The organism is Pseudomonas corrugata (assembly GCF_001269905.1).
GTDB classification, from domain to species: Bacteria; Pseudomonadota; Gammaproteobacteria; order Pseudomonadales; family Pseudomonadaceae; genus Aquipseudomonas; species Aquipseudomonas corrugata.
Genome location: NZ_LHVK01000029.1, coordinates 1 through 56379, shown reverse-complemented (window position 1 = coordinate 56379; position 56379 = coordinate 1). Strand labels below are relative to the sequence as shown.

55 protein-coding genes and 1 tRNA gene (1 of these 56 only partly in view) are annotated in these 56379 nt (G+C 60.6%); 38 read left to right on the top strand and 18 right to left on the bottom strand.

What is annotated here, in order from left to right:
• A protein-coding gene (locus AD665_RS25455; RefSeq protein WP_024780985.1) for an NAD-dependent epimerase crosses the window boundary here: on the bottom strand, positions 1-715 show its 5' portion. Its footprint begins 356 nt before the window's first position; 715 of the gene's 1071 nt are visible here — the first part of the coding sequence; its start codon is at positions 713-715; the stop codon falls past the left edge of the window.
• A complete protein-coding gene (locus tag AD665_RS25450) occupies positions 712-2076 on the bottom strand; it encodes a UDP-glucose dehydrogenase family protein (RefSeq protein WP_024780986.1) in 1365 nt (454 codons plus the stop codon). The genes AD665_RS25455 and AD665_RS25450 overlap by 4 nt, the downstream gene beginning before the upstream one ends.
• A gap of 379 nt (positions 2077-2455) precedes the next feature.
• Here AD665_RS25450 and AD665_RS25445 point away from each other — a divergent pair, with 379 nt between their 5' ends.
• On the top strand, positions 2456-4153 hold the full coding sequence (locus AD665_RS25445) for a sulfatase-like hydrolase/transferase (protein WP_024780987.1): 1698 nt from the start codon (positions 2456-2458) through the stop codon (positions 4151-4153).
• A gap of 142 nt (positions 4154-4295) precedes the next feature.
• On the opposite strand, the gene AD665_RS27490 is transcribed toward AD665_RS25445, so the two are convergent.
• Positions 4296-4616, bottom strand: a complete 321-nt coding sequence (locus tag AD665_RS27490) for a hypothetical protein (RefSeq protein WP_053194308.1) — start codon at positions 4614-4616, stop codon at positions 4296-4298.
• Positions 4617-4663: 47 nt separating this feature from the next.
• On the opposite strand from AD665_RS27490, the gene AD665_RS25435 reads away from it, so the two are divergent.
• From AD665_RS25435 to AD665_RS25415, 5 genes are all read left to right on the top strand, one after another.
• Complete coding sequence (locus AD665_RS25435) at positions 4664-5332, top strand: ABC transporter ATP-binding protein (protein WP_053194307.1); 669 nt, start codon at positions 4664-4666, stop codon at positions 5330-5332.
• Complete coding sequence (locus AD665_RS25430) at positions 5329-7803, top strand: ABC transporter permease (RefSeq protein WP_053194306.1); 2475 nt, start codon at positions 5329-5331, stop codon at positions 7801-7803. The genes AD665_RS25435 and AD665_RS25430 overlap by 4 nt, the downstream gene beginning before the upstream one ends.
• The gene (locus AD665_RS25425; RefSeq protein ID WP_053194305.1) at positions 7800-8870 is read left to right on the top strand and encodes a lipocalin-like domain-containing protein; all 1071 of its coding nucleotides are present in this window, start codon (positions 7800-7802) and stop codon (positions 8868-8870) included. The genes AD665_RS25430 and AD665_RS25425 overlap by 4 nt, the downstream gene beginning before the upstream one ends.
• Before the next feature lie 75 nt (positions 8871-8945).
• Positions 8946-9188 carry a hypothetical protein gene (locus AD665_RS25420; protein WP_053194304.1) on the top strand — a complete coding sequence of 81 codons (243 nt, stop codon included), beginning with the start codon at positions 8946-8948 and terminating at the stop codon, positions 9186-9188.
• 30 nt (positions 9189-9218) lie between these two features.
• A complete protein-coding gene (locus AD665_RS25415) occupies positions 9219-9431 on the top strand; it encodes a hypothetical protein (protein WP_024780993.1) in 213 nt (70 codons plus the stop codon).
• A 370-nt stretch (positions 9432-9801) separates the two neighbouring features.
• Here AD665_RS25415 and AD665_RS25410 read toward each other — a convergent pair whose 3' ends face one another.
• From AD665_RS25410 to AD665_RS25400, 3 genes are all read right to left on the bottom strand, one after another.
• Entirely contained in the window at positions 9802-10320 is a 519-nt protein-coding gene (locus tag AD665_RS25410) for an Hcp family type VI secretion system effector (RefSeq protein ID WP_024780994.1), read from the bottom strand.
• A 458-nt stretch (positions 10321-10778) separates the two neighbouring features.
• The gene (gene hglS / locus AD665_RS25405; protein ID WP_024780995.1) at positions 10779-12155 is read right to left on the bottom strand and encodes a 2-oxoadipate dioxygenase/decarboxylase HglS; all 1377 of its coding nucleotides are present in this window, start codon (positions 12153-12155) and stop codon (positions 10779-10781) included.
• 131 nt (positions 12156-12286) lie between these two features.
• Positions 12287-13216, bottom strand: coding sequence for an alpha/beta fold hydrolase (locus AD665_RS25400; protein ID WP_024780996.1), 930 nt, complete (start codon positions 13214-13216; stop codon positions 12287-12289).
• A gap of 209 nt (positions 13217-13425) precedes the next feature.
• Here AD665_RS25400 and AD665_RS25395 point away from each other — a divergent pair, with 209 nt between their 5' ends.
• A complete protein-coding gene (locus AD665_RS25395; protein ID WP_024780997.1) occupies positions 13426-14664 on the top strand; it encodes a M20/M25/M40 family metallo-hydrolase in 1239 nt (412 codons plus the stop codon).
• A gap of 201 nt (positions 14665-14865) precedes the next feature.
• On the opposite strand, the gene AD665_RS25390 is transcribed toward AD665_RS25395, so the two are convergent.
• The 3 genes from AD665_RS25390 to xthA all read right to left on the bottom strand — a co-directional run bounded on the left by AD665_RS25390 (position 14866) and on the right by xthA (position 18027).
• The gene (locus AD665_RS25390; RefSeq protein WP_024780998.1) at positions 14866-15198 is read right to left on the bottom strand and encodes a DUF6124 family protein; all 333 of its coding nucleotides are present in this window, start codon (positions 15196-15198) and stop codon (positions 14866-14868) included.
• A 491-nt stretch (positions 15199-15689) separates the two neighbouring features.
• Positions 15690-17021 (bottom strand): substrate-binding domain-containing protein, encoded by a 1332-nt coding sequence (locus AD665_RS25385; RefSeq protein ID WP_053194303.1) that lies wholly within the window; start codon positions 17019-17021, stop codon positions 15690-15692.
• A gap of 193 nt (positions 17022-17214) precedes the next feature.
• On the bottom strand, positions 17215-18027 hold the full coding sequence (gene xthA, locus AD665_RS25380; RefSeq protein WP_024781000.1) for an exodeoxyribonuclease III: 813 nt from the start codon (positions 18025-18027) through the stop codon (positions 17215-17217).
• A 249-nt stretch (positions 18028-18276) separates the two neighbouring features.
• Between xthA and AD665_RS25375 the strand changes: the two genes are divergently transcribed.
• The 7 genes from AD665_RS25375 to AD665_RS25345 all read left to right on the top strand — a co-directional run bounded on the left by AD665_RS25375 (position 18277) and on the right by AD665_RS25345 (position 29489).
• Positions 18277-18927, top strand: a complete 651-nt coding sequence (locus AD665_RS25375; RefSeq protein ID WP_024781001.1) for a GNAT family N-acetyltransferase — start codon at positions 18277-18279, stop codon at positions 18925-18927.
• 76 nt (positions 18928-19003) lie between these two features.
• Positions 19004-20731, top strand: a complete 1728-nt coding sequence (locus AD665_RS25370) for an autotransporter assembly complex protein TamA (protein ID WP_024781002.1) — start codon at positions 19004-19006, stop codon at positions 20729-20731.
• A complete protein-coding gene (locus AD665_RS25365) occupies positions 20728-24402 on the top strand; it encodes a translocation/assembly module TamB domain-containing protein (RefSeq protein ID WP_024781003.1) in 3675 nt (1224 codons plus the stop codon). The genes AD665_RS25370 and AD665_RS25365 overlap by 4 nt, the downstream gene beginning before the upstream one ends.
• Before the next feature lie 222 nt (positions 24403-24624).
• Positions 24625-25098: a MarR family winged helix-turn-helix transcriptional regulator gene (locus tag AD665_RS25360; RefSeq protein WP_024781004.1), complete on the top strand. Its 474-nt coding sequence runs from the start codon at positions 24625-24627 to the stop codon at positions 25096-25098.
• Entirely contained in the window at positions 25095-26564 is a 1470-nt protein-coding gene (locus AD665_RS25355; RefSeq protein WP_024781005.1) for an efflux transporter outer membrane subunit, read from the top strand. The genes AD665_RS25360 and AD665_RS25355 overlap by 4 nt, the downstream gene beginning before the upstream one ends.
• A 15-nt stretch (positions 26565-26579) precedes the next feature.
• Positions 26580-27779 (top strand): HlyD/EmrA/EmrK family protein, encoded by a 1200-nt coding sequence (locus AD665_RS25350; protein WP_053194302.1) that lies wholly within the window; start codon positions 26580-26582, stop codon positions 27777-27779.
• A gap of 180 nt (positions 27780-27959) precedes the next feature.
• The gene (locus AD665_RS25345) at positions 27960-29489 is read left to right on the top strand and encodes a DHA2 family efflux MFS transporter permease subunit (RefSeq protein ID WP_024781007.1); all 1530 of its coding nucleotides are present in this window, start codon (positions 27960-27962) and stop codon (positions 29487-29489) included.
• A gap of 141 nt (positions 29490-29630) precedes the next feature.
• Here AD665_RS25345 and AD665_RS25340 read toward each other — a convergent pair whose 3' ends face one another.
• Both AD665_RS25340 and AD665_RS25335 read right to left on the bottom strand, forming a co-directional pair.
• Positions 29631-30383 carry a UDP-2,3-diacylglucosamine diphosphatase gene (locus AD665_RS25340; RefSeq protein ID WP_024781008.1) on the bottom strand — a complete coding sequence of 251 codons (753 nt, stop codon included), beginning with the start codon at positions 30381-30383 and terminating at the stop codon, positions 29631-29633.
• The gene (locus AD665_RS25335; protein WP_024781009.1) at positions 30380-30883 is read right to left on the bottom strand and encodes a peptidylprolyl isomerase; all 504 of its coding nucleotides are present in this window, start codon (positions 30881-30883) and stop codon (positions 30380-30382) included. Before AD665_RS25335 ends, AD665_RS25340 begins: the two co-directional genes overlap by 4 nt.
• A 249-nt stretch (positions 30884-31132) precedes the next feature.
• Between AD665_RS25335 and AD665_RS25330 the strand changes: the two genes are divergently transcribed.
• From AD665_RS25330 to AD665_RS25320, 3 genes are all read left to right on the top strand, one after another.
• Entirely contained in the window at positions 31133-32830 is a 1698-nt protein-coding gene (locus tag AD665_RS25330) for a glutamine--tRNA ligase/YqeY domain fusion protein (RefSeq protein WP_053194301.1), read from the top strand.
• Positions 32831-32851: 21 nt separating this feature from the next.
• Positions 32852-34234 (top strand): cysteine--tRNA ligase, encoded by a 1383-nt coding sequence (cysS, locus tag AD665_RS25325; protein ID WP_053194300.1) that lies wholly within the window; start codon positions 32852-32854, stop codon positions 34232-34234.
• A gap of 244 nt (positions 34235-34478) precedes the next feature.
• Positions 34479-34934 carry a DUF2214 family protein gene (locus tag AD665_RS25320; RefSeq protein WP_053194299.1) on the top strand — a complete coding sequence of 152 codons (456 nt, stop codon included), beginning with the start codon at positions 34479-34481 and terminating at the stop codon, positions 34932-34934.
• 197 nt (positions 34935-35131) lie between these two features.
• On the opposite strand, the gene csrA is transcribed toward AD665_RS25320, so the two are convergent.
• Entirely contained in the window at positions 35132-35326 is a 195-nt protein-coding gene (gene csrA, locus AD665_RS25315; RefSeq protein WP_003179932.1) for a carbon storage regulator CsrA, read from the bottom strand.
• A gap of 248 nt (positions 35327-35574) precedes the next feature.
• On the opposite strand from csrA, the gene AD665_RS25310 reads away from it, so the two are divergent.
• Positions 35575-35940 (top strand): hypothetical protein, encoded by a 366-nt coding sequence (locus tag AD665_RS25310; protein WP_024781013.1) that lies wholly within the window; start codon positions 35575-35577, stop codon positions 35938-35940.
• 134 nt (positions 35941-36074) lie between these two features.
• Here the strand turns inward: AD665_RS25310 and AD665_RS25305 are convergent, their stop codons facing one another.
• Positions 36075-36764, bottom strand: a complete 690-nt coding sequence (locus AD665_RS25305) for an endonuclease (protein WP_053194298.1) — start codon at positions 36762-36764, stop codon at positions 36075-36077.
• 5 nt (positions 36765-36769) lie between these two features.
• A complete protein-coding gene (locus AD665_RS25300) occupies positions 36770-37069 on the bottom strand; it encodes a DUF1654 domain-containing protein (protein ID WP_050593870.1) in 300 nt (99 codons plus the stop codon).
• A 287-nt stretch (positions 37070-37356) separates the two neighbouring features.
• On the opposite strand from AD665_RS25300, the gene AD665_RS25295 reads away from it, so the two are divergent.
• From AD665_RS25295 to AD665_RS25265, 7 genes are read left to right on the top strand one after another with little or no spacing between them, the layout of a single operon-like run.
• Entirely contained in the window at positions 37357-38313 is a 957-nt protein-coding gene (locus AD665_RS25295) for a sugar ABC transporter substrate-binding protein (protein ID WP_024779384.1), read from the top strand.
• A gap of 56 nt (positions 38314-38369) precedes the next feature.
• The gene (locus tag AD665_RS25290; RefSeq protein WP_024779383.1) at positions 38370-39923 is read left to right on the top strand and encodes a sugar ABC transporter ATP-binding protein; all 1554 of its coding nucleotides are present in this window, start codon (positions 38370-38372) and stop codon (positions 39921-39923) included.
• Positions 39920-40897, top strand: coding sequence for an ABC transporter permease (locus AD665_RS25285; protein WP_024779382.1), 978 nt, complete (start codon positions 39920-39922; stop codon positions 40895-40897). Before AD665_RS25290 ends, AD665_RS25285 begins: the two co-directional genes overlap by 4 nt.
• A 3-nt stretch (positions 40898-40900) precedes the next feature.
• Positions 40901-41920 (top strand): LacI family DNA-binding transcriptional regulator, encoded by a 1020-nt coding sequence (locus AD665_RS25280; RefSeq protein ID WP_053194297.1) that lies wholly within the window; start codon positions 40901-40903, stop codon positions 41918-41920.
• A 23-nt stretch (positions 41921-41943) separates the two neighbouring features.
• Positions 41944-42858: a ribokinase gene (gene rbsK / locus AD665_RS25275; RefSeq protein WP_024779380.1), complete on the top strand. Its 915-nt coding sequence runs from the start codon at positions 41944-41946 to the stop codon at positions 42856-42858.
• Positions 42855-43259, top strand: coding sequence for a D-ribose pyranase (gene rbsD, locus AD665_RS25270; protein ID WP_024779379.1), 405 nt, complete (start codon positions 42855-42857; stop codon positions 43257-43259). Before rbsK ends, rbsD begins: the two co-directional genes overlap by 4 nt.
• Positions 43260-43281: 22 nt before the next feature.
• The gene (locus AD665_RS25265; RefSeq protein WP_053194296.1) at positions 43282-44310 is read left to right on the top strand and encodes a nucleoside hydrolase; all 1029 of its coding nucleotides are present in this window, start codon (positions 43282-43284) and stop codon (positions 44308-44310) included.
• Positions 44311-44361: 51 nt separating this feature from the next.
• On the opposite strand, the gene AD665_RS25260 is transcribed toward AD665_RS25265, so the two are convergent.
• Positions 44362-44613 carry a hypothetical protein gene (locus tag AD665_RS25260; protein WP_024779377.1) on the bottom strand — a complete coding sequence of 84 codons (252 nt, stop codon included), beginning with the start codon at positions 44611-44613 and terminating at the stop codon, positions 44362-44364.
• 130 nt (positions 44614-44743) lie between these two features.
• Here AD665_RS25260 and AD665_RS25255 point away from each other — a divergent pair, with 130 nt between their 5' ends.
• Positions 44744-45049: a hypothetical protein gene (locus AD665_RS25255; protein ID WP_053194295.1), complete on the top strand. Its 306-nt coding sequence runs from the start codon at positions 44744-44746 to the stop codon at positions 45047-45049.
• A 166-nt stretch (positions 45050-45215) separates the two neighbouring features.
• Positions 45216-45530, top strand: a complete 315-nt coding sequence (locus AD665_RS25250; RefSeq protein ID WP_024779375.1) for an I78 family peptidase inhibitor — start codon at positions 45216-45218, stop codon at positions 45528-45530.
• Positions 45531-45597: 67 nt separating this feature from the next.
• Here AD665_RS25250 and AD665_RS25245 read toward each other — a convergent pair whose 3' ends face one another.
• Positions 45598-45810, bottom strand: a complete 213-nt coding sequence (locus AD665_RS25245; protein ID WP_003179963.1) for a cold-shock protein — start codon at positions 45808-45810, stop codon at positions 45598-45600.
• Between the two features lie 290 nt (positions 45811-46100).
• Complete coding sequence (locus tag AD665_RS25240) at positions 46101-46403, bottom strand: hypothetical protein (RefSeq protein WP_024779374.1); 303 nt, start codon at positions 46401-46403, stop codon at positions 46101-46103.
• 492 nt (positions 46404-46895) lie between these two features.
• Here AD665_RS25240 and thrS point away from each other — a divergent pair, with 492 nt between their 5' ends.
• The 9 genes from thrS (at position 46896) to AD665_RS25195 (ending at position 54361) form a co-directional block, all read left to right on the top strand.
• Positions 46896-48818 carry a threonine--tRNA ligase gene (gene thrS / locus AD665_RS25235; RefSeq protein ID WP_024779373.1) on the top strand — a complete coding sequence of 641 codons (1923 nt, stop codon included), beginning with the start codon at positions 46896-46898 and terminating at the stop codon, positions 48816-48818.
• Positions 48818-49369 (top strand): translation initiation factor IF-3, encoded by a 552-nt coding sequence (infC, locus tag AD665_RS25230; protein ID WP_169432615.1) that lies wholly within the window; start codon positions 48818-48820, stop codon positions 49367-49369. The genes thrS and infC overlap by 1 nt, the downstream gene beginning before the upstream one ends.
• 60 nt (positions 49370-49429) lie before the next feature.
• Positions 49430-49624 carry a 50S ribosomal protein L35 gene (gene rpmI, locus AD665_RS25225; RefSeq protein ID WP_002553160.1) on the top strand — a complete coding sequence of 65 codons (195 nt, stop codon included), beginning with the start codon at positions 49430-49432 and terminating at the stop codon, positions 49622-49624.
• A 30-nt stretch (positions 49625-49654) separates the two neighbouring features.
• On the top strand, positions 49655-50011 hold the full coding sequence (rplT, locus tag AD665_RS25220; RefSeq protein ID WP_024779372.1) for a 50S ribosomal protein L20: 357 nt from the start codon (positions 49655-49657) through the stop codon (positions 50009-50011).
• A 109-nt stretch (positions 50012-50120) separates the two neighbouring features.
• Positions 50121-51137 (top strand): phenylalanine--tRNA ligase subunit alpha, encoded by a 1017-nt coding sequence (gene pheS / locus AD665_RS25215; RefSeq protein WP_024779371.1) that lies wholly within the window; start codon positions 50121-50123, stop codon positions 51135-51137.
• Between the two features lie 36 nt (positions 51138-51173).
• On the top strand, positions 51174-53552 hold the full coding sequence (pheT, locus tag AD665_RS25210) for a phenylalanine--tRNA ligase subunit beta (RefSeq protein WP_053194294.1): 2379 nt from the start codon (positions 51174-51176) through the stop codon (positions 53550-53552).
• A gap of 3 nt (positions 53553-53555) precedes the next feature.
• Positions 53556-53858 carry an integration host factor subunit alpha gene (gene ihfA / locus AD665_RS25205; RefSeq protein ID WP_002553164.1) on the top strand — a complete coding sequence of 101 codons (303 nt, stop codon included), beginning with the start codon at positions 53556-53558 and terminating at the stop codon, positions 53856-53858.
• Positions 53839-54195: a MerR family transcriptional regulator gene (locus AD665_RS25200; protein ID WP_003179985.1), complete on the top strand. Its 357-nt coding sequence runs from the start codon at positions 53839-53841 to the stop codon at positions 54193-54195. Before ihfA ends, AD665_RS25200 begins: the two co-directional genes overlap by 20 nt.
• 89 nt (positions 54196-54284) lie before the next feature.
• Positions 54285-54361, top strand: a tRNA-Pro gene (locus AD665_RS25195).
• Between the two features lie 341 nt (positions 54362-54702).
• Here the strand turns inward: AD665_RS25195 and AD665_RS25190 are convergent.
• Complete coding sequence (locus AD665_RS25190; RefSeq protein WP_053194293.1) at positions 54703-54939, bottom strand: hypothetical protein; 237 nt, start codon at positions 54937-54939, stop codon at positions 54703-54705.
• 99 nt (positions 54940-55038) lie between these two features.
• On the opposite strand from AD665_RS25190, the gene AD665_RS25185 reads away from it, so the two are divergent.
• Both AD665_RS25185 and AD665_RS25180 read left to right on the top strand, forming a co-directional pair.
• Positions 55039-55605, top strand: a complete 567-nt coding sequence (locus AD665_RS25185) for a hypothetical protein (RefSeq protein WP_024779368.1) — start codon at positions 55039-55041, stop codon at positions 55603-55605.
• A gap of 436 nt (positions 55606-56041) precedes the next feature.
• Positions 56042-56379 (top strand): transposase (locus AD665_RS25180; protein WP_425311658.1); only part of this gene is annotated, 338 nt, incomplete at its 3' end.

Here is a 56379-nt window from a genome sequence, read left to right as displayed (position 1 = left end):
CGCGGGGCGGACGTTCGATCAGCCGGGCGATGCTTTCGACGATGTCGTCGATGTAGGTGAAATCACGCTGGTGCTCGCCATGGTTGAACAACTGCAGCACCCGGCCCTCGGTAATGGCGCGGGCGAACTGGATCGGCGACATGTCCGGCCGACCCCAAGGGCCGTACACGGTAAAAAAGCGCAGGCCGGTGCAAGGGATGCCGAACAGGTAGCTGTAGCTGTGGGCCATCAGCTCGTTGGCTTTCTTGCTGGCGGCGTACAACGACAGCGGATGGTCGACGTTGTCCTGTTCGGAATAAGGTGTGTGTGGGTTGGCGCCATACACCGAGCTGGAAGAGGCGTAGATCAGATGCCTGAGCGGATGGCGGCGGCAGCTTTCGAGGATGTTCAGGAATCCGGTGAGGTTGCTGTCGACGTAGGCTCGTGGGTTCTCCAGGGAGTAGCGCACCCCCGCTTGTGCAGCGAGGTGGATCACCACGTCCGGGCGGTACGATTGGAACAGGTCATCGAGGGCGCCGGCGTCGGTCAGGTCCAGCCGTACCAGGGGGAAATCACCGGCCTGGGCCTTCACCCAGGCGATGCGGTCATGCTTGAGCTGGGGGTCGTAGTAGTCGTTGAAATTGTCCAGCCCGCACACCCGATGACCGTCGCACAGCAGTCGCCGCACGCAGTGGGCGCCGATGAAACCGGCCGCGCCGGTCACCAGGATATTCACGCTTGCGGCCCTGGTGCCGAGCCGTCCGGCACGGTGTGCCGTAGCCCGATGCCGCGATACAGCAGCCCGGCGGCAGCGAGTTGGTCCGGGTTGTACAGGTTACGGCCGTCAATGATGACCCGGGCGCGCAGTTTGCTGGCCAGCAGGTCGAAATCCACCACGCGGAAGTTCTTCCACTCGGTGCAGATCACCAGCGCGTCGGCGTCTTCCAGGGTGTCGTCGCGAGTGGCGCACAGGTTCAGGTCCTTGCGGTAGCCGTAGAGCCGCCGACATTCAGCCATGGCTTCCGGGTCGTAGGCCTGGACCCGGGCGCCTTCGCGCCACAGGGCTTCCATCAGGTAGCGACTGGGCGCTTCGCGCATGTCATCGGTGTTGGGTTTGAAGGCCAAGCCCCAGACCGCAATCGATTTGCCGGCCAGGCCATCGGAAAACTGTTTGGCGAGCTTCTCGAACAGAATGTGCCGCTGGCGGTCGTTGACGTCGGTGACGCTGCGCAGCAGGTGCAGCGGCATGCCACTTTGTTCGGCGGTGTGCAGCAGGGCCCGCAGGTCCTTGGGGAAGCACGAGCCGCCGAAGCCGCAGCCGGGATAAATGAAGTGATAGCCGATACGCGGGTCCGAACCGATGCCCTTGCGCACCGCTTCGATGTCGGCGCCCAGCCGTTCGGTGAGGTTGGCCAGTTCGTTCATGAAACTGATACGGGTGGCGAGCATGGCATTGGCGGCGTACTTGGTCAGTTCGGCGCTGCGGTTATCCATGAACATCAGCTTTTCGTGGTTGCGGCAGAAGGGGGCGTAGAGCTCGCTCATCTGGTCGCGTGCCACGGTATCGGCGGTGCCGACGATGATCCGGTCCGGGCGCATGCAGTCGGCCAGGGCGCTGCCTTCCTTGAGAAACTCGGGGTTCGACACCACTCGCACGTTCAGCCGTTTCAGACCCCGCCGGGCCAGCGCCTGGCGGGCGCATTCGGCGACCTTGTCGGCGGTGCCCACGGGCACGGTGGACTTGATGATCAGGGTGCGATCGCTGTCCATGAAGTCGGCAATCTGCCGGGTCACCGCCAGTACATGGCTCAGGTCTGCCGAGCCGTCTTCATCGGCGGGGGTGCCGACGGCGATGAAAATGAGTTCGCCATGGTTGACCGCATCGCTGGCCTGGGAACTGAACGACAGGCGCCCGGCCTTGATGTTGTCTTCGAGCAATCCGGAGAGCCCCGGTTCGCTGATCGGGGGGACCGCTTGCTGCAGTTGCCGGATCTTGTTCGGGTCGATGTCGATGCACAACACACGGTGTCCGACATCGGCCAATGCTGCCGCTTGGATGAGCCCCACGTACCCCGTTCCAAATACGCTCACGTCCATTCTGGCGTGCCTCGTAGATTGCTGGTTATGTAACTCGGATGAAACTGTTTAGGGGGGTATAGCGCAGCCTCAGAAAAGCGTGTCAGCAAAATGACAGTTGTCACTGTTGGCAAAACTAGAAAGAGTCGGGCATTTTGATATCAAGTTATTGACAGTCTTGGAAAAGTGCCTGTTTTAAAGGCTTTAATGCGCGTCAAAAAAATCGATGAACGGTATTTATCCATAGGTTTTTCATTTTTTTTAGGGATTTTCGTGTCATTTTTGGGCTAACTTTTTTTTGACGCATGTTTGATTCATTGCCTTCTTGCGCTTTGGAAAGCCGCTGCTAGTGTCCAGGGACAGAGCTTTTTGCAAACGTCACGATTGCGTCGAGAAAGACATGGCCCGATACCTCAAGGAACTGCTGCTGGCGCTGTACCTGATCAGGGGATATGACTATTACCTTGACCGTCTGGCTGCGCTGGGTTTTGGCTTTGCGACGGTGCTGTTCGGCGCGATGTTCGTGGCGTTGGTGGTGGCGTTGTGGATGACTGCGTATATCCGCCAGACCTTCGTGCGGCATCTGTTCGCGTTGGCGATGTTTGTGTCGGCGGTGTTCTTCGAGGCGTACACCCGGGTAACCGACAGTTACCTGACCTATAGCCAGTTCGTGTCGCAGGTGTACTCCGGTGGTTTTATCCAGGAGGCGGCCTGGCAATATCGTGGGGTGATCATCCACGCGGCGGTTGCCGGGCTTTTGCTGCTGTTGGGGATCGGCCTCAAGCCTCGCCGGCGGATACCGTTGCCCGGTTATCTCCCTATTACCGCGCCGCTGCTGGGCGTGTTGTTGCTCAGCGGCGTACTCTTCGTGCGGGCAGGTGAGGGCGCCCGTGGTCTACCGGTGATGTACACGCCGTTGGCCTATTTGAATCTGTTCGTCTATGAGGCGTTGCACAACACAGTCGGTCCCCGGGAGTCGGTGCGCCTGGTGCGGCAAACGCCGCCGATCGGGCATGACATCGTACTGATCATCGATGAAAGCATCTCCGGCAACTACCTGGACATCAACACGCCGTCGGGAGTGCACACCGGGCTCAAGACGCCGCCGCCCGGGGTGGATATTTTCAATTTCGGCTACGCGGCATCCATTGCCAATTGCAGCGCCGACACCAACGTTACCCTGCGCTATGGTGGCACTCGCGCCGACTACGTGCGTATCAACAGCACCCAGCCTTCGATCTGGCAGTACGCCAAGGGCGCGGGCTTGCGCACCGTCTACATCGACGCCCAGCGCACGGGCGGCAACCTGCAGAACCTGATGACCGATCTGGAGAAAAAGGACATCGATGTGTTCGTCCAGTTCGACCAGATCAGTGTGCGCGACCGCGACATGGCAGCGGCGGACAAGTTGATCGAGTTGCTGGGCGATGACCAGCCGGAACTGGTGGTCATCAACAAGGTCGGCGCGCATTTCCCGGTGCACGACAAGTACCCCGATGATTTCATGAGCTACCGCCCCGCCTTGCCGCGAGGGCAGTATCAGGACGTGGCGGACACGGGCCGGCGTGACGGTTTCAATGGCCAGAAGGACGACTGGGTGCTCTACCGCAACGCCTACCAGAACACACTGCTGTGGAATGTTGGCGAGTTTTTCCGGCGGATCTTCAGCCAGGCGGCCTTGGCCAATGCCGTGCTGATCTACACCTCAGACCATGGCCAGGACCTGCATGAACGGGGCAACCCGGGGCTCAACACCCATTGCGGCGGGGACCCGGTGGAAGAAGAGGGGCTGGTGCCGTTGGTGGTGATCCAGGGTAGTAACCTGCACACGCTCGATTGGCGCGAGACCTGGGCCAGGAACAAGGACCGCTCCAGCCACTACAACATCTTTCCGACGCTGTTACGGCTGATGGGTTATGAGCGTGAGGGGGTGCAAGCCCTGTATGGGAAAGCCCTGGACCAACCGACCGAAGACGACTTCACCTTCAACTACCGATTCAATGCACGCCTGGGAGCAGAACCGGCCTGGAAACACATTGACCTGAACAGCATCGTGACCCCCAAACCGGCCCAGGCTGAGATGGCAGCAGGGCACTGAAGGGTGGGTCAGCTTGCATAGATGTTGACTGTGCCGCCGCCATCGCGAGCAGGCTCGCTCCCACCCTGATCCGGGGTGGACACACCCTCCATGCCTACCACCAATCCCCTGTGGGAGCGAGCCTGCTCGCGAAAGCGGTGGGTCAGCTTGCGTCGATGTCGAATGTGATGTCGTCTTCGCGAGCAAGCCCGCTCCCACCCTGATCCGGGGTGGACACACCATCCATGCCCACCGCCAATCCCCTGTGGGAGCGAGCCTGCTCGCGATAGCGGTGGATCAGCTTGCATCGATTTGCCGGTGTCGCCGCCATCGCGAGCAGGCTCGCTCCCACCCCCTGATCTTGGGTGGACACACCATCCATGCCCACCGCCAATCCCTTGTGGGAGCGGGCTTGCTCGCGATAGCGGTGGTTCAGTTTGCAGGGAGGTTCAATGTAAACGGCGTGGATGACTGATTGCGGCATTCAACTCCGTTATCCTGAGCCTCACTGTGTCTCATCCGAGCCTTTCCATGCTTGAAGTCCGCGATGTGTTCAAAAGCTACGTCACTCCTCAGGGCCCGCTGCCGGTGCTGCAAGGCGTCGACCTGACCCTGGCGCCGGGCAGCAGCCTGGCGCTGATGGGGGAGTCCGGCAGTGGCAAAAGTACCTTGCTGCACTTGGTCGCCGGGCTGGACAAGGTCGATCGCGGCAGCATCCGCAGTGGCGAGTACCGGCTCGATGGCATGGGTGAAAGCCAGTTGGCCAGTTGGCGGCGAACGGAAATCGGCCTGGTGTTCCAGCAGTTCAACCTCATCAGCAGCTTGTCGGTGGCGGACAATCTGGCGTTCCAGGCGCGATTGTGTGGTCGCCATGACGCTGCCTGGCAGAGCCATCTGATACAACGACTCGGTCTTGAGGACCTGCTGCGACGTTATCCCGAACAGCTTTCCGGCGGCCAGCAGCAGCGGGTTGCCCTGGGCCGGGCGCTGGCTTCGCGTCCGCCTTTGCTGCTGGCCGACGAGCCCACCGGCAGCCTCGACGAAGCCACCAGCGACGAGGTGCTGGACCTGCTGCTGGAACTGTTGGACGGCAGTTCTACGAGCCTGCTGATGGTCACTCACAGCCCACGGGTGGCGGCCCGTCTGGCTGAGCGCGTGGTGTTGCACGGCGGGCGGCTGGCGCAGATGGCTCAGGAATGATGATCTTTCGCCAGACCCTCAAGGCCTTGCTCAGTCATTGGCGTTTGCATCCGGTGCAATTTTTCAGCGTGTTGACCGGGCTCTGGCTCGCCACCAGCCTGCTGACCGGTGTGCAAGCCTTGAACAGCCAGGCCCGGGACAGCTACGCCCGGGCTAGCCGGCTCATTGGCGGCGAACCCCAGGCCAGCCTCAGTGCCCCCGGCGGCGCTACTTTCCCCCAGCAATGGTTTATCGATCTGCGTCGCCAGGGTTGGCCGGTGTCGCCGGTGTTGCAGTCCAGGGTGACGCTCAAGGGGCATGAAGACCAGCGCCTGCAACTGATGGGCATCGAACCGGTGTCGCTGCCCCCCGGTGCGGCGCTGGCGGGGCAGGCGCGGGAGATGAGCGAGTTGGTGGCGTTTTTCACGGAGCCCGGCCGCACCTGGATCGCCCCGCAGACCCTGCAAGCTTTGGGACTGGGCGAGGGCGACCGGCCTCTGACCGCCGATGGACGCGCCTTGCCGCCCCTGCACACCCAGGTGGACATGGCGCCGGGCATGTTATTGATGGACATCGGCTTCGCCCAACAGGTGCTCGGGCAGCCGGACCGGTTGTCGCGATTGTTGCTGCCCGCCACGTTCACCGCGGCGTTGCCGGAGGCGTTCAATGGCCGGCTGCAATTCAAGCGCGCCGATGAAGAAAACAACCTGTCGCGCCTGACCGAAAGTTTTCACCTGAACCTCGACGCCCTGGGTTTCCTGTCGTTTGTGGTGGGATTGTTCATTGTTCACGCAGCTATCGGCCTGGCTCTGGAGCAACGCCGCAGTTTGCTGCGAACCCTGCGAGCATGCGGCGTCAGTGCACGGATGCTGGTCACCAGCCTGGTTATCGAGCTGGGGGCACTGGCTTTGTTGGGTGGGGTTGCCGGGGTACTGAGCGGCTATTGGCTGGCGAGCTTGCTGTTGCCGGATGTCGCTGCAAGCCTGCGAGGGTTGTACGGCGCCGAGGTGGCCGGGCATTTGAATCTCAGCCCGTGGTGGTGGCTGAGCGGTGTTGGCCTGAGCCTGCTCGGCGCGTTGCTGGCGGGCGCCGACAGTTTGCTGCGGGCGGCGCGCTTGCCGCTGCTGGCGCTGGCCAACCCCCAGGCCTGGCACCTGGCCCATGCACGCTGGCTGCGCCGTCAGGGCTGGGTGGCGACACTGGCGGCGCTGATTGCCGTGTTTGCATTGATCCGGGGCGACAGCCTGGCCAGCGGTTTTGTCCTGATGACGGCCTTGCTGCTGAGCGCGGCCCTGGCCTTGCCCGTGTTGCTCAATCGAGCGTTGAACCTGTTGCTGCGTCGCAGCCGTTCAGTGCTCGGGCAATGGTTTCTCGCCGACTGCCGGCAACAACTGCCAACATTGAGCCTGGCGTTGATGGCCTTGCTGCTGGCGTTGGCGGCGAACATCGGTGCCGGCAGCATGACCGCAGGTTTCCGCCAGACCTTCACCCACTGGCTCGAACAACGCCTGACCGCCGAACTGTACGTCAGCCCGCAGACCCCGGCCCAGGCTGGCGAGCTGCACGCCTGGCTCAAACAGCAAACGACGGTGACCGCCATACTGCCCAACTGGCAGGTTTCGGTGCCGTTGCAAGGCTGGCCGACAGAGGTCTTCGGCGTCATCGACCACCCGCTGTATCGCCAGCATTGGCCGCTGTTGGAGTCTTCCGACAGACCCTGGGAGCAACTGGCCGCCGCCGACACCCTGATGCTCAGCGAACAGTTGGCCCGCCGCCTCAAGGTTCGGGTTGGCGATCAACTGACCCTGCCGACCCCGCAGGGGCCATGGACGCCGCGTATCGTCGGGATCTACGCCGACTATGGCAATCCCAAGGGGCACGTACTGGTCAACGCCGACCACCTGCTCGCCCACTGGCCGCAACTGACGCCGTATCGCTTCAATCTGCGGATCGAGCCATCCGCCATGCCTATGTTGTTGGGGGCGCTGCAAAGTCGATTCGACCTGGACGACAGCCGGATCGTCGATCAGGCCCGGCTCAAGGGCTGGTCGACCCAGGTGTTCGAACGCACCTTTGCCGCCACCGCCGCGCTTAATGGCCTGACGCTGGCCGTGGCCGGGGTGGCGCTGTTTATCAGCCTGCTGACCCAGAGTCAGAGTCGTCTCGGCCAGTTGGCACCGCTGTGGGCGCTGGGCGTGACACGTCGGCAACTGATGTGGCTCAACCTCGGCCAGACCTGGTTGCTGTCGCTGTTGACCCTGGTGTTGGCCGTGCCGCTGGGCGTAGCCCTGGCCTGGTGCCTGGATGCGGTGATCAATGTGCAGGCGTTCGGTTGGCGCTTGCCATTGCGGGTGTTCCCTCTGCAACTGGCGCAATTGCTGGCGTTGGCGATGTTCGCCACGTTGCTGGCGTCCGCCTGGCCGTTGTACGCCTTGTACCGCACCCAGCCTGGGGATCTGCTGAGGCGCTTTTCTCAGGAAGATCGCTCATGAAAATCAGAATCGGCCTGATGCTGCTGGCGCTGCTCGGCGGCTGTGACAATCCGCCGGAGTCGCAAAAAGGCTTTGCCGGCCTGGGTGGCGAGGCCGTCGCCTTTGCCCCGGTAGTGCCGGGACGGGTATTCGGCTTTCCGGCGGATCACGGCGTTCACCAGGGGTATCGCATCGAATGGTGGTATGTCACGGCCAATCTCAAGGATGCCGAGGGGCGTGAATTTGGCGTGCAATGGACACTGTTTCGCAACGCTCTGAGCGGCGGCTCCCAGGCAGATGGCTGGCGTAACCAAACGATCTGGCTCGGTCATGCCGCGGTCACTTCTGCGACGGTCCATCATGCCGCCGAGCGCTACGCACGGGGCGGAGTGGGGCAGGCCGGGGTGCGGGCAGTGCCCTTCGAGGCCTGGATCGACGATTGGCAATTCACGACCCAAGCGAGCGGCACCGACCCGTTGGCCGACATGCAACTGAAGGCCCGCGATCCACACTTTCGCTATGAGCTGCGGCTCACGTCGACCCGTCCACTGGTATTGCAGGGCGACAAGGGTTTCAGCCAGAAATCCGAACAGGGACAGGCGTCGTACTATTACAGCCAACCGTTCTTCCAGGCCAGTGGTCAGTTGGAGATCGATGGTCAGCGCTATACCGTCAGTGGTCCGGCCTGGCTTGATCGCGAATGGAGCAGCCAACCGCTGACCGCCAACCAGACCGGATGGGACTGGTTCTCCCTGCACCTGGACAGTGGCGAGCAGGTGATGCTCTACCGCATGCGGCACAAGGAAGGGTCGCCGTATCTCACCGGCACCTGGATTGATGCCCAGGGCAAGGCGCAACCCCTGCACGCCGCCGACATCGAGCTGGTGCCGCTGGACACGGCCCAGGTCGCCGGACGCTCGATGCCGGTTCGCTGGTCCATCAAGATCCCCGGCAAGCAGGTCGAGATCACCACCCGCGCCCTGAACCCCAATGCCTGGATGGCCCTGCGCATTCCCTATTGGGAAGGGCCGGTGCAGGTGAGCGGTAGTCATGGCGGCAGCGGTTACCTGGAAATGACCGGTTATTGAGACTCGTCGGAACTCCCGGGGAGCGGCTCCCTCATACGTTATGAATGCCCGGACAAGGCCTAACAGGAGCCCGTCATGAGCGATGACCTCAAACCCCCGTCGCTGACCGATTGGCAACGACTGTTCGACGACAATGCCTATTGGCAGCAGTCACCCGATGCCCATTTCACCGAGTTGATGCAGATGGCCAACGACCTGTTCGGTCAAGGGGCTATCGACCTGGCGCAATGGCAAGAGCTCAAGACCCGGGCCGAACAGCTCCACCAGCGGTCCCCGGATGCCAACGTCGCCGAAGAAGTTGCCGACCCCGATGCCTGATGAGCGAGCCCGAACACCCCAGGAGCAGCCATGATGAACATCCCCGATCACACCACACACAACCCCGATGAGCCGGCGCTGCCCGGCGAAGTGGAACGCGATAACGATGCCCTGCGCCCGAACGACCCGGCCAAGCGCAAGCAGCAGGAAGGGAACCCCGGAGCGGGAGAGACCGATGCGCAAAAATCCGGACGCCATGACGCCACCCCCTCATATCGATCCAATAGAAAGGGCGATGTATAACTATTGTCAGGTTTTTTGTGACGCATTACATGTTTATCGGGTGATGGTTGTACTGGATTTTACAATTGTGTAACAAGTTGTATAGATGCTGACAGGGTCCAAGTTCTGAAACTCAGTCAAACGATTAATTGAATGAGCAAGTGAGTTCTGGCATTTAAATAATCCAGAAGTGAATAATTATTTATAGCCGTGAGGCGGACAGGGCTTGAAAGTTCCACTATTATTGAGCCCGTTCGCCCAGTGTCTGGCTCTTTACCAGTGCATGGAATGCCGAGGCCGAAGCACTGGGCGAACACCGCCTGAAACATCCCTCTTGGTTTACGCACATCGACCAGCAGCGCCGGCCGATGCCTGAACGGCTGTCCCGGTATTAACCGGCAACCGGCGTGCGCCAATCATCGGAGCCCGACGTTCCGCTGACTTCGTGAGTCCAAGTAATCTTGCGATAGGTGAAATGTACATCTTCCAGATGGGTGAAGTGCGCATTTGCCGGGTCCTGGCAGTTGAGCATGTAGTCCTTGATATCGACGATGATCGCGTCTTCCAGTGTGGTGGTGTAGTAGTGCTCCTGGGTGCCGGCAGCTGAAGTGCGGTACCACTGGATTTCAACCTTGGTCAGGCGTTCACCGCAGGTCAGGGCTGCCAGCAGCAGCGGCGAAGCCTTGTCGAAGACCTTGGTAATGACCAGCGGTTTATGCACGCGCTGACCGGTTGGCTGGCCGGACTGCGGATCGCGCGGAATGATGACCTGATGCTGGAAACCCTGCACCATGACCTGGTCTTCATGACCCTCCTGATAGGTGTTGCCCACCGAGTCGGCAGTAAACGCGCCGGCAGTGATCAGACCTTGTTTGGTGCCTTCGATGGACATGTACGCGGGGGTAGCCAATGGATGCTCTCCTTGCTGGATAACTAAAGAACCCCGGACGGGATCGTCCGAGGTGCCGGAAGGGTTATCAAGAGCTATGCCATTTTTAAAAAAGTACTCTTATTTCAATTGGTTAGTTGCTTTTATAGGAAGGCTGTCGAGTCTTTATCCGGCTATTTGGACAGGATGTGCGCAACGGCCTGCGCAGTGCCGCGCAGTTTCTTGCGCAACGGTTGTGAGCCCGTGAGCATAGACACAACGACTCGATTGATGGGTTTCATGGCGAAAGCAGGTGTGCATTTTTTGCCAGTCCCGGTCTTGTGGCAGAGACACTCCCACCGGCCTGCGCAGCAGCCTGATGCGGGTCAGCTCAGAGAAATAAAAGCGCCATAAACTCTTGTGGCGAGGGGATTTATCCCCTCGCCACAGATCAGTTCCCGGCATGGAATCTTTCCAGGCATGTGCAGGAACCCGCGCGCCTACAAACCCAACGCCATCCTGCACTCATCAATGGAGCGCTGTTGCGTCTCGGCGTACAGCCCCAGCTCATCGATCGTCGTTCGTCCCAACGCCGCTTCGAAGGCCTGGCGATTGGATTGTCCGGCGTAATGACTCTGGGCGTCATCGCCGAGGTTCGACTGGAAGATACCGGCGGCGCTGACCGGCAGGAAATCTTCATACACCAGCGGTTCGGCGCGCAGGTATTGCTGTTGAACCAATTGCTCCAGCGTCGTCGATGGCTCAAGGGTGCCTTTGGCGGCCAGGCCCTTTTGCGTCACGAAGTAGCGGAAGTACGCCAGTGCCTGTCGACGCAACTCATCGTGGCTGTCCGGGAACGGCGCAAAGTGTTCGGTCATCAAGGTGTTGTAGCGCGCAGCGTTGGCCTCGTTGGGAAACTCCCCCAAGGCATCCCGCGCCGCGTTCAGCAACTGATCGTAGAGCGCACGGCCCTTGGGCGTGAGGGCGGCGCCCCGTTGTTCGATTTCACCAAAGCGGGCGCTGTGACTGCCTTGGGCATGCGGCTGGTCAGTGAACGCGACAGGCTCGTCGAGTGCCTTGAAACTGGTCTGGCGCAGCAGGATCGGGCATTGGCGACGGGGCGGGCCTTCAATCACCGCTTTGGGGGTGATGCCATGCACGGGCATCTGCGCCTGGACAATGTCGATGTCCAGGGTACGCGGTGTCAGGTGATTGATGTGCGGGCCCTTGAAGGCCACCACGTCAGCGATCAGCCGGTGCTGGGCACTGAGTTGACGGTACTGTTCGGCGGTGACGGTGGCGCTGTGGTGCCAGCGAAACGTTTCCAGGGCCTGTAGGACGAAGTCGTCTGCCTGGGCTAGCGTCAGTCCGCCCTGGCGTTCAGCCAACTCGATGAACTCAAGGGCCTTGGGCGTAAAGATCTGCCGTTCAGCCAACACCGATTCGGCAAACGCCCGCAGCTCGGGGTTGTCGATCAGTTCCAGGCGCAGCAACGAGGTGAACACCCGGAACGGGCTGACCTGCAGGGCGCTTTCATGCACGGCGCGAAAGGCTGTGGAGTGCACCGGTACCCCGGCAGGCGTGAGGTCGTAATAGCCCACCGGCTGCATGCCCATGACCGCGAACAGCCGGCTCAAGGTCGCCAACTCCGCAGCGGTGCCGACGCGGATTGCGCCGTGGCGCTCGAGGTCCAGGCGCTCGCGTTCGCCGGTGTTGTCCAGGTGTTCGGCCAGTTGTGGGTCGTTGACCAGCACCTGGGCATTGGTCTGTTCCACCAGATTCATCAGTGTGCCGTACAGGGGCACTTCGTCGCGGTACATGTCGGACATCGCCCTGGAGAAGCGTTGGCGGATCAGGTCGGGACTGACGAAACTCATGGTGAGAATTCCTGGTTTGGGCTGTGGGAATTGGGAATGAAAGTGGAACGAAAGATCGCAGCCTTCTCCAGCCCCCGCAAACGAAGAATCTTCAGGACTTCATTCTGCCAGGGACTGATCCCACAGGACGTTCACTGTCCCAACCCCTTGAGAAACCCCCGATACAACGCCGCTGTCCGTTCCGGTTTTTCTATGGGCGGCAGGTGGCCGAGCCCGTCCCAGATTTCCACCCGCAGATCGGCGATGCCCTTGCTCCACACCGGCACGCAGCTGACGTCGATCATCCGGTCCTGGTGGCCCCAGAGCAGCAGCGACGGGGCTTGGATGTCGACCAGACGCGGCTCCATCGGCGGGCTGGCGTTAAAGTCCGCGTAGATCTCCGCCAATTCTTCCCGGCACCTGACATATTTATCGGCCACCGCCGCCAATACCACCTTCGGTACCCAGGGCGGTGAGTCCATGGTCATCGCATAGAACGGTGGAAAGTCACTGCGCGAACGCATGAGGGATGGGTTCCGGCCGGCGGCCACCTGGCGCTCCATGTCACTGGGCTGGGGAGACGTGACGCCGGCCGGATTGAGCAGCGCCAGGGTCAGCACGCGCTCAGGCGAAGTGGCTGCCAGCCAGGCTGCCAGGTAACCGCCCATGGAGTTGCCGATCACATGAACCTTGTCCAGGCCACAGGCATCGAGCAACTCGATCACCCGTCGGGCCTGGGTCGGAATGTCATATCTGCCGCCGGCCTTGAAGCCGGTTTCACCATGGCCGGGCAGGTCGGGGATCAGCACCCGGTAGTCACGGACGAAGGGCCGGGCGAACCGCAGCCAGAGGTTCTTGTCGGCACTGTAGCCATGCAGCATCAGGATGCAGCCGGACGCTTCGTAAGGTCCGCCTTGCAGGGTCGACACCGTCATTTCGCTGATGGGCACGGTGATCTTGTGCAACCGGGAAAGACGCGTTTCCACGGCCATGCTCAGGTCGAACAGCACCTGGCCGATGCTCGGATAGGTCAGCCAGCTCCAGACAACGAATACAGCGAGGATCACCCACAACAACAGCATGCCTTTCTCTCCATGAACCACAACGGAATGTGTTCGGCCAACCTGGGCCGATGGGGCAAACGGTGCTTGTCTGCGCATACCCCTTGTCATGTATAGCCAAAATCCGCAGAGGACTACAGGAATTAAATCCCCCGCCTTCGGGTAGCGGCTGCCCATGGGCTCGGGTTAGGGTGCCCCTGCAGTCTTTCTTTACGGAACAAGGATGAATCATGATGATTACCGCTTTGCGCTCCCGTCTGGCCGTGAGTCTGGGCCTGAGCCTGGCCCTTGGTGCCTTGGCGCCCGCCGCCTTCGCACAGCCGAATCAAAAGGTCCTCGCCGATGCCGAACAGTACAAAGGCGAGGCCCTGGCACTGCTCGAAAAACTGGTGAACATCGATTCCGGGTCCGGCTACGTGCCGGGGCTGACCCAGGTTGGTGACATTGCCATCGATGAGTTGAAGAAGCTGGGCGCCAGCATTGAAAAAGTGCCGAATTCCGATGGCAGCCAGCACATCCTGGCGACCCTCAAGGGCACCGGCAAGGCGAAGATCCTGCTGATGGCCCACATGGACACGGTGTTCAAGGAAGGCTCGGCTGCCGAGCGTCCGTTTCATATCAAGGACGGCCGCGCCTACGGGCCTGGCGTAATGGACGACAAGGGTGGCATCGTCGCTGGCATCTATGCGTTGAAGGTGCTCAAGAACCTGGACTTCAAGAACTACGCGCAGATTACGTTCCTGCTCGACGCCAGCGAAGAAACCGGCTCGGACGCCGCCACCGATCTGATCAAGAAAACCGCCAAGGCCCACGACGTGACCCTCAACCTGGAACCGGGTCGCCCGGCCGACGGCCTGGTGGTGTGGCGCAAGGGCAGTGCCACGGCGCTGGTGGAGGTCAAAGGCAAGGCGTCCCACGCCGGTGTGGCACCAGAGCTGGGGCGCAATGCGGCGATGGAAGCGGCGCACCAGATTCTCCAACTCGGCAAGCTCGGCGACGCGGACAAGAAAACCACCATCAACTTCACGGTGCTCAACGCGGGCGACCGCACCAACGTGATCCCCGACAAGGCCACCGCCAAGGCTGACGTGCGGGCCGCCGTGCCGGAAGAGTTCGACCGTATCGAAAAAGACCTGGCCCGTGTGTCCCAGGGCAAACTGATCGCCGACACCGAGGTCACCACCAGCCTGAAACGTGGCCTGCCGCCAATGCCGCAGACGGCGGAGTCGGATCGCCTGATGGCCATGGCCCAGGGCATCTATGGCGAGCTGGGACGCAAACTCACCGAAGAGGGCAGCGGCGGCGCGGCGGACGCCAGCCTGTCGGCCGGGGTCGGCACGCCGACGCTGGACGGTTTCGGGATTGTCGGTGGCAACATCCATACGCCCGAGGAATACGCGGAAGTGGAAAGCGTCGTGCCACGGGTTTATCTGCTGTCGCGGATGATCATGGAGTTGGCAGGAGGGTAGCCATCAGGACCCAGTGCAAAATCCTGTGGAGGGGCAATCCCCAGTGGGTTAAGGCATACCCCCTGTGGCGAGGAATCCTGTGGGAGCAAGGCTTGCCCGCGATGAAGCTCACGCGATTTACCTTGGAACCTGGTGGTCTGTATCGCGGGCAAGCCTTGCTCCCACAAAGTCCCCTCGCCACAAAGGGGTGTGTGGAATTGGCTAGCGCGGGTCGACGTTATCCAGCGCCCGGTTAGCCAGCAATCCACTCAGTTCGATCAATTGCTGGATGCCCAGGGCCACATGCCGCCGCGAGCCGTCCAGCTCGAACGCCAGGTCGCTGACCATGGCGTTGGCCGAGGACAGGGTTTCACTGAGGTTGGCGAGCAGGCACTCGGTGTCGACGCCGTTGACCACGGTGAAGAGTTGGCCTGGATCGGTCTTCGCTTCGGTCGGGTGGGGCTTGAGGTAGAAATCGAGGGCGCGCTTGGCGGCTTTGTCGAGTTCCGATGCGTTGGGATCGGTGTTCGGTGGGTTGGGGGTTACTTTGAACATGGTTGAAGCTCCAGGTAATTAAATTGGAGCCATCACTCTCTCGCTACCAAACGAAGGGTGGCGGCCATACGAAGGTTGGTAGACCGGTTACCTGGCACCCGGCGCGTCCGAGGACGCCCTACGCATGACCACCATCAAATAGAAGACAAAAACGTCCCCTGCATCCGGTTGCACAATGCGCCAGGAAAACCGGGCTACCAAACCCGATCGCTGATTCGTCAGCGACCGGAAAACGATAAAGCCGGGGGCCCAAGGCGCACAAGCCGGCGGATTCTGGCGTAGTTGTAGGCAATGGCGCAAGGCGATGTGGTTGCGGCCTACATCGCAACGAATTCAGTAAACACCGGGTTCCTGGAGCGAGGGATTTTTTGTGGGAGCAAGGCTTGCCCGCGATGAACGTCACGCGATTTACCGGGGAACCGAGCGCCTGTATCGCGGGCAAGCCTTGCTCCCACAAAATCCCCTCGCCACAGGGGGGCGGTCGGAAGATTTCAGTACACCCAAACCTCCACCCGCCGATTCCTGATCCGGCCTTCATCCTCGCTATTGGCCGCCACTGGCATCAGCGCGCCGAACCCGCGTACTTCCCGCAGCGTCACGCCGTTCCTGACCAGCTCACGTCGCACCGCCATGGCCCGCAACTTGGACAGCAGGTCCGCTCGCGCCGGATCGTCCTTGGCGTCGCCGAAACCCACCAGCGTGACATGCCGTTCGGTTTTGCCGTGTTGTCGGAGGTAGTCGAGCACGCGGCTCAGGTCCTGGCGGGCCTTGTTGTCGAGGCTGGCGCTGCCTTCGGCGAAGCGGAAGTTGACGGTCAGGCGTTGGGCGTGGCGGCTCAAGGCCTGGTAGCCTTCCGGCATCAACGCATTGGGCGTGACGGCCATGGCCCGAACGGTCTGGGCGATGAACCCGTTCGCCGCGACGATGGCCTGGCCCTTGTCGCTTTGGGTGAACGCCACCAGCGCCTCGGCCCATGGGGTGCTCGTCTGGGGCGGCAGGTAGAAGAACAACCGCCGGGACAACGGGTAGTCCTCAGTGGCAATCAGGTTGTTCAACGGCAACATGGGTTGGGAATCGCCGTCGGCAATCGCCAGTGCCTTCGCCTGGCGTACATAGGGCAAACCGATGAAACCGATGCCTTGGGGATCCTGGCTGACGGCATCGGACAACTGTTCGCTGGATTCGAAGCGCAGGGCGGCGGGATCCAGTCGTTTGCCCTGGCGGTTGAGCACCAGTTCCTTGAAGGTGTCGTAAGTGCCGGACCGGTCATCCCGGGCGTAGAGCCGTATCGGCCCGCCGACGCTGCCCACCGACTCCCAGGTCTTCGCTTCGCCGCTGAAGATTTTCGCCAGTTGCACCGTGTTCAACTGACGCAGCGGGTTGCGTGGGTGAAGGATAATAGCCAGGCCATCAATGGCGATGACCTGCTCGGCCGTAGGACTTTTCAAATCCCCCAGGGGCAGCAGCTCCTTCAGCTCGTTGTCCTTGATCGGCCGGGAAGCGGCGGCCAGATCGGCGTTGCCCTGCTTGAGGGCGGCGAATCCGGTGCTGGAGCCGTGGGCGGCGATGTCGATCTCCACGCGCCGGCCATCGGCGGTCCGGCCGACGATGCGCTGCTCGTTGTCATGGCCGGTGATTTCGCTGCTGACCTTGAGCAGGCCCTGATCTTCCATCAACCCCTTGGCCAGGGCCGGACCGAGTGTCGCGCCAATGGTGTTCGAACCCTGTATGCGCAAGGCAGGACGCTGCTCGGGAACCGGCAGATCGGTGGCCGAGGCCGCGAGCGGCAGCCACAGCACGAAACAACCCACCCGAAGCCGCATCTCGGCACCTTTTGAACCCAGAGAAATGCCGGAAGATTAAGTCAGTCAGGTTACTGAGAGATGACAATCACCCTCGACCCTTGTGGGAGCGAGCCTGCTCGCGATGACGGCGGCACATTCAACATCAATGCAAGCGGACCCACCGCTATCGCGAGCAGGCTCGCTCCCACAGGGGTTAGTGCAGGTCTTGGGATCAGCTCAATTGCAGCCAGATCGGCGCATGGTCCGAAGGTTTCTCCATGCCCCGCAGTTCATAGTCCACACCGGCATCCTTGACCCGTGGCAGCAGGCCGTGGGAGGTCAGGATCAGGTCGATGCGCAGGCCGCGCTTGGGTTCGTCCTCGAAGCCGCGGCTGCGGTAGTCGAACCAGCTGAAGCGGTCGGTGACATCCGGGTTCAGGTGGCGGAAGCTGTCCACCAGGCCCCAGTTCTTCAGACGGGCCATCCATTCGCGCTCTTCCGGCAGGAAGCTGCATTTTCCGGTCTTCAGCCAGCGCTTCATGTTGTCCGGGCCGATGCCGATGTCGCAGTCTTCCGGGGAGATGTTCACGTCGCCCATCACTACCACGGGCTGGTCGCTGCTGAAGCGGCTTTCCAGCAGCAGCTGCAGATCGCTGTAGAAACGTTCTTTGGCCGGGAACTTGGTTGGATGATCACGGCTTTCACCTTGTGGGAAATAGCCGTTCATGATGGTGACCGGCACGCCATTGGCATCGGCGAACGTGCCCCAGATAAAGCGCCGTTGGGCGTCTTCATCGTCGCCCTCGAAACCTTTGTACAGGCTCAGCGGCGCCTGACGGGAGAGCAGGGCGACGCCGTAATGGCCTTTTTGCCCGTGGTAATGCACGTGGTAACCCAAGGCTTGCACTTCGGCCAGGGGGAATTGTTCATCGTGGACCTTGGTTTCCTGCAGGCCGATTACGTCCGGCTGATGTTTCTCGATCAGCGCCGCCAGCTGATGGGGGCGGGCGCGCAGCCCGTTGATGTTGAAGGAGACGATCTTCATGGTCGGCTGTCCTGGCAAAACTGCGATGCTAGCTGACATGTCGGAGAGGAGCCAGCGTGGCAGTAGGACAAATGCACTGCTAATGTCCTGTAGCGAGGGCTCTGTAGGAGCAAACTGTGGGAGCAAGGCTTGCCCGCGATAAAGCTAACGCGATCTTTCAGAGATCGTGGCGCTTGTATCGCGGGCATGCCTTGCTCCCACAAAGCCCCCGCCCAGGCCTCACCAAGCCCGCCCAGGAGATTCCCCACCATGCCTGAAACCGCCACCGCCATCGCCGATATCCACATGCTCGACAGCGGCTATTCCCGTGAAGCCCGTTCGTTGCTGTACCAGGCCTATCGCCATGAGCCGACGTTCAGCTACCTGTTCGAGTCCGAGCGCCCGGGTTATGAGCAACGGGTGAGGGCGACGGTGCGGGAGCTGGTCAAGCAGCATTTTCTCCAGGAGTTGCCAGCCATCGGCTTGTTGGTCAATGACCGGCTGATCGGTATCGCCCTGATCGCTCCCCCCCAACGCCGCCTGGGCATCACCGAAAGCTGGGCCTGGCGCCTGCGCATGGTGTTGAGTACCGGTTTCCGTTGCACCCGGCGCTACCTGGAATACCACGCGGCGGTGACGGGTTGTCTGCCGTCGGACGCGGTCCATGTGCTGCCGCTGCTGGGGGTGCATCCACAGTTTCAGGGCAAGCATTTTGGCGAGCAGTTGCTCCAGGCGGTGCACAACTGGTGCGCGGTGGATGAGCACTCCCAGGGTGTGGTACTGGACACCGGCAACCCGCGGTACCTGGAGTTCTATAAGCGCCAGGGGTATGAGGAAATCGGTGAGATTGCGGTCGGACCGATCCGCGAGCACGTGTTCTTCCACCCCAATCCCCAGGTTTTGCAAAGCGCATCGGCCTGAACCTGCTCCCGGTCTGCGAACTTTTGAGACATGTCCGGTTCTATCAGGCTCCCAAGCCCGTGTTAGCATCCGCGCCATGAAACTCCCAGGACGAATAACCAGTGCCGCGCTCCTGCTGTCCTTCAGCTGTGCGGTGCTGGCACAAAGTGAATTGAATGTACGGGTCAAACCGTCCAATGACGCACTCAAGGCCAACGTCGAAGGTTACATCGGTGGGTTGGGCGATCGTGACGAAGAGGCCTTGCTGCGCTTCAGTCGTGGCGCCGAGGAGCAGGCGCGCAAAGCTGCCCAGGCACTGGGCTACTATCAGCCGCGGATCGACAGCGAGGTCAAGGGTGGCAAGGCGCCGCGCCTGATCCTGAGCATCGATCCCGGCGAGCCCGTGCATTTGCGCAATGTCACCGTGCGCATCGACGGCCCGGCGGGTTCGCTCAAGGCTTTTCGCGTACCCGACAACGCCGCCCTCAAGCCGGGCGCAGTGCTCAACCATGGTCGCTATGAAGACGCCAAGCGAACGATCCAGAACCAGGCCTCGCGCTATGGTTTCTTCAGCGGGCGGTTCGTCAGCCAGAAACTGCTGGTGGATCCCCAGGCCGGCATCGCCGATATCGAACTGATCTACGACAGCGGGCCGCGCTATACCTTGGGGCCGGTGCGTTTCGAGGGTGACACACCCTTCGATGAAGACTTGTTGCATCGCATGGTGCCCTTCAAGGCCGGCACGGCCTACGACTCCGAGCTGATCGCCGAACTGAACCAGGCGCTGCAGTCGAGCGGTTACTTCGAAGGCGTGCGCGTGGATGCGGCGCCAACAGCCGCGACAGACAACGTGATTCCGGTCGACGTCAAGCTCGACACCCGCAAGCCGCGCACCATGGGCCTGGGGCTGGGGTTCTCCACCGACGTCGGCCCGCGGGCCAAAGCCAACTGGACGCGTCACTGGGTCAATCCACAGGGCCACAGCTATGGCTGGGAAACGGAAGTGTCGGCACCCCGGCAGAACGTCGGCTTGTGGTATGACGTGCCGCTGGACCCGCCGCTGACCGACAAGCTGCGCTACGCCGGCGGTTATCAGAATGAAGAACTGGCCGATACCGACAGCCTCAGCAAACTGCTGACCGTGGGCCCTGAATGGCACAGCAAGTTGCCCAGTGGCTGGCAGCGGGTGGTGTCGCTCAAATGGCAGCGCGAGGAGTATCGCCTGGGTGACGATTCGGGCCTGAGCACACTGCTGATGCCGGGCGTCAGCTACTCGTATCTGCGCAGCGACAACCGCATCGATCCGCACCACGGTTATCGCTTGCAGTTCGACACCAAGGTCGCCAAGGAAGGCCTGGGATCGGACAACAACGTGGTCTACGGCACTGCCATGGTCAAGGGCTTGACCACCGTGTTCGACAAGCATCGGCTGCTGGCCCGTGCCCAGGTGGGGGGCAGCGCCACCAATGGCTACAAATCCATTCCGCCGTCCCTGCGCTTTTTTGCCGGCGGCGACCAGAGCGTACGCGGCTACGATTATCAGAGCCTGTCGCCGGAAAACAACGAAGGCGATCGCATCGGAGGTCGCTACATGATCGCCGGTAGCCTCGAATACCAGTATTCGATTGCTGAAAAATGGCGGGTCGCGACTTTCATCGACCAGGGGAACGCCTTCAACAGCCTTGAACTGCCGAGCCTCAAGACCGGCGTGGGGGTTGGCGTGCGCTGGGTATCGCCGGTAGGCCCGATCCGCCTCGACCTGGCCCATGCCTTGGACGACGAGGGCGGTATTCGATTGCACTTTTCCATGGGGCCTGAGTTGTGAGTCATGGTTTGAAGAGAACACTGCTGGCGCTCGCTGCGTTGCTGGCATTGGTCGTGCTGACACTGAGCACCCTGTTGGGCACGCAGCCGGGTAGCCGTTGGATGCTGGGCCTGGTGCCGGGGCTGAGCGTGGAAAACTTCCAGGGGCGGTTGGGCGGACAGTGGAGCGCCGATCACCTCTTGTGGCAGCAGGACAGCCGCCGCGTGGAACTCGATGGAGTGATATTCGCGTGGTCGCCGCTGTGCCTGGCGCACATGACCCTGTGCATCGAACAGCTCAAGGTCGATAAGGCCAGCCTGCAACTGCCACCCTCGGTCGACGCGCAGAGCAGTGGTCCGCTGAGCTTGCCGGACCTGGACCTGCCGGTCGCCATCGAGCTGGGAGACGTGCAGATCGGCAGCCTGTTGTTCAACGGCAGCGAGCAGCTCAAGGGCTTGCAACTGGTTGCCCACTGGACCGCAGAGGGCTTGCAGATCGACTCGGTGCAATTGCAGCGAGACGAGTTGAGCCTGAAACTTTCCGGGTTGTTGAAACCCGCAGGCCACTGGCCGCTGAAGGCCCAGGGTCGGTTGACCTTGCCGGCACCGGGCGACACGCCATGGGCGCTGAACCTGGTCGTCGACGGCGACCTGCTCAAGACCCTCAACCTCAACGCCGACAGCAGCGGCTACCTGCAAGGTCGGCTGGTCGGCGAGCTGCAACCGTTGGCGGACAACCTGCCAGCCAAGGTGCGCATCACCGCCGATGGTTTCAAGGCCAGCGCCGATCTGCCGGACACGCTGTTGCTCAATCAACTGGAATTGACCGGTGAAGGTGACCTGAAAAGCGGCTATCAATTGCTCGGCAAAGCCACGTTGCCCGCCGAGCAGGGGCCGGTGGCGTTGTTGCTGCAAGGCAAGGTGGATGCCAATGGTGCGCAGATCGCCGGCCTGGACCTGAACGCCGGCGACCGGCAAAGCTTGAACGTGACCGGGCAGATGGATTGGCGCGAAGGCCTGAGCGCCGAAGCGAAAGTCGCCTGGCTGGATTTTCCCTGGCATCGCCTCTATCCGCTGATCGACGAGCCACAGGTGACGCTGCGCAGCTTCAACGGTGAAGTCTCCTACACCGACGGCCGCTATCTGGGTAATTTCCAGGCTGCGCTGGATGGCCCCGCGGGAGCCTTCAGCCTGGGCAGCCCGTTCAGCGGCGACTTGACGCAGATTCATTTGCCGCAGCTTCAGCTCGCGGCGGGGCAAGGCAAGGCCGAAGGGCACCTGGACCTGCAATTTGCCGAGGGCATTGCCTGGGACACGGCGCTGGAGCTGTCAGCCATCAACCCGGCCTATTGGCTCGGCGAACTGCCCGGTACCCTGGCCGGACCGCTGCGCAGCAAAGGGTCGCTGAAAAACGACACACTCAACCTCGACGCGGACCTGGACCTCAAGGGCAAGTTGCGCGGCCAGCCAGCGCTGTTCCAGGCCAAGGCCAGCGGCAGCGGTGAGCAATGGAACCTCGACGCGCTGGACATCCGCCTGGGGGATAACCGCATCAAGGGCAGCGGCAGCCTGCAACAGAAACTGACCGGCCGGATCGACATCAAGCTCGCGCGTCTGGCTCAACTCTGGCCACAACTGCGCGGTCAGCTCAACGGCCGCATCGATGTGGCCGGAACCCTTAAGGCCCCCCAAGGCAAGCTCGGCCTGCAAGGCTCTCAGCTTGCCTTTCAGGACAAACGCCTGCAAAGCCTGAACCTGGACGGCACCCTCGACAGCGCGCAGCGGGGCAAGGTCGACCTCAAGGCCCGCGACATCCGTGCCGGCGACACTGCGTTGGGCGTGCTGACGGTCAGCGGGCAGGGGGATATCAGGCAGCAAAAGCTCAACCTGGATCTGCAGGGGCCGCAACTGAAGACCGCCCTGGGGTTCGATGGTGCGCTGGATCAAGGCAACTGGCGCGGGCGCCTGAACAGTGGCGATCTACAGGTCGGCGGCCAGGACTGGCGGCTGCAGGCCCCGGCGAAACTGGAGCGCCTGGCCAACGGCACGCTCAACTTTGGCGCCCACTGCTGGCGTTCCGGCCAGGCCAGCCTGTGTGGCGAAGACCAGCGCCTGATGCCGGAGCCGAAGCTGCGCTATCACCTCAAGCAGTTTCCCATTGAAAGTCTCGCCCAGTGGATGCCCAAGGACTTTGCCTGGCAGGGCCGGCTCAGTGCCGATCTGCAAGTGGACCTGCCGGCCAGCGGTCCGAACGGGCGGATTCTGGTGGATGCCAGCGGCGGTACGCTACGGATTCGAGACAAGGAGCAGTGGCTGGACTTTCCCTACCAGACTCTGAAACTGGACAGCCGCCTGACCCCCAAGCGCATCGATACCGAGCTGAATTTTGTCGGTGCCCGGCTCGGCGAACTGATGGTCCAGGCACGGATCAACCCGTTGCCCGCCAGCAAACCCCTCAGCGGTTCGTTTCGCCTGACCGGCCTGGACCTTTCCGTGGCCCGACCGTTCGTGCCGATGGTGGAAACCCTCACCGGGCACCTGAACGGCAATGGCACCTTGTCCGGTGGTTTGCTGGCGCCGCAGGTGAACGGCAATCTCGTGCTCAGCGATGGCGAGGTTTCCGGACCGGAACTGCCGGTCAGTCTCGAAGACTTGCAGGTGCGGGCGATGATCGCCGGGGAAACGGTACGCCTCGACGGTAGCTGGAAAAGTGGCAAGGGCGGACACGGCAACCTGAGCGGCAACATGGGCTGGGGCGAGGCCTTGAGCATGAACCTGGCGCTCAAGGGCGCGCAGCTGCCGGTCACCGTGGAGCCCTACGCGGTACTGGAGATGGCGCCGGACCTCAACATCACGCTGCACGGCGAGCGGCTGTCGATTGCCGGCAAGGTGCTGGTGCCCAAGGGCGAGATCACCGTCCGCGAATTGCCACCTTCCACTGTCAAGGTCTCGGATGACACAGTGATCGTCGGCCACCAGACCGAAGAGGGCAAGGCACCGATGGCCATGGCAATGGACATCGATGTGATAGTGGGCCAGGAGAAACTCGCGTTTTCCGGCTTCGGCCTGACGGCCAACGTCCAGGGCCAGGTACATATCGGCGACAACATGGACACCCGCGGCGAACTCTGGCTCAACGACGGCCGTTACCGGGCCTACGGGCAGCGGCTGACGGTGCGTCGGGCGCGGCTGCTGTTTGCCGGGCCCATCGACCAGCCCTACCTGGACATCGAGGCGATTCGCCAGACCGACGACGTGATCGCCGGCATCCGCTTGAGCGGCAGCGCCGAGCAGCCGGTCACGCAAATCTTTTCGGAGCCGGCCATGAGCCAGGAGCAGGCGCTGTCCTACCTGGTGCTGGGGCGACCGCTCAGCACCACCGGCGAGGACAACAACATGCTCGCCCAGGCAGCACTGGGCTTGGGTTTGATGGGCAGTTCGGGGGTGACCACCAGCCTGGCCAGTGATTTGGGCATCAAGGATTTCCAGCTCGACACCCAGGGCAGTGGCGACACCACCAGCGTCGTCGCCAGCGGCAACCTGTCGGAGAAACTCAGCCTGCGCTATGGCGTAGGGGTGTTCGAACCGGCCAACACTATCGCCCTGCGCTACAAACTCAGCAAAAAGGTCTACCTCGAAGCCGCCAGCGGCGTCGCCAGCTCGCTGGACATCTTCTACAAGCGCGATTTCTAACCCTCCCCCTATCCCTTGTGGGAGCGAGCCTGCTCGCGATAGCGGTCTATCAGTCAACTCATCACTGACTGGCACACCGCCATCGCGAGCAGGCTCGCTCCCACAGGTTTTTCTGCGTTCGTCGGACTTTTATGTAGCCTGCTAACGATTTGTTTGACATTTGCTGCCTAAGCAGTAATATCTCGACATACATTCACTGCCTAGGCAGCAAACGGTGTCCTGATGAAGCATTTCACCCCAGACGAATTTCACAATTGCCATCTCGGCATGCTGCTCGGACGCGCTGCGGTGCTGAAGGACCGGATCATCGACACCCACATGGAACCCGTCGGCATTACGGCCGCGCAGTTCAAGGTGTTGATCATCATGGCCCAGCACGGCACCGATACGCCGGCTGAACTGTGCCGCTACCTGTCCCTGGACAGTGGCTCGATGACACGCATGCTCGACCGCCTGGAGCAGAAGGGCTTCCTGGTTCGCCAGCGTTCGGCCGAGGACCGCAGGCAGGTGCGATTGGTCCTGACCGAAGCCGGCCAGGGGCTCGCCGATCGCCTGCCCTTTATCGGCGCCGATGCCATGAATCAACTCGCTGGCGCCATCAGCCGCGAGGAGTTGCAGACCCTCGAACAGATCCTCAAGAAGATACTGCTCGCTGCCGGTGATCCCATCACTATGTTGCGACTGGGGGACAAATGAAGCGGAAAATCTTGCGTACCCGGTTGAGCCTGGTGCTGCTGGCCATGAGCCTCGCGGGCTGTGCCAGCTACAGCGGCCTGAAGACCGAAGGCGTCAGCCTCGAGGCCCAGAACCTCAAGGCCGGGCAATCCCTCAATGGCGTCAAGCTGTCGCCGGCTTCATGGCCGAAAAGCGATTGGTGGTCCAGCCTTGGCGACCCGCAACTCGACGGCCTGATCCGAGAAGCCCTGCGCGACAGCCCGGACATGCAGATCGCCAGTGCCCGAGTGCATCAGGCCAGCGCCGCTGCCTACGCCGCCAATGCTGCGCGCATGCCAACCCTGGATGCCAGCGGCAGCGTCAGCCGTTCGCGACTGGCCCGTGACCAGGACCCGGCGGGGCAGGGCGGTGCGTACAGCACCCTGCGTTCGCTGAGCGTGGATTTCAATTACAACTTTGATCTCTGGGGCGGCCAGCGGGCGGCCTGGGAGTCTGCACTGGGCCAGGCCCGTGCAGCGGAAATCGATCGCCAGGCCGCACAGTTGACCCTGGCCGCCGACGTGGCTCGGGCTTACAGCGACCTGGGGCAAGCCCACATCATTCATGATCTGGCCGTTGAAGACCTCAAGCGCACCCGGCAGATGCTCGACCTGAGCAAGCGTCGTCTCAATGCCGGGATTGACAGTGAATACCAGTTCCAACAGACCGAAAGCCTGGAAGCCAGCGCGAGCGCCACGCTGATCGACACGGAAAAACGCCTGCAAAGCGCCAAGATCGCCTTGGCGGTGTTGCTGGGCAAGGGCCCGGATCGCGGCAATGAAATCGCCCGGCCCAACGTGCTGCAAGCCAGTGCCGTGGCGTTGCCTTCGAACCTGCCGGCCGAGTTGCTGGGGCGCCGCCCGGACCTGGTTGCGGCGCGCTGGCGGGTCGAGGCGGCGAGCAAGAGTATCGAAGCCGGCAAGACCAACTTCTACCCCAACCTCAACCTGAGCGCGGCGGCGGGAGTGCAGTCCTTGTTGGGTGACGCAATGTTCGGTTCGGCCAGTCGCTTCTTCAACGTGGCACCGACGGTGTCGCTGCCGATTTTCGACGGTGGGCGCCTGCGGGCGGACCTGGATGCCCGGGATGCCGACTACGACCTGGCGGTGGCGCAATACAACAAGAGCCTGGTCACGGCCCTTGGGGATGTCAGCGACACCATCAACCAGTTGCGCGATATTTCCCGGCAGATCGGTGCCCAGCAACACGCTACCGATATTGCCCAGAGTTCCTACGACACCGTGGTCCAGCGCTACGGCTCGGGCATCGGCAATTATCTGGACGTGCTGAGCATCGAGCAGCAACTGCTCCAGGCCCAACGCCAACTGGCGACGCTGAACGCCGAGCAGATCGATTTGTCGATCCAATTGATGCAGGCCCTGGGTGGCGGTTTCGAGACCGACACCCTGGCTTCGGCCACGGCGGTTTCCGCCACGCCGCATAACTGATTCGAGGTATTTGTCATGGCCACCGCAGAAAATACTCAAACATCCGAAAACCAGCAGGACAACAACCCACGCAAGCGCAAGGTGATGCTGCTGGTGCTGGCGGTGATCGTCATTCTCGCCGGCCTGGGCGTCTGGGCCTGGCATGAGCTGTACGGCCGCTGGAGCGAAAGTACGGACGATGCCTATGTGAACGGCAACGTGGTGGAAATCACTCCGCAGGTCAGCGGCACCGTAGTGAGCATCGGTGCCGACGACGGCGACTTGGTCCGCGAAGGCCAGGTGCTGGTGCAGTTCGACCCGAACGACGCCGAGGTCGGCCTGCAGAGTGCCCAGGCCAACCTGGCCCGCACGGTCCGCCAGGTGCGTGGTTTGTACAGCAACGTCGACGGCATGCGGGCGCAGGTCAATGCGCAGGAAGCCGAAGTGCAGAAGGCCCAGGAGAACTACAACCGGCGTAAGAACCTGGCGGCCGGCGGCGCGATTTCCAAGGAAGAGCTGTCCCACGCCCGGGATGACCTGACCTCGGCGCAGAACGCCCTCGCCAATGCCCGACAACAGCTCAAGACTTCCAGCGCGCTGGTGGATGACACCGTGGTGTCGTCCCATCCCGACGTGCAGGCCGCCGCCGCACAGTTGCGTCAGGCCTACCTGGCCGACGCCCGTAGCACGTTGATCGCGCCGGTCACCGGTTATGTCGCCAAGCGCACCGTGCAACTGGGCCAACGGGTGCAGCCGGGAACTGCGCTGATGGCGGTGATTCCACTGGATCAGTTGTGGATCGACGCCAACTTCAAGGAAACCCAACTGCGTGATATGCGCATTGGCCAGCCGGTAGAGATCGAAACCGACCTCTACGGTAGCGATGTGAAGTACAGCGGCACCATTGACAGCCTCGGCGCGGGAACGGGCAGCGCGTTTGCCTTGCTGCCGGCGCAGAACGCCACCGGTAACTGGATCAAGATCGTCCAGCGGGTGCCGGTGCGCATTCATGTCAATGCCCAGGAACTGGCCAAGCACCCGTTGCGGGTCGGGCTGTCCACCGAGGTCAGCGTCAACCTGCGCGATCAGAGCGGACCGGTCCTGGCCCAGCAACCGCCGCAGAAGGCCTCGTTCAGCACCCAGGTCTACGACCGTCAACTGGCCGATGCCGACGCTATGATCACGCGCCTGATCCACGAAAACAGCGCTGCCGCGAGCAAGACTGCGCAGCGTTGATGATCAGGTGAGACATCTATCGACCTGTGGGAGCGAGCCTGCTCGCGATGGCGGCACGACAGTCGACTTTTATGTCATCTGATACACCGCTATCGCGAGCAGGCTCGCACACAGGGGTAGCCTCTCTTCGCCGGATTCGTCTGCGAGTTTCACGTCCGTTTAGCTTCCTAGGATTTCACAATGAGCAATAACGCGTCTTTCTCGCCGCCCAGCCTGTTGCTCAGTACCATCGGGCTGTCGCTGGCGACGTTCATGCAAGTGCTCGACACCACCATTGCCAACGTCGCCTTGCCGACCATATCCGGCAACCTGGGCGTCAGTTCGGAGCAGGGCACCTGGGTGATCACTTCGTTCGCGGTGAGCAACGCCATCGCGCTCCCGCTGACCGGCTGGTTGAGCCGTCGGTTTGGCGAGGTGAAGCTGTTTTTATGGGCAACGATGCTGTTCGTGCTCGCGTCGTTCTTGTGCGGCATTTCCACGTCGATGCCGGAGTTGATCGGCTTCCGCGTGCTCCAGGGCCTGGTGGCCGGGCCGCTGTACCCGATGACACAGACCTTGCTGATTGCGGTATATCCGCCCGCCAGGCGGGGGATGGCCCTGGCGTTGCTGGCGATGGTCACGGTGGTGGCGCCGATTGCCGGGCCGATTCTGGGCGGCTGGATTACCGACAGTTATAGCTGGCCGTGGATCTTCTTTATCAACGTGCCCATCGGGGTATTCGCGGTGATGGTGGTGCGTCAGCAGCTCAAGGCGCGGCCGGTGGTGACCAGTTATCAGCCGATGGATTACGTCGGGCTGATCACGCTGGTCATCGGTGTCGGTGCGCTTCAGGTGATTCTCGACAAGGGCAACGACCTGGATTGGTTCGAGTCGAACTTCATCATTATCGGTGCATTGATTTCGCTGGTTGCCCTGGCCGTGTTCGTGATCTGGGAAATGACTGACCGTCACCCGGTGGTCAATCTCCGCTTGTTTGCCTATCGCAATTTTCGCATCGGCACCATCGTTCTGGTGGGCGGCTATGCCGGGTTCTTCGGCATCAACCTGATCCTGCCGCAATGGTTACAGACGCAGATGGGCTATACCGCCACCTGGGCCGGGCTGGCCGTGGCGCCCATCGGCATCCTGCCGGTGTTGATGTCGCCCTTCGTCGGCAAGTACGCCCATAAATTCGACCTGCGCCTGCTGGCCGGGTTGGCGTTCCTGGCCATCGGCCTGAGCTGTTTCATGCGCGCCGGGTTTACCAACGAGGTGGACTTCCAGCACATCGCCCTGGTGCAGTTGTTCATGGGGATCGGGGTGGCGCTGTTCTTCATGCCGACCCTGAGTATCCTGATGTCCGACCTGCCACCGCAGCAGATTGCCGATGGCGCGGGGCTGGCGACATTCCTGCGGACGCTGGGAGGCAGCTTTGCCGCATCCCTGACCACCTGGATCTGGATCCGCCGGGCGGACCAGCACCATGCGTACCTGAGCGAGAGCATCAGCACCTTCGACCCGGCCACCCGCGAGGCGCTCAACCAGCTCGGCGGCGCGAGCCCGCCGGCCTATGCGCAGCTCGATCACATCCTCACGAGCCAGGCGTACATGCTCTCCACCGTGGATTATTTCACGCTGCTGGGCTGGGCGTTCATGGGCCTGATCGTGCTGGTGTGGCTGGCGAAGCCGCCGTTTGCGGCGAAGGCGGGGCCGGCGGCCAGCGGGCACTGACCGGGACCTGAAACACAATCCGCTGTGGGAGCAAAGCTTGCTCGCGACAGCGGTGTGTCAGTCAACATCCATGCTGGCGGCGATGGTTATCGCGAGCAAGCTTTGCTCCCACAGGTCGTTCCCACAGAGGGGCTGCGTCTGTCAGTCGGTAGGGGCTGCCAGCTGTGGCGGCGGGGCAAATCCAAACGGCGCCAACGCAAACCCCTGTTCATCCACCTGCAACGCCCAGCCCTGCTTGTCCCAATCCCCCAGTACGATGCGCCGGGCGGCGTGTTCGCCCAGTTGCAGCTTATGGATGGCGGGGCGGTGGGTGTGGCCGTGGATCAGGGTTTTCACGCCATAGTGCTGCATGATCCGCGGAATTTCCTCGGGGGTGACGTCGACGATGTCGTTGGCTTTCATCCGCACCTGGGTCGTGCTTTCGCTGCGCAGCTTGCGCGCCAGCTTCTGGCGACTGCCCAGTGGCAAGTGGCGCAGGATGAACAGCGTGACCGGATTGCGCAGCCAGCGCCGCAGCTTCATGTAGCCTTCGTCGCGGGTGCAGAGGCTGTCGCCGTGCATCAGCAGCACCGGTTCGCCATTGAACTGCACGACGCTCGGGTCCTTGATCAGGGTGCAGCCAGCCGCTTTGCAGAAGGCTTGCCCCAGCATGAAGTCGCGATTGCCATGCATCAGGAAAATGGCCGTGCCGCTGTCGCTGAGTTCGCGCAGGGCCTGGCAGATGGAACGCTGGAACGGCGTCATGGCATCGTCACCGATCCACGCTTCGAAGAAGTCGCCGAGAATGTACAACGCCTGCGCCGAACGGGCGCGAGTGGCGAGTAAATCCAGAAACGCCCGGGTGATGTCCGGGCGCTCCTCTTCCAGATGCAAATCTGAAATCAGTAGGATCACTCAATGATCTCGGCTTTCTCGATGATCACGTCATCCTTTGGAACGTCCTGGTGGCCGGCCTTGGAGGTAGTGGCGACGCCTTCGATCTTGTCGACCACGTCCTGGCCTTCGATCACTTCACCGAACACCGCATAGCCCCAGCCCTGAGCGGTCTTGGCAGTGTGGTTGAGGAAGCTGTTGTCGCTGGCATTGATGAAGAACTGGGCCGATGCCGAATGCGGATCCATGGTGCGCGCCATGGCGATGGAGTATTTCTTGTTCGGCAGGCCGTTGTCGGCTTCGTTCTGGATGCTCGGGCTCTTGTCCTTCTTTTCCTGCATGCCAGGCTCGAAACCACCGCCCTGGATCATGAAGCCCTTGATCACGCGGTGGAACACGACGTTCTCGTAGTGACCCTTCTTGACGTATTCAATGAAGTTGGCAACGGTCTTTGGCGCCTTCTCGGCGTTCAGTTCCAGGACGATGTCGCCGTGGTTGGTGGTCAGTTTGACTTTGCTCATGATGACTACTCTTTCTAGGAATTCGTGGGTTTCGGGGCCCGGAAGCCCGCAACCGGTCTGGCTGCAATCGGCCAGGTTGGGCAGTTTAGCGTGCCAGGCACGAAATTCGAGGCGGTTTTTCACCCGGCGGCCGATTAAATTCAATCGTTTGCCGGCCTGGCCTGTCAGCGGCTTGACAGCATCGGCTATGATACGGGCTTTGATTTATCAGGCCGCATCCGGCCGCGCACTTGTAAGTTCAAGGATCCTATGAGCAAGCCCACTGTCGACCCTACCTCGAATTCGAAGACCGGCCCGGCCGTACCGGTCAATTTCCTGCGCCCGATCATCCAGGCGGACCTGGATTCGGGTAAGCACACACAGATCGTCACCCGTTTCCCGCCGGAGCCCAACGGCTACCTGCATATCGGCCACGCCAAGTCGATCTGCGTGAACTTCGGCCTGGCCGAGGAGTTCGGTGGCGTCACGCACCTGCGTTTCGACGACACCAACCCGGCCAAGGAAGACCAGGAATACATCGACGCGATCGAAAGCGACGTCAAGTGGCTGGGTTTCCAATGGTCCGGTGAAGTGCGCTATGCCTCGCAGTATTTCGACCAGTTGCACGACTGGGCGGTCGAGCTGATCAAGGCCGGTAAGGCCTATGTCTGCGACCTGACGCCGGAGCAAGCCAGGGAATACCGTGGCAGCCTGACCGAGCCGGGCCGGAACAGCCCGTTCCGTGATCGCAGCGTGGAGGAGAACCTGGACCTGTTCGCCCGCATGCGCGCCGGCGAATTCCCGGACGGCGCGCGGGTGTTGCGGGCCAGGATCGACATGGCCTCGCCGAACATGAACCTGCGCGACCCGATCATGTACCGCATCCGTCACGCCCATCACCACCAGACCGGCGACAAGTGGTGCATCTACCCGAACTATGACTTCACTCACGGTCAGTCGGACGCCATCGAGGGCATCACCCACTCGATCTGCACCCTGGAGTTCGAGAGCCATCGTCCGCTGTACGAGTGGTTCCTCGAGCACCTGCCGGTGCCGGCCACCCCGCGCCAGTACGAATTCAGCCGCCTGAACCTGAACTACACCATCACCAGCAAGCGCAAGCTCAAGCAACTGGTGGATGAAAAGCACGTCAACGGTTGGGACGACCCGCGCATGTCGACGCTGTCGGGCTTCCGTCGTCGTGGCTACACGCCGAAATCGATCCGCAACTTCTGCGAGATGGTCGGCACCAACCGTTCCGACGGCGTGGTGGACTTCGGCATGCTGGAATTCAGCATCCGTGAAGACCTGGACCAGAACGCCCCGCGTGCCATGTGCGTGCTTCGTCCGCTGAAAGTCGTCATTACCAACTACCCGGAAGGCCAGGTCGAGAACCTCGAACTGCCTCGCCACCCGAAAGAAGACATGGGCATACGCGTCCTGCCGTTCGCCCGGGAAATCTACATCGACCGTGAAGACTTCATGGAAGAGCCGCCAAAAGGCTACAAGCGCCTGGAACCGGCCGGTGAAGTGCGTTTGCGCGGCAGCTATGTGATCCGTGCCGACGAAGCCATCAAGGATGCCGACGGCAACATCGTCGAGCTGCGTTGCTCGTACGATCCCGATACCCTGGGCAAGAACCCGGAGGGTCGCAAGGTCAAGGGCGTGATCCACTGGGTGCCGGCCGCCGCCAGCGTCGAGTGCGAAGTGCGCCTGTACGATCGCCTGTTCCGTTCGCCGAACCCGGAAAAGGCCGAAGACAGCGCCAGCTTCCTGGACAACATCAACCCTGACTCCCTGCAAGTGCTTACTGGTTGTCGTGCCGAACCCTCGCTGGGCAACGCATTGCCGGAGGACCGTTTCCAGTTCGAGCGCGAAGGCTACTTCTGCGCGGATATCAAGGACTCGAAACCTGGTGCTCCGGTCTTCAACCGTACCGTGACCTTGCGTGATTCCTGGGGTCAATGATCAAGTCTTAAGGGAAACCCTGTGCTTACGATCTACAACACGCTCACCAAGAGCAAAGAAGTCTTCAAGCCGCTGGATGGCAACAAGGTGCGCATGTACGTGTGCGGCATGACCGTGTACGACTACTGCCACCTGGGCCACGGCCGCAGCATGGTCGCCTTCGACCTGGTGACCCGCTGGCTGCGTTTCAGCGGTTATGACCTGACCTACGTGCGCAACATCACCGACATCGAAGACAAGATCATCAACCGTGCCCGGGAAAACGGCGAGCCTTACGATGCGTTGACCGAGCGCATGATCAAGGCCATGCATGAGGACGAGGCGCGACTCAATATCCTCAAGCCGGACATGGAGCCCCGTGCCACGGACCACATCCCAGGCATGCTGGCGATGATCCAGACCTTGATCGACAAGGGCTATGCCTACGCTCCGGGCAATGGCGACGTGTACTACCGCGTCGGCAAGTTCATCGGCTACGGCAAGCTGTCGCGCAAGAAGATCGAAGACCTGCGCATCGGCGCTCGGATCGAAGTCGGCGAGTCGAAACAGGACCCACTGGATTTCGTGCTGTGGAAAGCCGCCAAGCCGGGTGAGCCGAGCTGGGATTCGCCGTGGGGCAAGGGTCGTCCGGGCTGGCACATCGAGTGCTCGGTGATGTCCACCTGCTGCCTGGGGGAAACCTTCGACATTCATGGCGGCGGCAGCGACCTGGAGTTCCCGCACCACGAAAACGAGATCGCCCAGAGCGAAGCGGCCACCGGCAAGACCTACGCCAACGCGTGGATGCATTGCGGCATGATCCGGATCAACGGCGAGAAGATGTCCAAGTCCTTGAACAACTTCTTCACCATCCGCGACGTGCTCGACAAGTACCACCCCGAGGTCGTGCGTTACCTGCTGGTGTCGAGTCACTACCGCAGCGCCATCAACTACTCGGAAGACAACCTCAAGGACGCCAAGGGCGCCCTGGAGCGTTTCTACCATGCATTGAAGGGCCTGCCGAACGTGCCGGCCGCTGGTGGCGAGGCGTTCGTGGCGCGGTTTACCGAGGTGATGAACGACGACTTCGGCACGCCGGAAGCGTGCGCGGTGCTGTTCGAGATGGTGCGCGAGATCAACCGCCTGCGGGAGAGCGATCTCAATGCGGCGGCGGGCCTGGCGGCGCGTTTGAAGGAACTGGCCAGCGTGCTGGGCGTGTTGCAGCTCGAGGCGGACGACTTCCTCCAGGCCGGCGCCGAAGGCCGTGTGGACGCTACCGAGGTCGAAGCATTGATCCAGGCGCGCCTGACCGCGCGGGCCAACAAGGACTGGGCCGAATCCGACCGCATCCGCGACCAGCTCACCGCCATGGGCGTAGTGCTGGAAGACGGGAAGGGCGGGACAACCTGGCGCTTGGCTGACTGAGGCCTTCGGCACTTCGCAACACCCTGTGGGAGCGGGGGGGACGTGGGTGCTGGATTCGCCCCGGAACAATGTGGGAGCGAGCCTGCTCGCGATAGCGTCAGATCAATCAACACCTTCGTTGGATGCTGATCCGCTATCACGAGCAAGCCCGCTCCCACGATTTTTTGTGTCCAGCCTGCCGATCTTCCTTTTATGAGCTAGTACTGTCAGGTCGATTCGACGTTCTTTCTGACGGGTACCTTCCATGTTGGCTCACTGGTCTCTCGCGGCAATTCATCTCCTGGCGTTCGCCCTTGGCTTGTGGGCAGTGCTCACGCGCGGCACGGCCTTGCGACGCCTGGCCGGTGGCGCGGATGCGGTTCGAAATGTGTTGATGGCGGATAACGTGTGGGGCCTGTCGGCCCTGGTCCTGCTGGTGACCGGTGGGATGCGCGCTTTCGGCGGCTATGAAAAAGGTTCGGACTATTACCTGCATCAACCCCTGTTTCACCTCAAGATGACCTTGCTCCTGCTGATCCTGCTGCTTGAACTGCTGCCGATGATCACCTTGATCAAATGGCGGATGGCGCTGGGCAAAGGAGCGACGATCGATGCTTCAAAGGCCGGCCGGTTGGCCCGGATCAGCCACATAGAAGCCTTGCTACTGGTCTTGATGGTGATTGCCGCCACTGGCATGGCCCGGGGCGTAAGCCTGGGTTGACCGGTAAGAACACCCGCTTCATCGCCATTAAAACGAAACGTCCGACAGCCATGCTACGAGTCATGGCATTAATATCGGCTTCACGGGCTGGACGGAAAGGCAGGGACAGGGTGACGCGGAGGAAGGTATGGGCGGCCTGAATCTTTAGCCAGCCATTGCGATGATGCAAACGGGCTGGCTACGGACTGCTGCAAGGCTCAGGGAGTTTGCGGCTTGTCGGGGGCAGTGAGGCCCGCCTGAATGCGCTGATAGATCTCTTCGCGATGCACGGCGACGTTTTTCGGGGCATTGATGCCGATCCGGACCTGTTGGCCGCTAACGCCCAGAATGGTGATCGTGATGTCGTCACCAATGTTTATGCTTTCACCGACTTTGCGGGTGAGTATCAGCATGGTGTTCTCCTTGATTACTTTATTAGGGCACCTGATTCAGACAGTGCAGATGTCGGTACTGCTTATAGATTAGTGCTAAGTGGCACAATGTGGGTGCCTCTTTCTGACGTGCAGATGCAGCATTAATTCCCAGGGTGCGACTATACAGAGAGACCGGGCAGGATTCTCGTGTTTTGCGTACTGTTTGCGGGGTTCTTGGTGGATGTGAGTGCTAAAATCCTTCCCTCATGTCTTCCAGAGGAAACGTTGTGCGCAAATTGGCTTGGGTTATCGCGGTGTTGATGCTGGCGGGATGCGGTGAGGGGCGTGAGGTCGAAGCACCGAAGCCGAAGCCATCCACGACCTCCGCACCGGCAGTCGCTGCTGCGCCGCAATGGGGGGTCGAGGTTCGGGGCGAGACACCGCAGGCTATCAGCGACCTGACCGGATGGCTGATCGAGCACAGCTTCATGTCGAATGTGGTCAGGGAAAATGGCAAGGAGCGGGTCCTGGTCGGACCGTTCAGCTCCAGGGCCGACGCCGAAGCCAAGCAGGAACAGGTCACCGCCGCCCTGGTGCGAGCGAAGAAGCGCAACATCGAGACGCAGGTGGTGGATTTCCCGACGGCTCAATGATCGGATAGAACAAATCCTGTGGGAGCGAGCCTGCTCGCGATAGCGGTGAATCAGTCGATGCAGAAGCGACTGACATACTGCTATCGCGAGCAGGCTCGCTCCCTCAGTTATTGGTGCTGTTCACAAATGCGAGGTCAGCCGCAGGCTTTCAGGTTCACCGGGCCCACGAACTCGTTACCACGTCCCATGACACAGGCCACGCTCTGGTTGCGCTGGCGTTCCCAGCTTTCCACCGGGTAGGTCTTGTCCCAGGCTTCGTACAGGCGTCGGTCCTGTTTCGAAAGCCGCAGGCCATATTGCTTGCTCATGTAGAAATACGTTCGGGCGATCATTCCCCGGATGGAAGGGCGGGGCATGACTTTCTTCGCCTTGAAGTCCACCTGGGTCAGGCATGAGCCATACTGGCCCTTCTGCACCGGCAGCCAGCCGAAGCTGAAGTTGTTCCGGTCACCATTCACTTCCCCGATGCTGGGCACCAGATTGTGAAGATCGGCTTCGGCCCGTTGATAGACCGGGTCATGGCGGGTGCAGTTCTTGCGTCCGCCTTGCTGCCAGCACTGACGCTGATGACCGATCTGCCACGCCGGAACGATATGTTCCCATTCGATGCGGGCGGCGCGCTTGGCATTCTTGCGAGGTACATAACCGCAGGCCTCCAGGTTGACGCGATTGCCGGTGTACTTGCAGCCGCAATAGAACTCGGTGGATTGCGGGGCGTAGAGTTTCCAGGCGACTTTCTTGGCTTCGTTGAAGGTACGAGGGGCCCCGGCCTGGGCGCCTGTGGCGATGAGCACAAGCAGTAAAGCAACACAGCGGACATTCATCAGACTCAATCTTCCTTCGGCACAACCCAGAAAACCTGCACACCGCCATCGTCGCGATAGGCGAGGGTCACGTTGTCGTTCTCGTCGATTTCTTCCAGCAGGCGCTCCCACTCCTCCAACGGCTCGTCGGGGAGGCGAAAGATCAGGGCTGCCTTGGCTTTTTGTGCGGTGGGGGCGTTGATGATTTTCGAGACTCGCAGGCCGAGTCGTGTATAGGAATCCAAGGGGGTAGTTGCAGCGGAGGGAGTGGCCACAGGATTATCCTTATTAAGCTGTACGTGCATACAGTATTTAACCGTAGGCATTTACGCAACTGCTTAAATTTCAAGAAAATCGTCTGACAGCGCTTTTGAGGTTTTGGTGTGGGAAGAAATGATTATTTATTGCTGAGAACGAAAAGCTGACGGCGGTAACTTCGGGTACCCTGTTCAACCCGATGGGTGCCAAGCGAGGGCATGGTCCAACACTCGGCGAACGCAACCGCAACGTTGACAAATCCCCAAAGCCTTACCATAGTTCACTTCACGCAAACGTTTGCGCGGCATTCCGTGCATTGATTTGCTCACAATAATCATAAGATCGGAGTGAACCCATGAAGTTGCCATTCGCTGGACGCCTTCTCGCTGTCGCCGTGCTTGCGGCCGCATCCACTGCGTTGCCATTCTCCTCGGCATTCGCCCAGACCGCTGAAAAGCCCAAGGTTGCCCTGGTCATGAAATCCCTGGCCAACGAATTCTTCCTGACCATGGAAGACGGCGCCAAGGCCTATCAGAAGGAACACTCCGCCGATTTTGACCTGATCTCCAACGGGATCAAGGATGAAACCGACACCGCCAACCAGATCCGCATCGTTGAGCAGATGATCGTGTCCAAAGTCGACGCCCTGATCATCGCGCCCGCCGATTCCAAGGCCATGGTGCCGGTGATCAAGAAAGCCGTTGACGCCGGTATCACGGTAATCAACATCGACAACCAACTCGACCCTGCCGTGGTCAAGAGCAAGAACATCAGCGTGCCGTTCGTAGGCCCCGACAACCGCAAAGGTGCACGCCTGGTCGGTGAATACCTGGCCAAGCAGCTCAAGGCCGGTGACGAGGTCGGCATCATCGAAGGCGTGTCTACCACCACCAATGCCCAGGCGCGCACCGCGGGCTTCAAGGATGCGATGGAAGCGGCGCACGTCAAGGTCGTTTCCCTGCAGTCGGGCGATTGGGAAATCAACAAGGGCAACCAGGTAGCCGCGTCGATGCTCAGCGAGTACCCGGACATCAAGGCATTGCTGGCCGGTAACGACAGCATGGCGGTGGGCGCGGTGTCGGCGGTGCGTGCCGCCGGCAAGGCCGGCAAGGTACAAGTGGTCGGCTACGACAACATCAATGCCATCAAACCTATGCTCAAGGACGGCCGTGTCCTGGCAACCGCCGACCAGTTCGCCGCCAAGCAGGCGGTCTTCGGTATCGAGACGGCCCTGAAGATTCTCAAGGGTGAGAAAGTCGACAGCGGTGCAAACGGCGTGATCGAAACGCCGGTCGAGCTGGTTACGAAGTAATCATCCTGGCGATGTAGTGGTGCTCGCCCATCCGGGCGAGCGCATGGAGAGTTTTTATGTCCGTTTTCGACCCGAATGCTGTCCTGACTGTCAGTGGCATCGGTAAAACCTATGCCCAGCCGGTATTGACCGACATTGACCTGACGTTGATGCGCGGTGAAGTGTTGGCGCTGACCGGTGAGAATGGCGCCGGTAAAAGTACCCTGTCCAAGATCATCGGTGGGCTGGTGACACCGACGACCGGACAGATGCAATTCCAGGGACAGGACTATCGCCCCGGCAGCCGTACCCAGGCTGAAGAGCTGGGCGTGCGGATGGTGATGCAGGAACTCAACCTGCTGCCGACCCTGTCCGTGGCCGAAAACCTGTTTCTCGACAACCTGCCCAGCCGCTGCGGCTGGATCAGCCGCAAGCAGTTGCGCGAAGCGGCCGTGCAAGCCATGGCCCAGGTGGGGCTCGACGCAATTGACCCCGACACCCTGGTCGGCGAACTCGGTATCGGTCACCAGCAGATGGTCGAGATCGCCCGCAACCTGATTGGCGATTGCCATGTGCTGATTCTTGACGAGCCGACCGCCATGCTGACGGCGCGCGAGGTCGAGATGTTGTTCGAACAGATCACCCGCCTGCAGGCCCGGGGCGTTTCGATCATCTACATTTCCCATCGCCTCGAAGAGTTGGCACGGGTGGCCCAGCGCATTGCGGTGCTGCGCGACGGTAACCTGGTCTGTGTCGAGCCGATGGCCAATTACAACAGCGAGCAACTGGTGACGCTGATGGTCGGTCGCGATCTGGGCGAGCACATCGACCTGGGCCCGCGGCAAATCGGCGCGCCGGCACTCACCGTCAAAGGTCTGAGCCGTTCCGACAAGGTCCGCGATGTGTCCTTCGAGGTCCGCAGTGGCGAGATATTCGGCATTTCCGGCCTGATCGGGGCGGGGCGTACCGAGCTGTTGCGGCTGATCTTCGGCGCCGATGAGGCCGACAGCGGCACGGTGGCGTTGGGTTCGCCGGCCACCGTCGCCAACATCCGATCGCCGGCCGATGCAGTGGCCCATGGAATTGCCTTGATCACCGAGGATCGCAAGGGCGAAGGCCTGTTGTTGACCCAATCCATTGCCGCCAATATTGCCTTGGGTAACATGCCGGAGATTTCCAGTGCCGGTATCGTCAACGGCAATGACGAACTGTCTCTGGCGCGGCGGCAGATCGATGCCATGCGCATCCGCAGTTCCAGTCCGTCGCAACTGGTGTCCGAGCTGTCGGGCGGTAATCAGCAGAAGGTGGTGATCGGCCGCTGGCTCGAACGCGATTGTTCGGTGCTGTTGTTCGACGAGCCGACCCGTGGTATCGACGTCGGCGCGAAATTCGACATCTATGCACTGCTCGGTGAATTGACTCGCCAGGGCAAGGCTCTGGTCGTGGTCTCCAGCGACCTCCGGGAGCTGATGTTGATCTGCGACCGGATCGGCGTGCTGTCCGCCGGACGCCTGATCGACACCTTCGAGCGTGACAGCTGGACCCAGGATGACTTGCTTGCCGCCGCATTCGCCGGCTATCAGAAACGTGATGCGTTGCTCAATGAAGCGGCGCCTAGGGAATTTTCATGAAAACCGCATCTGCCGTCAGCAAGCCGAGTGGCAACTTCTATGGCCTCGGTACTTACCTGGGCCTGGCCGGCGCGCTGCTGGCCATGATCGCGCTGTTCTCGGTCCTGAGCAGCCACTTTCTCTCCTATGACACGTTCAGCACCCTGGCGAACCAGATTCCTGACCTCATGGTGCTGGCGGTCGGCATGACCTTCATCCTGATCATCGGCGGCATCGACCTGTCGGTGGGTTCGGTGCTGGCGCTGGCGGCGTCGACGGTCAGCGTCGCGGTACTCGGCTGGGGCTGGAGCGTCTGGCCGTCGGCCTTGCTGGGCATGGCCGTGGCGGCGCTGGCGGGAACCGTTACCGGTTCGATTACCGTGGCGTGGCGGATTCCATCGTTCATCGTCTCCCTCGGCGTGCTGGAAATGGCCCGTGGCCTCGCTTACCAGATGACCGGGTCCCGGACGGCTTATATCGGCGACTCCTTCGCCTGGCTATCCAACCCGATTGCGTTCGGTATCTCGCCGTCATTCATCATCGCCTTGCTGGTGATCTTCATTGCCCAGGCCGTTTTGACCCGCACGGTATTCGGTCGCTACCTGATCGGCATCGGCACCAACGAAGAAGCCGTGCGCCTGGCCGGCATCAACCCGAAACCCTACAAGATCCTGGTGTTCAGTCTGATGGGCTTGCTGGCCGGATTGGCGGCGCTGTTCCAGATTTCCCGCCTGGAGGCGGCGGACCCGAATGCGGGCTCAGGGCTTGAGTTGCAGGTCATTGCCGCGGTGGTGATCGGTGGCACCAGCCTGATGGGCGGGCGCGGTTCGGTCATCAGTACGTTCTTTGGCGTGTTGATCATCTCCATACTGGCAGCGGGCCTGGCGCAGATCGGCGCGACCGAACCGACCAAACGCATCATTACCGGTGCGGTGATCGTGGTCGCGGTGGTGCTGGATACTTACCGCAGCCAGCGCGCCAGCCGGCGGGCCTGAGCCATGGCGACGATCAAGGATGTAGCGGCGCTCGCGGGGATTTCCTATACGACGGTGTCCCATGTCGTGAACAAGACCCGGCCGGTCAGCGAAGAGGTTCGACTCAAGGTCGAGGCAGCAATCAAGCGTCTCGATTATGTGCCCAGCGCGGTGGCCCGTTCGCTCAAGGCCAAGACCACGGCGACCATCGGCCTGTTGGTGCCCAACAGTCTCAACCCTTACTTTGCCGAACTGGCCCGGGGGATCGAGGATTACTGCGAGCGCAACGGTTATTGCGTGATCCTGTGCAACTCCGACGACAACCCGGACAAGCAGCGCAGCTACCTGCGGGTGCTGCTGGAAAAGCGCATTGACGGCCTGATCGTCGCTTCCGCCGGTGGCGATGTCGGCCTGGCGCAGGGGCTGGCCGGTGTGCGCACGCCCATGGTCATTGTCGACCGTGGGCTGGATGGCGTCGATGCGGACCTGGTGCGCATCGATCATGAATACGGCGCGTACCTGGCAACCCGACACCTGCTGGAGCTGGGGCACCGCGATATAGCCTTTATCGGTGGTCCGGCAGATACCAGCGTGGCGCAGATGCGTCTGGCCGGTTACTGCCGTGCGTTGAAGGAGACGGGGATCGAACTGCCTGTCGAGCGTATGCTCGAGAGTGATTTCACCAGCACGGGTGGCTACCGCGCCGCAGCCGAGTTGCTTGAACACCAGCCACCCAGCGCGATTTTTGCGGCCAACGACATGATCGGCATCGGTGTGCTGCGAGCCGCCGCCGAGCGCAATGTGCGGGTGCCCAGCGAACTGTCAGTCATCGGTTTCGACGACATCCAGATGAGCCGCTATGTCTACCCGGCGCTGACCACGGTGGGGCAATCGATCCTGCAACTTGGCGAGATGGCGGCAGAAGTGTTGTTGCGGCGGATCGCCACGCCCGGGCTTGTCACCGATCAACGGATCGTGACGCCCAGCATTGTCTTGCGAGAGTCGACCGCGCCGCTGTCCGGTACATTCGCCCAATACCGCTGAACCGAATGGATGAGTAGTAACGTATGTCTGCAAAAGTAGTGGTAATAGGCAGCCTGAACATGGATCTGGTGACCCGCGCGCCGCGTCTGCCCCGGGGCGGTGAAACGCTGATCGGCCATTCGTTCTCCACCATTGCGGGGGGCAAGGGCGCCAATCAGGCGGTGGCCGCGGCGCGCCTGGGCGCGCAGGTGTCCATGGTCGGTTGCGTGGGCAGTGATGCCTATGGCCAGGAGTTGCGAGGCGCGCTGCTGGCCGAGGGCATCGATTGCCGGGCGGTCAGCGTCGTGGAGGGGGCCAGCGGCGTGGCGCTGATCGTGGTCGATGACAACAGCCAGAATGCGATTGTCATCGTCGCGGGTGCCAATGGTGCCCTCACGCCTGAGGTCCTGGACGGTTTCGACAAGGTGCTGCAAGGCGCCGATGTCATCATCTGTCAGCTCGAGGTGCCCGATGCCACCGTCGGCCATGCACTCAAGCGCGGCCGCGAGCTGGGCAAGATCGTCATCCTCAACCCGGCACCGGCGTCCCGTGCGCTTCCGGCCGATTGGTACGCGTGTGTCGACTACCTTATTCCCAATGAGAGCGAAGCCGCCGTGCTGAGCGGGTTGGCGGTGGACTCCCTGGAAACCGCCGAAGCTGCCGCGGCGCAGTTGATCGCCGCCGGTGCCGGCAAGGTGGTCGTGACGTTGGGTGCCCAAGGGCTGATGTTCGCCAACGGCTCGAGTTTCGAACATTTCCCGGCGCCGCGGGTCAAGGCTGTGGACACTACGGCAGCGGGGGACACTTTTGTCGGTGGCTTTGCGGCTGCCCTGGCCAATGGAAAAAGCGAAGTCGACGCGATTCGTTTCGGTCAGGTCGCCGCTGCGCTGTCGGTCACCCGCGTCGGGGCCCAGCCCTCCATTCCCACGTTGCTGGAAGTACAGGCTTTCAAATCATGAAAAAAACGCCCTTGTTGAATGTGGCCCTCTCGCGACTGATCGCCTCGCTCGGTCATGGCGATAAGGTGGTCATTGGTGATGCCGGGTTGCCGGTCCCTCCCGGGGTCGAGTTGATCGACCTGGCCCTCACCCACGGCATCCCCGATTTCGTCAGTACCCTGAAAGTGGTACTCAGTGAAATGCAGGTGGAAAGTCATGTGCTGGCCACGGAGATCTTCGATAAACAGCCTTCGGCCCTGTCGACGCTCGAATCGTTACAGGCCGAAGGGGCAATGGGGGCGCGGGAGTTGGTCAGTCATGAGCAATTCAAGGTCCTCAGCCGACAAGCTCGAGCGATTATTCGCACAGGAGAATGCTCTCCGTACTGCAACGTTGTGCTGATTGCTGGAGTTACCTTTTAAAACCCCGCACAAGGAGTGCACCATGCACCGCTATGCCCAGAAAATGCATCAACTGTTCCGGAGTCTGCTGTTGTTGTCACTGATCACCGCTTCGAGTGCCCAGGCGGCGGAAAAAATCGATCTGATCATCGATACCGATCCCGGGGCCGACGACGTGGTTGCCCTGCTGTTCGCCCTGGCATCCCCTGATGAGCTGCAGATTCGTGCGCTGACCACCGTCGCGGGCAATGTGCGCCTGGACAAGACCTCCCGCAACGCTCGCCTGGCCCGGGAATGGGCAGGGCGCGAGGAGGTGCCGGTATACGCCGGTGCGCCGAAGCCAATGATGCGCACGCCGATCTACGCGGAAAACATCCATGGCAAGGAAGGCCTGTCGGGTGTCACCGTTCATGAACCGAAAAAGGGATTGGCCAAGGGCAACGCCGTCAACTACCTGATCGACACTCTCAAGACCGCCAAACCCCACAGCATCACCATTGCCATGCTCGGTCCGCAGACCAACCTGGCCTTGGCGCTGATTCAGGAGCCGGACATCGTCCAGGGCATCAAGGAAGTGGTGGTGATGGGCGGTGCGCACTTCAATGGCGGAAACATCACGCCGGTGGCTGAATTCAATCTGTTCGCCGACCCGCAGGCAGCCGAGGTGGTCGCCAAAAGCGGTGTGAAGCTGACCTACCTGCCGCTGGACGTGACCCACAAGATTCTTACCAGCGAAGCTCGCCTCAAGCAGATCGCGGCTGTGAATAACAATGCCAGCAAACTGGTCGGCGATATTCTCAACGAGTACGTCAAGGGCGATATGGAGCACTACGGCATGTCGGGCGGGCCGGTGCATGACGCGACGGTGATCGCCTACCTGCTCAAGCCGCAGTTGTTTACTGGTCGCCCGGCCAACGTCGTAGTAGACAGCCGCGAGGGGCCGACTTTCGGGCAAACCATCGTTGATTGGTATGACGGCCTGAAAGCGCCCAAGAATGCATTCTGGGTGGAAAACGGCGACGCCCAGGGTTTCTTTGACCTGCTGACCGAGCGTCTGGCCCGTCTCAAGTAATCTGCCTCAAGCACAAGACCTGTGGGAGCGAGCCTGCTCGCGATAGGATTATCAGTCGACAATAATGTTGGCTGGTCCGCTGTCATCGCGAGCAAGGTCGGCTCCCACAGGCTCTTGAGTGATCTCACTCGGGTAGCGTTCGAATGCCTGCCGGATGAAATTCCGGGCAACCTCCGTCCCCAGTTCCTTCACCAACAGCTCTATACCGATGATCGCCAGCTCCTCGGGGCTGCCAGGGCTATAGGAGCTGTGGCCCTCCGACCATTTGGCATTGATGGTGGCTTCGATGTTGATGATGCTCATGGCAGGACTCGCGGGTTGGGAGGTCTGTAGGCTGAGTTAACCACTTTTGCCCTGGTTTGGCACTGCGACTTAGGCATCAGGGGAGGGCTGTGCGACACTTGTTCTTTTGACTGTTCAAGGAGCCCCTGCCGTGCAGATCGATTTGAACGCGCCTGACGGGCTGACCCTTGACGCCGTTCGCCAGTTGCTGGCATCGGCCAGTGATGACGAACACACCCAATTGCGCGTGACCAAGGGTGGTATCGCCTATCTGTCTTCGGGCGTGGTGGGTGGCGCCGACATCGATGGCTTGCTGTTTCGACTTGAGACGTGGGCGAAGGGGTCGGGGTATGTCGGACGAGTCGCTGCCAGTGACGAGGTCTGGGTCATGCAGATCTACAATGCCCTGAAAGACAATTGGCCGAATCCACCCTTCGACTACATTGATATTTATTGAGCGTTGAACATATTCAGTCACGATTCATGTCTGACCAGATATGTCGGGCTCAGGCAAACTCCCCGTTTTCCAGGTGGAAGAGCGTGATGGTGGCCCTTGTGCTGAAACCAAGCTTCGTTTGGGTTGTCGCACGCTCTCTGTTTATTGATCAAAGAAAGGAGGCTTCATGCCTTGGAAGCTCGCTTCATTGAGTATTTTGCTGGCCGCCGGGTTCTTGCACGGTTGCAGCAGCAACACTGAATCGTCCCCTGAGCCGGTCGCCGCCGATACCGGTTACGAGCGTTGCGAAGCGAAGGGAGCCGAGTTTGCGATCGGCAAAAAGGCCTCGCCACAATTGCTGGAACAGGCCCGCAGTCGTTCCGGCGCGCAGATCGCCCGGATCCTCAAGCCCAACGACATGGTGACGCTTGAGTACCGCTCCGATCGCCTGAATCTCAATACCGATGCCAACCTGGTGGTCAATCGGGTGAACTGCGGCTGAGCCGGATTTTCAATCGCCCATAAAAAACCCCGTCACATGGACGGGGTTTTTTTAGCGCGCCGAGAAATTACTCTGGGCGAACTTGTGCAGCTTGCATACCCTTTTGGCCTTTCTCAGCCACGAAGGAAACAGTCTGGCCTTCTTTCAGGCTTTTGAAACCGTCGCTTTCGATAGCTTTGAAGTGTACGAACAGGTCGTCACCGCCACCTTGAGGAGTGATGAAGCCGAAGCCTTTTTCATCGTTGAACCATTTAACGGTGCCGGTTTGGCGATTAGACATGGTGTATCTCCAAGAAACATATATTTTCAGTAGTGCTGTGCTGCTCAGGCCAACTGGGCACACCTGGGTATCATAGTCGAAATGTTCGATTTGGGAGCCCCCCGGACGTGCTGTTTGCCGAACAGTCGTCTTTTCTTTACCGCCTTTCTCCGCTGAAAGCCCCGGTTTTAAAGGGTTTTAGCCGAAAGTAAAGGCGATAAAAAAAGCTGTAAAACCTGCAAAATTCGTCTGAAAAAAGGCAAATTCGGGGTTTTTCATGGGCTCAAGGCGGTCTTGAAAGGCCTGTCTGCTCATTTTTTCTTCGAAGGAACGGCCTTGCATTTGGCGATCTGTCCGAGCGCCTTCTGCTGCAGTTCCACGGGCGCCTTGTTGTCCATCAGGGCCTGGAGGTCGGCAGCCGGGTAGGACTTGATCGCATCGGCACCACAGGCGCAGTGAGATTTGGCTGCTGCCGCGCCGATCTGAGGGGTGGCCGTCTGGGTGCACTGGGCCATGTATTTCTCACGCTCGCCTTTTGGCCAGTCGGCGTGGGCGGTCAGCGGGAGCAGCAGGGCGAAAGGGGCGACTGCTGCCAATAACGTGTTCAGACGCATGCTGGGATGCTCCTTTTGGGTCGATGTCTTGTTATCAGAGGTGTTGTGGGGCGTTTCAGTTCAGCACTCTGGCATAAAAACCAGGGGTTTACGCTTGGTGCCGAGCAAGGCCTGTGGGAGCAAAGATTGCTCGCGATGCTCGCGATAGTAGGGCGGGCCTGAAACATTGTGGTCGGCTGTTATACCTGATCGCGAGCAAGCTTTGCTTCCACAGGCTGCAATTCGAGCACGGCGATGACCGTTCATCTGTGCTAGGATGCCGGGCTCGGGTATTTTCAGGCTCCGGATGACGACAGGTCCCGGCGGCGGCAAATGTTCGAAATAACCCTGATTTGAATCCCAGTCACTCTGGTTCGGTTTCCCGGTTGGCCGCAAGGCTCCTGCCGCTGTAAGGCAGGCGTTCATGATTGAATGGCCTGGACTGGATCTTGTACTGGCTCATCCCAACCCACGTGACCTTTGGTAGGGGTCACCACTAGGAGAGGAGGCGCCATGCCAACTATTACTCTTCCCGACGGCAGTCAACGTTCATTCGATCATCCGGTATCCGTAGCCGAGGTCGCCGCATCCATCGGTGCAGGCCTGGCCAAGGCTACCCTGGCCGGCAAGGTCAACGGCAAACTGGTGGATGCCAGTGATGTCATCGACAGCGACGCCACGCTGCAAATCATCACGCCCAAGGATGAAGAGGGACTGGAGATCATTCGCCACTCCTGCGCGCACCTGGTCGGCCATGCGGTCAAGCAGTTGTACCCGAGCGCGAAGATGGTCATCGGGCCGGTCATCGACGAAGGCTTCTATTACGACATCGCCTTCGAGCGTCCTTTTACCCCGGACGACATGGCCGCCATCGAACAGCGCATGCAGCAGCTGATCGAGAAGGACTACGACGTCATCAAGAAAGTCACCCCGCGCGCCGAAGTCATCGAAGTCTTCAAGGCCCGTGGCGAGGACTACAAGCTGCGTCTGGTGGAAGACATGCCGGACGAACAGGCCATGGGCCTGTACTACCACGAAGAATACGTCGACATGTGCCGCGGTCCGCACGTGCCGAACACCCGTTTCCTGAAGTCCTTCAAGCTGACCAAGCTGTCCGGCGCCTACTGGCGTGGCGACGCGAAGAACGAGCAGTTGCAGCGCGTCTACGGCACTGCCTGGGCTGACAAGAAGCAACTGGCGGCCTACATCCAGCGCATCGAGGAAGCCGAGAAGCGCGATCACCGCAAGATCGGCAAGCGCCTGGGCCTGTTCCACACCCAGGAAGAATCCCCGGGCATGGTGTTCTGGCACCCTAACGGCTGGACGATGTACCAGGTGCTCGAGCAGTACATGCGCCAGGTCCAGCGTGAAAACGGCTATCTGGAAATCAAGACGCCGCAAGTGGTCGACCGCAGCCTGTGGGAAAAATCCGGGCACTGGGCCAACTACGCGGACAACATGTTCACCACCCAGTCGGAAAACCGCGACTACGCCATCAAGCCGATGAACTGCCCATGCCACGTGCAGGTGTTCAACCAGGGCCTGAAAAGCTACCGCGAGCTGCCGATGCGCTTGGCCGAGTTTGGTGCGTGCCACCGTAACGAGCCGTCGGGTGCGTTGCACGGCATCATGCGCGTGCGTGCATTTACCCAGGACGATGCGCATATTTTCTGCACCGAAGAGCAGATGCAGGCTGAATCCGCCGCGTTCATCAAGCTGACCATGGACGTCTACCGTGACTTCGGCTTCACCGAAGTCGAGATGAAGCTGTCCACTCGTCCGGAAAAACGCGTGGGCTCCGACGAGCTGTGGGATCGCGCCGAGGCCGCACTGGCGGCCGCCCTCGATAGCGCGGGCCTTGCGTACGACCTGCAGCCGGGGGAAGGGGCCTTCTACGGTCCGAAGATCGAATTCTCCCTGAAAGATTGTCTGGGTCGCGTCTGGCAATGTGGTACCTTGCAGCTCGATTTCAACCTGCCGATCCGTCTGGGCGCCGAATACGTGTCCGAAGACAACAGTCGCAAGCACCCGGTCATGCTTCACCGCGCGATCCTCGGTTCCTTCGAGCGTTTCGTCGGGATTCTGATCGAGCATTACGAGGGCGCGTTCCCCGCGTGGCTGGCGCCGACCCAGGCAGTGATCATGAATATCACTGATAAACAGGCAGATTTTGCCGCCGAGGTCGAAAAAACTCTCAACCAAAGCGGATTTCGTGCCAAGTCTGACTTGAGAAATGAAAAGATCGGCTTTAAAATCCGCGAGCATACTTTGCTCAAGGTTCCCTTTCTCTTGGTTATTGGAGATAGGGAGGTCGAGATGCAGACTGTCGCTGTGCGTACTCGTGAAGGTGCTGACCTGGGCTCGATGCCCGTCGCCGAATTCGCCGAGTTCCTCGCGCAAGCGGTTTCCCGGCGTGGTCGCCCAGATTCGGAGTAATTATTATTAAGCGTGAAATGAGACAAGATAAACGAGCTGCACCGAAGGCCCCGATCAACGAGAATATCTCGGCACGCGAGGTTCGGTTAATTGGCGCTGACGGCGAGCAGATTGGCATCGTCTCGATTGATGAAGCGCTTCGTATTGCTGAAGAAGCCAAGCTTGATCTGGTGGAAATTTCCGCAGACGCAGTCCCGCCGGTTTGCCGGGTGATGGACTACGGCAAATCGATCTTCGAGAAGAAGAAACAGATTGCTGCGGCGAAGAAAAACCAGAAGCAGATTCAGGTAAAAGAAATCAAGTTTCGTCCAGGGACGGAGGAAGGGGATTACCAGGTAAAACTGCGCAACCTGGTACGTTTCCTGAGTGACGGGGACAGGGCCAAGGTATCCTTGCGATTCCGCGGCCGTGAGATGGCCCACCAGGAGCTGGGGATGGAACTCCTCAAGCGGGTTGAACAAGACCTGCTCGAGTACGGTTCGGTCGAACAGCATCCTAAGATGGAAGGACGCCAGCTGATCATGGTCATCGCCCCGAAAAAGAAGAAGTAATCACCAGGGCACGGCAGGCCTTGCGATTATGTTTATCAACTGAATGCGGAGTATCCGAACATGCCAAAGATGAAAACCAAAAGTGGTGCTGCCAAGCGGTTTCTGAAAACTGCTAACGGCATCAAGCACAAGCACGCTTTCAAGAGCCACATCCTGACCAAAATGTCGACCAAGCGTAAGCGTCAACTGCGCGGTAGCAGCTTGCTGCATCCGTCTGACGTGGCAAAAGTCGAGCGCATGTTGCGCCTTCGTTAATTTTTGGATCAAGAATAGAGGAAGTAACTCATGGCTCGTGTAAAGCGTGGCGTCATTGCCCGTAAGCGTCACAAGAAAATTATGAAACTTGCTAAAGGCTACTACGGTGCGCGTTCCCGCGTATTCCGTGTTGCCAAGCAAGCCGTAATCAAGGCAGGCCAATACGCCTACCGTGACCGTCGTCAGAAAAAACGTCAGTTCCGCGCTCTGTGGATCGCTCGTATCAATGCTGGTGCTCGTACCAACGGCCTGTCCTACAGCCGTTTGATCGCTGGCCTGAAAAAGGCATCCATCGAGATCGACCGTAAGGTTCTGGCTGATCTGGCAGTGAACGAAAAAGCGGCGTTTGCTGCGATTGTCGAGAAAGCTAAAGCCACCTTGGCTTAAGTACCCCCGGCAGTCACCGGGGCCCACCTCTGTGGGCCCAGGTGTCAAACGTCATAAATAGGGGAAGAGCCTTAAAGCTCTTCCCCTATTTTGTATCTGGAGTCTGTACATGGAAAACCTGGACGCGCTGGTCTCTCAAGCACTAGAGGCTGTGCAAAGCGCTGAAGATATCAATGCCCTGGAGCAAATCCGGGTTCACTACCTTGGCAAGAAGGGCGAGTTGACCCAGGTGATGAAGACCCTGGGGAACCTGCCGGCCGAAGAGCGTCCGCAGGTCGGTGCGCTGATCAACGTTGCCAAGGAGCGTGTCACAGAAGTCCTCAATGCGCGCAAGGCGTTGTTCGAGGAGGCGGAACTGGCTGCCAAGCTCGCCGCCGAGTCCATCGACGTGACCCTGCCTGGCCGTGGCCAGACCTCCGGCGGCCTGCACCCGGTGACCCGGACCCTGGAACGCATCGAGCAGTTCTTCACCCACATCGGCTACGGCATCGCCGAGGGCCCTGAGGTCGAAGACGACTACCACAACTTCGAAGCGCTCAACATCCCAGGCCACCACCCGGCCCGGTCGATGCATGACACCTTCTATTTCAACGCGAACATGCTGTTGCGCACCCATACCTCGCCGGTACAGGTCCGCACCATGGAATCGAAAAAGCCGCCGATCCGCATCGTCTGCCCAGGCCGTGTGTACCGTAGCGACTCGGATATCACCCACTCGCCGATGTTCCACCAGGTCGAAGGCCTGCTGGTCGATCGCGACATCAATTTCGCCGACCTCAAAGGCACCATCGAAGAGTTCCTGCGGGTGTTCTTCGAGAAAGAGCTGGCCGTGCGTTTCCGCCCTTCGTACTTCCCATTCACCGAGCCCTCGGCTGAAGTCGACATGGAATGCGTGATGTGCAGCGGCAAGGGCTGCCGGGTCTGCAAGCAGACTGGCTGGCTGGAAGTCATGGGCTGCGGCATGGTTCACCCGAACGTGCTGCGTATGTCCGGGATCGACCCGGAAGAGTTCTCGGGGTTTGCTTTCGGCATGGGCGTCGAGCGTCTGGCCATGCTGCGTTACGGTGTAAATGACTTGCGCCTGTTCTTCGACAACGACTTGCGGTTCCTTGCGCAATTTCGCTAGGTCGCGGGTCCGTAACGAATCTATTAGGAGAGCAGGATGAAATTCAGTGAACAATGGCTGCGCGGCTGGGTTAGCCCGCAGGTAAGCCGGGACGAGCTGGTTGCTCGCCTGTCGATGGCCGGTCTTGAGGTCGATAGCGTGACGCCGGCCGCCGGTGAATTCAGTGGTGTGGTGGTGGGCGAGGTGCTGAGCACCGAACAACACCCGGACGCTGACAAGTTGCGGGTTTGCCAGGTCAGCAATGGCGGGGAAACCTTCCAAGTGGTCTGCGGCGCGCCAAACGTGCGCCCCGGCCTGAAGATCCCGTTCGCGATGATTGGCGCCGAGCTGCCGGGCGACTTCAAGATCAAGAAGGCCAAGCTGCGTGGCGTCGAGTCCAACGGCATGTTGTGCTCCCAGGCCGAACTGCAGATCGGTGAAGGCAACGATGGCCTGATGGAACTCCCGGCCGATGCGCCGGTGGGCCAGGACATTCGTGAATACCTGGGCCTGGACGACGCCAGCATCGAAGTCGACCTGACGCCGAACCGTGGCGACTGCCTGTCCCTGGCTGGTCTGGCCCGGGAAGTGGGCGCCTTGTACGACGCTCCAGTGGCTCGCCCGACGGTCGCGCCAGTTCCGGCAGTGCATGACGAGGTGCGTTCGGTCGAGGTCCTGGCACCAGCAGCGTGCCCGCGTTACCTGGGCCGTGTGATCCGTAACGTCGACCTGTCGAAGCCGACGCCGTTGTGGATGGTCGAGCGCCTGCGCCGCGCCGACGTGCGCAGCATCGACGCAGCCGTCGACATCACCAACTACGTGATGCTGGAACTGGGTCAACCCCTGCACGCGTTCGACCTCGCCGAAATCAATGGCGGCGTCCGCGTGCGCATGGCCGAGGAGGGCGAGAAGCTGGTCCTGCTCGACGGCCAGGAAGTCACCCTGCGCAGCGATACCCTGGTGATCGCCGACCACTCCCGCGCCCTGGCCATTGCCGGCGTGATGGGCGGCGAGCACAGCGGCGTTTCGGCGTCGACTCGCGACGTATTCCTGGAAAGTGCGTTCTTCGACCAGATCGCTGTCGCTGGCAAGGCTCGTTCCTATGGCCTGCACACCGATGCCTCGCACCGCTACGAGCGTGGCGTGGACTGGCAATTGGCCCGTGAAGCCATGGAGCGCGCCACTGGCCTGCTGCTGGAGATCACCGGTGGCGAAGCCGGCCCGATCATCGAAACCGTCAGTGAACAGCACCTGCCCAAGATTGCACCGGTCACTTTGCGTGCCCAACGCATTTCCCAGATGCTGGGCATGGACATGGATGCTGCCGAAGTCGAGCGTCTGCTCAGCGCCCTGGGCCTGAACATCAGTGCCGACGGAGCAGGGCAGTGGCGCGTCGAAGTGCCAAGTCATCGTTTCGATATCAGCCTGGAAGTCGACCTGATCGAAGAGTTGGCCCGCCTGTACGGCTACAACCGTCTGCCGGTTCGCTACCCGCAGGCTCGCCTGGCCCCACAGGCTAAGGCCGAGGCTCGTAGCGAGCTGCCGGAACTGCGCCGCCTGCTGGTAGCCCGTGGGTATCAGGAAGCGATCACCTACAGCTTCATTGATCCGCGCCAGTTCGAACTGTTCAGCCCAGGCGTCGAGCCGCTGTTGCTGGCCAATCCGATCTCCAACGATATGGCGGCCATGCGCTCGTCCTTGTGGCCCGGCCTGGTCAAGTCGCTGCAGCACAACCTGAACCGTCAACAGGATCGCGTGCGCTTGTTCGAAAGCGGCCTGCGTTTCGTCGGTCAACTGGACGGCCTGAAGCAGGAACCGATGCTCGCCGGCGTCGTCTGCGGCAGCCGCCTGCCGGAAGGCTGGGCGCAAGGTCGCGATGTCGTCGACTTCTTTGACGTCAAGGCTGACGTGGAAGCAGTGCTCGGCTTCGCCGGTGCCCTTGACGCATTCACCTTCGTGCCGGGCAAGCATCCAGCCCTGCACCCGGGACAGACTGCGCGCATCGAGCGAGACGGGCGTGAAGTCGGCTATGTCGGCGCCATTCACCCTGAACTGTCGAAAACCCTGGGCCTCGATCGTCCGGTGTTCGTCTTCGAGCTGGTCCTGGCCGAAGTTGCACTGGGGAAAATGCCGAAATTCCAGGAGTTATCGCGCTTTCCTGAAGTGCGCCGTGACCTGGCGTTGCTGGCTGACCGCGACGTTGCATCCAGTGCTGTGCTGGACGTAATCCGTGAAAATGCAGGCGAATGGCTGACGGACCTCAGGCTATTTGACGTGTATCAGGGTAAAGGCATTGATCCGCATAGAAAAAGCCTTGCAGTCGGCTTGACCTGGCAGCATCCATCGCGCACTCTTAATGACGATGAGGTGAATACCGCAACGCAGAATATCCTCACCTCGCTCGAAAACAGGTTGAACGCCACGTTAAGGAAGTGACGTATGGGGGCTCTGACGAAAGCTGAGATGGCGGAACGTCTGTACGAGGAGCTGGGCCTGAATAAACGGGAGGCCAAAGAACTGGTCGAACTGTTTTTCGAAGAAATCAGGCACGCTCTCGAAGACAACGAACAGGTCAAATTGTCCGGTTTCGGCAATTTCGACCTTCGGGACAAACGCCAGCGGCCTGGCCGCAATCCGAAAACGGGAGAAGAAATCCCGATCACGGCTCGCCGTGTGGTCACCTTTCGTCCAGGGCAGAAGTTGAAGGCCCGAGTTGAGGCTTATGCTGGAACCAAGTCATAACGACGAGCTACCCGTCATCCCGGGCAAACGCTACTTCACCATTGGTGAAGTCAGCGAGCTATGTGCGGTAAAGCCGCACGTGCTGCGCTATTGGGAGCAGGAGTTTCCTCAACTCAACCCGGTCAAGCGCCGCGGAAACCGCCGGTATTATCAGCGACAAGACGTGTTGATGATCCGGCAGATCCGCGCGCTGCTGTACGACCAGGGCTTCACCATCGGCGGCGCACGCCTGCGCCTCTCCGGTGACGAGGCCAAAGACGATACCACCCAGTACAAACAGATGATCCGCCAGATGATCGCCGAGCTTGAAGATGTGCTGGTGGTGCTCAAGAAATAAAATTCTGTTTTAAATACTTCCAGTTTTCAAAAGCTTGCGTTATATTCCTGAGCGTTCCACTGAGAAGCGGAACAAGATTCACGCCTAGTCGGGGCGTAGCGCAGTCCGGTAGCGCACTAGCATGGGGTGCTAGGGGTCGAGTGTTCGAATCACTCCGTCCCGACCATATAATTCAAGGGGTTGCGAGATTTTATCTCGCGACCCTTTTTTATTTTTCGGCGTTTTTACCCCCACAAAATGGTCAGCTCTGAGTTGTTTTTTCGCATGTGTTACGTGTTCATCAACGGCCAGGGCTAGCTGTGCCACAGTCACGCCCTGCGGCTTGCGCATCCGGCGCTGGAACGAAACGGCGATGCCGAACCGGGCCAACTGCTCGACGGAGTTGAAGATCCATTCCGCCCGGGCTTCCTCCTATGGGCTCTCGCTCATCGGTGGAGGCAACTGAGCGTCGAAACGCTCCTGGCTGAGTTTCAGCGCTGCGTTCATGGCTGCCTCCCGGCGAGTCGATTAGTTCAGGCCACCGTCACTGGCGCCATAATCCCTGTCAGAGATTCCGGACATGATTTCGTCGTGGTCGTCCCACGCCGCTGATCCCTGGCTTTCACGCTGCTCGTCTGTCAGAGGTGCGTACTGGCGAGTCCGGCGCTCCTGTGTGCTGGCTTTGCAGGATTTCGAGCAGTAGCGAGCCCAGCCGCGTTTGCGGTCTGCCGTTCGGGCAGTGAATGATTCGGCCGTGGCAGCCATGGTGACCTCCATTGTTTGATTGAGCCAGCGAGCGTCTACACTGACGAAAGGTGGAGCAGGGCGGGAGTACGTTATCTCAGGGATATTGAGGGCTTAAAAATGGCTATCGAATTTGATCCTGTTGATGTAGACGGCGATGATGTTATGGCCGCTGATGCCAAGTTGCACCGTCATGGATCTGTAGATAAAAATCTAGGCAAGTGTTTTGCCTCAATTAGAATGTTCGATACGAATGACCTCCAGGTTGGAGGTATATTCAGGAGCGCTAGCACTCCTGCTGGCTCCCCCGGTTTACATGGGGAGCGTGTTGGGTTTGAGAGGATGGTTACTGCTAGATTTTTAAATCAGGGCTTGACGCAAATAATGATTAACGCCGCTCAGAACTCACCGGATCATGTGGGTACTGAGTTGCGTGTACGTGGAATAAAGTTGATAGAGTGTTTTACCGAGCTTCCACCATGCCCACCGTGCCTGAAGTGGTGGAAAACCCTCGACAGTAAGTTTGATCCTGGCGTGATTAGGATCAAGTATTACGCCTGGTTTGAGGACTATTTTGGAAATAAGACTCCTCAAGAGAGGCTCCAAGAGGGCGATTATGGTTATGAAAAAAATGAGGTGGCGATAGAAAATTTCCATAAGTACGTCAAGGGTTTTGGGTCGGATTAGTTCAAGGCTACTTTCCTTTGACTCTCCTTAGTGAAGTCGCACTGCGTTCATGGTTGCCTCCAGTGTGGCGGGTTGTTCACCTGTATTCGTCAACACTCATGCCCGCAAAGAAGCCGAGGCCCGCGCCGATCAGTTCGCCACCCAGCAACCTTTTGGATTAAAAATGGATGGCTATCATTGTGCAGGCTAATTGCCATCCTGCAAGTGAAGGTCCTCATATTATTTTTTGTGAAACACAGGTGGGATGTTTGGGGGATTCGGAGTCCAGCTGACAGGCCGCCGGTGAGCGTCGCGCGCATAACCTTGATGCAGGCCACGGCCCCCGGTGTCAGGATAGTTGTCGCCTCTCCAAATTTTCCTGAAAAAGCAGATCGGGGGCGGAAAGAGACTGTTCGTGCCGTACTATTCACCTGAACGCAAAGCCGCATTGCTCAAGATGCTGCTTCCTCCGCTCAACCTGTCGATGGCCGAGGTTTCCCGGCGCGAAGGGGTCAGCGAAATGTCTTTGTCGAACTGGCGCAAGCAGGTCAGTTCTGAAGGAAACGCAGTGCCCGATAACACCTCATCGACCCAGAACTGGACAGCCGAAATCAAGTTTGCTGTCGTCCTTGAAGCCGCCGGCCTGTCCGAGATTGAACTGGGTGAGTACTGCCGCCGTAAAGGCCTGTATCCCGAGCAAATCAGCGCCTGGAGGCAAGCCTTCATCAGTGGCCAGAAGACGGAAAAAGCCCAGCAAAAAGACGATCGCGAACAAGCCCGTAAGGACAAGAAACG

Bases quoted from the DNA above. Each gene is read 5' to 3' on its own strand.
- AD665_RS25450 (WP_024780986.1), bottom strand. From the start codon at position 2,076: ATGGACGTGAGCGTATTTGGAACGGGGTACGTGGGGCTCATCCAAGCG.
- AD665_RS25445 (WP_024780987.1), top strand. From the start codon at position 2,456: ATGGCCCGATACCTCAAGGAACTGCTGCTGGCGCTGTACCTGATCAGG.
- AD665_RS27490 (WP_053194308.1), bottom strand. From the start codon at position 4,616: ATGCCGCAATCAGTCATCCACGCCGTTTACATTGAACCTCCCTGCAAA.
- AD665_RS25435 (WP_053194307.1), top strand. From the start codon at position 4,664: ATGCTTGAAGTCCGCGATGTGTTCAAAAGCTACGTCACTCCTCAGGGC.
- AD665_RS25430 (WP_053194306.1), top strand. From the start codon at position 5,329: ATGATGATCTTTCGCCAGACCCTCAAGGCCTTGCTCAGTCATTGGCGT.
- AD665_RS25425 (WP_053194305.1), top strand. From the start codon at position 7,800: ATGAAAATCAGAATCGGCCTGATGCTGCTGGCGCTGCTCGGCGGCTGT.
- AD665_RS25420 (WP_053194304.1), top strand. From the start codon at position 8,946: ATGAGCGATGACCTCAAACCCCCGTCGCTGACCGATTGGCAACGACTG.
- AD665_RS25415 (WP_024780993.1), top strand. From the start codon at position 9,219: ATGATGAACATCCCCGATCACACCACACACAACCCCGATGAGCCGGCG.
- hglS (WP_024780995.1), bottom strand. From the start codon at position 12,155: ATGAGTTTCGTCAGTCCCGACCTGATCCGCCAACGCTTCTCCAGGGCG.
- AD665_RS25400 (WP_024780996.1), bottom strand. From the start codon at position 13,216: ATGCTGTTGTTGTGGGTGATCCTCGCTGTATTCGTTGTCTGGAGCTGG.
- AD665_RS25395 (WP_024780997.1), top strand. From the start codon at position 13,426: ATGATGATTACCGCTTTGCGCTCCCGTCTGGCCGTGAGTCTGGGCCTG.
- AD665_RS25390 (WP_024780998.1), bottom strand. From the start codon at position 15,198: ATGTTCAAAGTAACCCCCAACCCACCGAACACCGATCCCAACGCATCG.
- AD665_RS25385 (WP_053194303.1), bottom strand. From the start codon at position 17,021: ATGCGGCTTCGGGTGGGTTGTTTCGTGCTGTGGCTGCCGCTCGCGGCC.
- xthA (WP_024781000.1), bottom strand. From the start codon at position 18,027: ATGAAGATCGTCTCCTTCAACATCAACGGGCTGCGCGCCCGCCCCCAT.
- AD665_RS25375 (WP_024781001.1), top strand. From the start codon at position 18,277: ATGCCTGAAACCGCCACCGCCATCGCCGATATCCACATGCTCGACAGC.
- AD665_RS25370 (WP_024781002.1), top strand. From the start codon at position 19,004: ATGAAACTCCCAGGACGAATAACCAGTGCCGCGCTCCTGCTGTCCTTC.
- AD665_RS25360 (WP_024781004.1), top strand. From the start codon at position 24,625: ATGAAGCATTTCACCCCAGACGAATTTCACAATTGCCATCTCGGCATG.
- AD665_RS25355 (WP_024781005.1), top strand. From the start codon at position 25,095: ATGAAGCGGAAAATCTTGCGTACCCGGTTGAGCCTGGTGCTGCTGGCC.
- AD665_RS25350 (WP_053194302.1), top strand. From the start codon at position 26,580: ATGGCCACCGCAGAAAATACTCAAACATCCGAAAACCAGCAGGACAAC.
- AD665_RS25345 (WP_024781007.1), top strand. From the start codon at position 27,960: ATGAGCAATAACGCGTCTTTCTCGCCGCCCAGCCTGTTGCTCAGTACC.
- AD665_RS25335 (WP_024781009.1), bottom strand. From the start codon at position 30,883: ATGAGCAAAGTCAAACTGACCACCAACCACGGCGACATCGTCCTGGAA.
- AD665_RS25330 (WP_053194301.1), top strand. From the start codon at position 31,133: ATGAGCAAGCCCACTGTCGACCCTACCTCGAATTCGAAGACCGGCCCG.
- AD665_RS25320 (WP_053194299.1), top strand. From the start codon at position 34,479: ATGTTGGCTCACTGGTCTCTCGCGGCAATTCATCTCCTGGCGTTCGCC.
- csrA (WP_003179932.1), bottom strand. From the start codon at position 35,326: ATGCTGATACTCACCCGCAAAGTCGGTGAAAGCATAAACATTGGTGAC.
- AD665_RS25305 (WP_053194298.1), bottom strand. From the start codon at position 36,764: ATGAATGTCCGCTGTGTTGCTTTACTGCTTGTGCTCATCGCCACAGGC.
- AD665_RS25300 (WP_050593870.1), bottom strand. From the start codon at position 37,069: ATGCCTACGGTTAAATACTGTATGCACGTACAGCTTAATAAGGATAAT.
- AD665_RS25295 (WP_024779384.1), top strand. From the start codon at position 37,357: ATGAAGTTGCCATTCGCTGGACGCCTTCTCGCTGTCGCCGTGCTTGCG.
- AD665_RS25290 (WP_024779383.1), top strand. From the start codon at position 38,370: ATGTCCGTTTTCGACCCGAATGCTGTCCTGACTGTCAGTGGCATCGGT.
- AD665_RS25285 (WP_024779382.1), top strand. From the start codon at position 39,920: ATGAAAACCGCATCTGCCGTCAGCAAGCCGAGTGGCAACTTCTATGGC.
- AD665_RS25280 (WP_053194297.1), top strand. From the start codon at position 40,901: ATGGCGACGATCAAGGATGTAGCGGCGCTCGCGGGGATTTCCTATACG.
- rbsK (WP_024779380.1), top strand. From the start codon at position 41,944: ATGTCTGCAAAAGTAGTGGTAATAGGCAGCCTGAACATGGATCTGGTG.
- rbsD (WP_024779379.1), top strand. From the start codon at position 42,855: ATGAAAAAAACGCCCTTGTTGAATGTGGCCCTCTCGCGACTGATCGCC.
- AD665_RS25265 (WP_053194296.1), top strand. From the start codon at position 43,282: ATGCACCGCTATGCCCAGAAAATGCATCAACTGTTCCGGAGTCTGCTG.
- AD665_RS25260 (WP_024779377.1), bottom strand. From the start codon at position 44,613: ATGAGCATCATCAACATCGAAGCCACCATCAATGCCAAATGGTCGGAG.
- AD665_RS25250 (WP_024779375.1), top strand. From the start codon at position 45,216: ATGCCTTGGAAGCTCGCTTCATTGAGTATTTTGCTGGCCGCCGGGTTC.
- AD665_RS25245 (WP_003179963.1), bottom strand. From the start codon at position 45,810: ATGTCTAATCGCCAAACCGGCACCGTTAAATGGTTCAACGATGAAAAA.
- AD665_RS25240 (WP_024779374.1), bottom strand. From the start codon at position 46,403: ATGCGTCTGAACACGTTATTGGCAGCAGTCGCCCCTTTCGCCCTGCTG.
- thrS (WP_024779373.1), top strand. From the start codon at position 46,896: ATGCCAACTATTACTCTTCCCGACGGCAGTCAACGTTCATTCGATCAT.
- rpmI (WP_002553160.1), top strand. From the start codon at position 49,430: ATGCCAAAGATGAAAACCAAAAGTGGTGCTGCCAAGCGGTTTCTGAAA.
- rplT (WP_024779372.1), top strand. From the start codon at position 49,655: ATGGCTCGTGTAAAGCGTGGCGTCATTGCCCGTAAGCGTCACAAGAAA.
- pheS (WP_024779371.1), top strand. From the start codon at position 50,121: ATGGAAAACCTGGACGCGCTGGTCTCTCAAGCACTAGAGGCTGTGCAA.
- pheT (WP_053194294.1), top strand. From the start codon at position 51,174: ATGAAATTCAGTGAACAATGGCTGCGCGGCTGGGTTAGCCCGCAGGTA.
- ihfA (WP_002553164.1), top strand. From the start codon at position 53,556: ATGGGGGCTCTGACGAAAGCTGAGATGGCGGAACGTCTGTACGAGGAG.
- AD665_RS25200 (WP_003179985.1), top strand. From the start codon at position 53,839: ATGCTGGAACCAAGTCATAACGACGAGCTACCCGTCATCCCGGGCAAA.
- AD665_RS25190 (WP_053194293.1), bottom strand. From the start codon at position 54,939: ATGGCTGCCACGGCCGAATCATTCACTGCCCGAACGGCAGACCGCAAA.
- AD665_RS25185 (WP_024779368.1), top strand. From the start codon at position 55,039: ATGGCTATCGAATTTGATCCTGTTGATGTAGACGGCGATGATGTTATG.